Here is a 55746-nt window from a genome sequence, read left to right on the forward strand (position 1 = left end):
GCCATGATGTGGTCGTTGCTGGCGCCCGCGGCGATCATCGGCCAGACCAGCGCGTCGTCGCCGACGATGAAGTCGATGACGACCGGGCGGTCGTTGATCGCCCGTGCCTGCGCGATGACGGCTTCGACGTCTTCTTCGCGTTCGCAGCGCAGTGCGACGCAGCCGAGCGCTTCGGAGAGTTTGACGAAGTCGGGGATGCGCCGGGAGTGGGTGGCGAGGTCGACGCTGGAGTAGCGGCCGCCGTAGTGGATTTCCTGGAGCTGTCGGACCATGCCGAGGTTGCCGTTGTTGATCAGGGCCACCTTGATCGGGATGCCCTCGATCGCGGCGGTGGCCAGTTCCTGGTTGGTCATCTGGAAGCAGCCGTCGCCGTCGATGGCCCACACCTCGCGCTCGGGGGCGGCGAGTTTCGCGCCGATGGCGGCCGGGATGGCGTAGCCCATCGTGCCGAGGCCGCCGGAGTTGAGCCAGGAGCGGGGGCGCTCGTAGCGGATGTAGTGCGCGGCCCACATCTGGTGCTGGCCGACGCCGGAGGTGTAGACGGCCTCGGGGCCCGCCGATCGGCCGACGGCCTCGATGACGAACTCGGGGGAGAGCGCGCCGCCGGCCGGGGCGGCGTAGCTGAGCGGGAAGCTGTCCTGTATCCGATCCAGTTCCTCGATCCACGGCGCGAGGTCGGTGGAGCCGGTGGCGGGGGTCGCCGCCAGCAGGCCGGTGAGGGCTTGCCTGCAGTCGCTGACGATCGGGACGTCCACGGTTCGGTTCTTGCCGATCTCGGCGGGGTCGATATCGATGTGGACGACGCGTGCCCCTGGTGCGAAGGAGGCGGCTTCGCCGGTGACCCGGTCGTCGAAGCGTGCGCCCACGGCGATCAGCAGGTCGCTCTTCTGCAGGGCGGCGACGGCGGCGACCGTGCCGTGCATGCCCGGCATGCCGTAGTGCAGGGGGTGGCTGTCGGGGAAGGCGCCGCGTGCCATGAGTGTGGTGACCACCGGGATCCCGGTTGCCTCGGCGAATTCGAGCAGCTCGGGTGCGGCCCCGGATTTGATGACGCCACCGCCGACGTAGAGCACCGGCCGGTGGGCATCGGCGATCAGCTGTGCGGCCGCCCGGAGCTGTGTGGTGCTGGGTTTGTTCTCGGGGCGGTATCCGGGCAATCGCAGCACGGGGGGCCAGTCGAAGACGGTCCGGGACTGCAGGATGTCCTTGGGGATGTCGACGACGACCGCCCCGGGCCTGCCGGTGGAGGCGATGTGGAAGGCCTCGGCCAGGGTGCGGGCGATGTCGTCGGCTGCGGTGACCAGGAAGGTGTGTTTGGTGATCGGTGCGGTGATACCGGCGATGTCGGCTTCCTGAAAGGCGTCGGTGCCGATCAGGCGGCTGCTCACCTGGCCGGTGATGGCCACGAGCGGAACCGAGTCCATCTGGGCGTCGGCGATGGCGGTGACCAGGTTGGTGGCGCCGGGCCCCGAGGTCGCCATGCACACGCCGACCTTGCCCGAGGCCTGGGCGTAGCCGGTGGCGGCGTGCCCGCCGCCCTGTTCGTGGCGGACCAGGATGTGGCGGACCTTCCTGGACTCCAGCAGCGGGTCGTAGACGGGAAGGATCGCCCCACCGGGGATTCCGAAGACCACCTCGGCGCCCAGCTCCTCCAGCGAGCGCACGACAGCCTGGGCGCCGGTCACGGCTTCGAGGACGTGGTCGAGAGGTGCGGCCGCGGTCTGCGTCGCCTGGGGCCGGTGCTGGGAGAGGGTGTGGCTCACGGGAGTACCTCAGTGGTCGACCGATTCCCGGACGTCCGGGTTCGGTGGCGGTGACTGGCGGGCGGGAGCTTCGTGAGCTGCTGGTTCGTGCGGTGCGGGCGTCGGCCCGGCGGCACGGGGGGCCCGGGTGCAGGGGTGGCGCATCGGGCTCGGTGGTTCGGGTGTCGGTTCAGCGTCGTGTCGCGCTGTGGTCGTTCTCGGGGTGGTGCAGGGCGAGTTTGCGGTAGCAGAGCTGGCGCACCAGCCGCGCGAGCGGCTGGTCGAGGCCGTGGTCCTTGCGGGTGTTGAGCAGCCACAGCACGCGCTGGTAGAAGACGGGCGGGGTGACTCCGAACGTGGGGAGGATGTATTCGTCGCCGCCGTCGAACCGGTGCCACCGGGTCGCGAATTCCAGCATCGAGTCTTCGTTCGGAGTCATGGATTCCTCGCTCGCTAGGTCAGATCGTCTGCGGTGAAACCGTTTTCGAGCTTGTTCTTGACGGCGGTGAGGTAGCGCGCGGCATCGGCGCCGTCGACGATGCGGTGGTCGTAGGAGATCGAGAGGTAGGCCATGGAGCGGGCGCTGATGGTCAGGTTTCCGTCGCGGCGGTCCGGGACCAGGCGTTCGACCACGGCGCCGGTGCCGAGGATGCCGGTCTGGGGCTGGTTGATGATGGGGGTGTCGAACAGCGCGCCGCGGCTTCCGGTGTTGGTGAGGGTGAAGGTGCCTCCGCCCAGCTCGTCCGGGCCGATCTTGCCGGTACGTACACGCTCCGCCTTGTCCGCGATCGCCTGGGCGAGACCGGCGATGGTGAGGGTGTCGGCATCGCGGATGACCGGCACCATCAGGCCCTTGTCGCTGTCGACGGCCATCCCGAGATGAACGTGGCCGTGGTAGGTGACCTCGGTGACCTCGGGGTCGAGCGAGGCGTTGAGCATCCGGTGGGTGGCAAGGGCTTGGACCGCCGCCTTGGCGAAGAACGGCAGGAACGACAGCTTCACGCCGGTGCGGGCGAGGAAGGCGTCCTTGTGCTGGGCGCGCAGGGTGGCGATGGCGGTGACATCGACCTCGAGCACGCTGGTCAGCTGAGCGGAGATCTGCAGGGATTCGACCATGCGCGCGGCGATGGTCCGGCGGATCCGGGGCAGCTTCTCGACCTTGGTGCCGGGTTCGGCGGGCGTTGCTGCTGCGGCCGCGGGAGTCCTGGCGGGTGCCGGTGTGGCCACGGGAGTCGGTGCGGGCGCCTCGGAAGCCAGCGCCGGGGCAGGAGGCGGTGCTGCCGGAGCGGGTGCGGATGTCGCTGTTGGAACGGAGGTCGGAACGGGTGCGGGTGCCGGACTCGCTGTGGGTGCCGGAGCGGGAGCAGGAGCAGGTGCCGGTTCCGGGTCAGGTGCCGGTCCCGGGACAGGTACCCCCGCTCCTGCAGGTGCGGACGCGGCAGCCGGTGCTGGCTCCGGTGCCGGAGCAGCCGGCGGCGGGGTCTCCGCCGGTGCCGGAGCTCCTGCCCCGGACTCCGCCGCGATGATGGCGAGCGCGGTGCCGACCGCGACGACACTGTCCTCCTCGACGAGGATCCGGTCGAGGATGCCCGCGGCGGGCGCGGGGATTTCGGTGTCGACCTTGTCGGTCGCGACCTCCAGCAGGGGTTCCTCGGCCTCGACGCGGTCGCCGGGTGCTTTGAGCCAGCGGGTGATGGTGCCTTCCTCGATGCTCTCGCCGAGGGCGGGCATGTGCACGGTGGTGGTGGCCGCGATCTGGTCGGTGGTCATGGGGTTGCGGGCTCCTGGGTCGGGTCCGGGTCAGGGCAGGATGTCGAGGGCGGCGCGCACGATGCTGTCGGTGTCGATGCCGTGGTAGCGGTAGACGTCGTCGAGCGAGCCGACCTGGCCGAACTTGCTGACGCCGAGTGCGGTGCTGCGCACCTGGTTGATCCCGGACAGGAATGCCAGGGTGTGCGGGTGTCCGTCGAGGACGGTGACCATGGGGGTGGCGCGGTCGGCGGGGAAGAGCTGGTCGAGGATCCAGCTCTCGCCGCTGCCGCGGCCCTGGCGGGCCTGCAGCGCCTCGAACAGCAGCCCGGGGCTGGTGACGCAGACGACGTCGGCGGGCACGCCTGCCTGCTCGAGACGTTCGCCCGCGGCGAGCGCCTCGGTCAGCAGGGCCCCCACGGCGACGATGGTCAGCGTGGCATCCGCGCGGCGGACCAGCGGGTAGCCACCGGCCACGACCTGGCGCCTGCGCCGTTCGCGGGCGGCGGGATCGGCGGGCACGTCGGCCAGGGTCTGGTCGACGGGGCGGGTGGAGAGCCGCAGGTAGGCCGAGGTGCCGTCGGGGCGGCCCATCTTGGCCAGGCTGGCGAGCAGGGTCCACTCGACGTCGATGGCGAAGGCGAGGTCGTAGCTGACGCAGCCGGGCTGCTCCAGGCCGATCGAGGGCGTCTTGATCGACTGGTGGGCGCCGCCCTCGGCGGCCAGGGTGACCCCGGAGGGGGTGCCGACCAGGATGGACTGGCCGCCTGCGTAGATGCCGTAGGACCAGGGTTCAAGGGCGCGCTCGACGAACGGGTCGTAGAGGACACCGATCGGGAACAGCGGTTGCCCCCAGCGGCTCCAGGTGGCGCCGAGTTCGCCGATCAGGCCGACGAGGTTGGTCTCGGCGATGCCGAGTTCCATGTGCTGGCCGGTCGGGCGCTCGTTCCAGTGCATGATCGTCTCGGCGTCGTCGGCGAACCAGTTGTGGCGTTCGTCCGAGGACCACACGCCGACCTTGTTCACCCAGCCGCCCAGGTTGGTGGTGGAGCTGACATCGGGGCTGACCGTCACCACCCGCTGGGCGGCCTCGGGCGCGGCGCGGGTCAGGTCGAGCAGCGCACGGCCCAGCGCGGCCTGGGTGGTGGAGGTGCCCTTGGGGATCCGGCCGAACTCGGTCGGGATCGGGATCGAGGGCAGCGCGGGCACCGGGTCGCGGTGCAGCGTGGCCGCCGTCGCGTCGCACAGGCTCGCCGCGGCTGTGCCGGATTCGAAGCGCTGCCACGGCTGGTGCGGGTCGTAGCCGATGCCTTCGGCGAACCGGGTGTACTCGTCGATGGTGAGCAGCGCGGAGTGGTTCTGCGGGTGTCCCTGGGTGGGCAGGCCGTAGCCCTTGATGGTGTAGGCGATGATCACCGTCGGGCGCGTGTCGTCGATCTGCCGGTAGGCCTGGATCAGGGCGGGCAGGTCGTGGCCGCCGAGGTTGCGGATCGCCGCGGTGACGGTGTCGTCGTCCAGGTCGGCGATCAACGCGGCGATCGCCTCGCTGCCCGCGCCGGTTCCGGGGAGCCGGGTGCGGATCTCGGCCGCGCTGCACCGCAGCAGCCGCTGGTACTCCGGGTTGGACATGTCGAGGATGCGCGTGCGCAGTGCGTCGCCGCCGGGGCGGGCGAACAGCGATTCCAGCAGCCGCCCGAACTTGACGGTGATGACCTGCCAGCCCGCGGCCTCGAACATCTTCTCCAGCCGGCGCGCGGCGATATTGGGCACCACGCGGTCCAGCGACTGGCGGTTGAGGTCGACGATCCACACGACCTCGCCCAGCTCGGCGATGCCGGGGTCCAGGATCGCCTCCCACACCGCGCCCTCGTCCAGCTCGGCGTCGCCGACCAGCGAGTACTGGCGGCCCGCGCCGGTCGCGGTCAGATGGGTGTCGACGTAGCGGCGGGCCATCGCTCCCCAGATCGGGGCGGTCGCTCCGATGCCGACCGATCCGGTGGAGTAGTCGACGGGGTCGGGATCCTTGGTGCGGCTGGGGTAGGACTGCAGCCCGCCGAACTCGCGCAGCGTCGTCAAGTACTTCTCGTCGAGCTCGCCGAGCAGGTAGTTGATGCCGTGCAGCACGGGGGAGGCGTGCGGTTTCACCGAGACCCGGTCACCGGCGCGCAGCTGGTCGAACCACAGCGCCGTCATGATGGAGACCATCGAGGCGCACGAGGCCTGGTGCCCGCCGACCTTCAGGCCGGTCGGGTTGGGCCGGACGCGGTTGGCGTGGTGGACGATCGAGGTGGACAGCCACAGCAGCCGTCGCTCGATCGACTCGAGGGCGTCGAAATCCGGATCGCCGGTGGCGCTGGGGAGCGCGGAGGTGATCGACGGGGCAACGGGGGCGGGGGTCATGAACCTCTCCTTGCGTGCAGCATGCGACTGCGCGGGGGTGTGGATGAAGTAGCCGGGCGAGAGGAGCCTGTGGGCTCGTCCGCACGGGGGAGACGGGGTGGTCGAACCGATGCGTGAGGTGATCGACCCCGTCCTGCCGAGGTGTTATAACAGTGGAACAGGTGGTCTCGGACTGCGCAATACCCGAGGTCCGGCGTGCGCAGAATGCACACGAGCAGCGGGGGGCCGAGAGGAACGGTGGGCACTATGACAACCACGCACCACGCCGACGAGATCGACGCCCGACTGCTGCTCGCGCTCGCGCGGACCCCGCGCGCCACCACGGTCGCGCTGGCCGAACGGACGGGGCTGTCGCGCAACACCGTGCAGGCCAGGCTGGGCAGACTCGAGGAGGCCGGGGCGCTGCTGTCCTTCGAGCGGCGCATCGATCCGGCGACGCTGGGCTACCCGCTGCGGGCCTACATCCTGACCAACGTCACTCAGCGCAAGCTCGCGCAGGTCTCGGCCGCGCTCGACGAGATCCCCGAAGTGCTCGAGGTGCTCGGCCTCAGCGGCGTGGCCGACCTGCTCATCCATGTCGCCGCCCGTGACGCCGAGGATCTCTACCGCGTGGCGGGCGACATCCTCGGGATCAAGGGCGTGAAACGCACCAATACCGCCCTGGTGATGCGGCAGCTGGTCGATCACCGGGCCGAGCAGCTGGTCGAGAAGCTGCTGTGAAGCGGTGTTATAACATCGGAGCGAGTGTGGATCCACAGCGGAACGGGGAGCGGGTATGAGCCGGGCGGCCGACAGCGAGATCGTACGAACGCTCACCCCGACCTCGGTGCCCGAGCAGGTGGCCAAGGAGATTCGGCGCTCGATCCTCTCGGGCCGGTTGCGGCCGGGGCAATCGTTCTCGCTGCGCGAGATCGCCGGGCAGCTCGGCGTGAGCTTCATCCCGGTCCGCGAAGCGCTGCGCGACCTCGAAGCAAAGGGGCTGGTCATCACCAGCCCCGGCAAGAGCGCGATGGTCGCGCCGCTGTCCCACGATGATGTGCACGGCATCTACCGGCTACGTCGCCAGATCGAGCCCGAAATCGCCGGTCGCGCAGCCGGACTGCTGCGCGACGACGACTTCGCCCGGCTCGAGGATCACCTGGCGATGCTCGCCGACGCAGCGCTGGGCATCGATGAGGTCTACGAAGCCCATCACGCCTTCCACCTCGGCTTGCTGCGTCCCGCGGCCACCACGTGGGATGTGCTGATCCTCGAACGGCTCTGGCGCGCCGCCGAGCGGTACGTGCGGCTGGCGTTCGCCGGACGGGATAGCGATCCGGAGGAGCCGCATCGGCGGTGGTGCGCCCACAACGATCTGCTGGTGGCGACCCGGACTCGCGACGCGCGCAAGGTCGCCGCGGCGACCCGCAAGCACCTGGCCGGCAACGAGCAGATCGCCCTGCGCGCGCTCGATCCGATTGCGCCGTAGCCGAAGACATTTCGACGCCTATGTGATCTCCGCCAGGACAGTGCCCTGGGTGATCGCGGCCCCGGCCTCGACGGAGAGCCCGGTGACGACCCCGGCCTTGTGCGCGTTGACGGGGTTCTCCATCTTCATGGCCTCGAGCACGGCGATCAGATCCCCGACCTCGACCGACTGTCCCTCTTCGACGGCGACCTTGACCACGGTGCCCTGCATTGGCGCGGTGACCGCGTCACCGGAGGCGGCGCCACCGGCGGCCCCGCCGCGCTTGCGCGGCTTGGGCTTCTTGCGGACGACGCCGTTACCGGCGGCGGGTGCGCCGTCGCCGAGGGAGAAGCTACCGGGCAGTGAGACCTCGACCCGGCGTCCGCCGACCTCGACGACCACCTTCTGCCGCGGCTCTTCGTCTTCTTCCTCGGCGGGGGCGCCTGGGGTGTAGGGCTCGACGGTGTTGTTCCACTCGTTCTCGATCCACTTGGTGTAGACGTCGAAGGAGGTGCCGTCGCCGATGAAGGCGGGGTCGTCGATAACCGCGCGGTGGAACGGGATGACCGTGGCCAGCCCCTCGACCTGGTACTCCGCCAGCGCGCGCCGCGCCCGTTCGAGTGCCTGGGTGCGGTTCTCGCCGGTGACGATGAGCTTGGCCAGCATGGAGTCGAACTGGCCGCCGATCACACTGCCCTGCACCACGCCGGAGTCGACGCGGACGCCGGGGCCGGTGGGCTCTTTGTAGACCGCGACCGGGCCGGGGGCGGGCAGGAAGCCGCGCCCGGCGTCCTCGCCGTTGATCCGGAACTCGATGGCGTGCCCGCGCGGGGTGGGGTCCTCGGTGATCTCGAGGGCGTCGCCGTTGGCGATGCGGAACTGCTGGCGCACCAGGTCGATGCCGGCGGTCTCCTCGGTGACGGGGTGCTCGACCTGCAGGCGGGTGTTGACCTCGAGGAAGGACACGGTCTCGCCCTGGACCAGGTACTCCACGGTGCCAGCACCGTAGTAGCCGGCCTCCTTGCAGATCCGCTTGGCGGACTCGTGGATCTGGGCGCGCACCGCGTCGGAGAGGAACGGCGCGGGAGCCTCTTCGACCAGCTTCTGGAAGCGGCGCTGCAGCGAGCAGTCGCGGGTGCCCGCGACCACGACGTTGCCGTGGGTGTCGGCGATGACCTGCGCCTCGACGTGCCGCGCCTTGTCCAGGTACTGCTCGACGAAGCACTCACCGCGCCCGAACGCCGCGATCGCCTCGCGGGTCGCGGACTCGAACAGCTCCGGGATCTCCTCGATGGTGTGGGCGACCTTCATGCCGCGCCCGCCACCGCCGTAGGCGGCCTTGATCGCCACCGGCACGCCGTACTGCTTCGCGAACTCCACGACCTCGTCGGCGTTCTTGACCGGGTCCTTGGTGCCCGCGGCCATCGGCGCCTTCGCGCGCTCGGCGATGTGGCGGGCGGTGACCTTGTCACCCAGGTCGCGGATCGACTGCGGGGAGGGCCCGATCCAGATCAGCCCGGCATCGAGGACGGCCTGGGCGAAGTCGGCGTTCTCCGAGAGGAAGCCGTAGCCGGGGTGGATGGCATCGGCGCCCGAGCGGGCCGCGGCGTCGAGGATCTTGTCGAACACCAGGTACGACTCGGCCGAGGTCTGCCCGCCCAAAGCGAAGGCTTCGTCGGCGAGCTTCACGAAGGGCGCGTCGGCGTCGGGTTCCGCGTAGACAGCGACGCTGCCGAGGCCGGCATCCTTGGCCGCCCGGATAACGCGCACCGCGATCTCGCCTCGATTGGCGACGAGTACCTTCGAGATTCTTCGGTCTGAACCGGTCAACACTGCACTTCCTTCACCACGCGAGCGGAAAGCCGCCGAGATCGCCTCGGAGCAGGGACATTTCGGAGCGCAACAGGTCGGCGGGGCTGCCCCAGCGGTCTTGCACAACGGGCGGGAGCGGTGCCGGTACGGCGGACAGACACAGCAGGATCGCGGCGACCTCCTCGTCGGAGGGGCGCCCGTTCAGCCGGATCGGATGCGAGTGCGAGGCCGTCACAGCGGGATGTTGCCGTGCTTCTTCGGCGGGAGGCTGACCATCTTGCGCTCGAGCAGTCGCAGCGCGGAGACGATCTGGCCGCGGGTGTGCGAGGGCGGGATGACCGCGTCCACATAACCGCGCTCGGCCGCCACGTACGGGTTCACGAGGGTGTCCTCGTACTCGTTCTGCAGCTCGAGCCGCAGCGCATCGACGTCGGAGCCGTCGGCGGCGGCGTCGGCGAGCTTCTTGCGGTAGACGAAGCCGATGGCGCCCGAGGCGCCCATGACGGCGATCTGGGCGGTGGGCCAGGCCAGGTTCACGTCGGCGCCGAGGTGCTTGGAGCCCATGACGTCGTAGGCCCCGCCGTAGGCCTTGCGGGTGATGACCGTGATCTTGCCCACAGTGGCCTCGCCGTAGGCGTAGAGCAGCTTCGCCCCGCGCCGGATGATGCCGTTGTACTCCTGGCCGGTACCGGGCAGGAACCCGGGCACGTCGACCAGGGTGACGATCGGGACGTTGAACGCGTCGCAGGTCCGCACGAACCGCGCGGCCTTTTCCGAGGCGTCGATATCGAGGCAGCCGGCGAACTGGGTGGGCTGATTCGCCACGATCCCGACGCTGCGCCCGTCGATGCGGCCGAAGCCGACGATGATGTTCATCGCGCGCTCGGCCTGGACCTCGAGGAACTCGTCGTCGTCGAGCAGCCGGCGGATGACCTCGTGCATGTCATAGGGCTGGTTCGGCGAGTCCGGGATCAGCGAGTCGAGCTCGAGATCCTCCTCGGTGAGCGAGTCCTCGATGGCCCCGGTGACCGGGTCGGTCGCGGGGAAGCGCGGGGCCTCGGCGCGGTTGTTGCTCGGCAGGTAGGACAGCAGGTCCTTGACGTAGTCCAGGGCGTCCTGCTCGCCGGAGGCGACGTAGTGCGCGACGCCGGACTTGACCATGTGGGTGTGGGCGCCGCCCAGATCCTCCATGGTGACGTCCTCGCCGGTGACGGTCTTGATGACGTCGGGGCCGGTGACGAACATCTGGCTGGTCTGATCGACCATCACCACGAAGTCGGTCAGCGCGGGGGAGTAGACGTGCCCGCCCGCGGCCGGGCCCATGATCAGCGAGATCTGCGGGATCACCCCGGAGGCCTGGATATTGCGGTGGAAGATCTCGCCGTAGAGCCCGAGCGAGACCACACCCTCCTGGATCCGCGCGCCCGCGCCCTCGTTGATCCCGACCAGCGGGCGCCCGGTCTTGAGCGCGAGATCCATGACCTTGACGATCTTCTCGCCGTAGACCTCGCCCAGGCTGCCACCGAAGACGGTCACGTCCTGGCTGAAGATGCAGACATCACGCCCGTCGACGGTGCCGTAGCCGGTGACCACACCGTCGCCGAGCGGGCGGTTCTTGTCCAGCCCGAAGTTCACGCTCCGATGCCTGGCCAGCGCGTCGAGCTCGACGAACGAGCCCTCGTCCAGCAGGGCCAGGATCCGCTCACGGGCCGTCATCTTGCCCTTGGCATGCACCCTGTCGACGGCAGAGCGTCCGGAAGGCACACGCGCGTGGGCGAGCCGCCAGTGCAGTTCGGCGAGCTTGCCCGCGGTGGTGCGGCTACCGGAATGCACCGGCTCTTCGGTGACGGTCACGCGGATGAGTCCTTCGGGTCGGGGTTGTCACCGCTGTCGGCTGTGGCCGTCGGTGAGCAACCGGGTCGGAGGCATCGGCTCCGGATCGGTGCCGGTGCCCGGCTGTCGATCAGCCGGTGGGGGCATCGACGGCTGCGGTGTGGAACCGCTCCGCGTAGCGGATATACCAGTCCAGGGCGGTGACATCGGCGACGGTGGCCCGGTTGACCGCGGTATCGGCCGACACGCCCTGGATCAGCTTCTTGATCGGGATCTCGAGCCGCTTGCCGGTCCGGGTGGTGGGGACGGCGGGTACTTCCAGGATCTCGTCGGGGACGTGGCGGGGGGAGACCTTGCGCCGGATCGCGGTCCGGATCTTCTCGGCCAGGGCGTCGTCGAAGCGGACGCCCTCGCGCACGACGACGAACAGCGGCATGTGGTAGCCGCCGTCGGGCAGCTCGGCGCCGATGACGAGCGCGTCGGCGATCTCGGGCAGGGTCTCCACGGCCTGGTAGATATCGGCCGAGCCCATGCGGACGCCGCCGCGGTTGATGGTGGAGTCCGAGCGGCCGTGCACGATGCAGGAGCCGTCGGGCTGCATCGTGATCCAGTCGCCGTGGCGCCACACTCCGGGGTAGAGGTCGAAGTAGGCGGCGCGATAGCGGGTGCCGTCGGGGTCGTTCCAGAACGAGATCGGCATCGATGGCATCGGGGCGGTGATCACCATCTCCCCGACCTCGCCGATCACCGACTGCCCGTCCTCGTTCCACGCCTGCACGTTCACCCCGAGGTAGGGGCCCTGTAGCGCGCCGGTGACGACCGGGCTCAGCGGGTTGGCGCCGACGAATCCGGTGGCCACGTCGGTGCCGCCGCTGTCGGAGCCCAGGTGCACATCGGCGCTGACCGCCGCGTAGATCCAGCGCCACGTCGTATCGGGCAGCGGCGAGCCGGTCGACATGATCGAGCGCAGCGCACCCAGGTCGAAGTCGGCGCCGGGGCGGGTGCCCGCCTTCTCGCACAGCGTCAGGTAGGCCGCGCCGGTGCCGAAGCGGGTGACGCCGTAGCGGGCGCAGAGCTCGAACAGGTGGTCGGTGCGCTCGTAGGTGGGGCTGCCGTCGTAGGTGATGATGGTTGCGCCGGTCGCCATCGCGTCGACCAGCATGTTCCACACGACCCAGGCGGTGCTGGCGGCGATGAACACCCGGTCGGCGGGCCCCAGGTCGTAATGCAGCGCATTGGCTTTGAGGGATTCGAGCAGGATTCCGCCGTGCGAGTGCACGATGCCCTTCGGCAGCCCGGTGGTGCCGGAGCTGTACAGGATCCACAGCGGATGATCGAAGGGGAGCTGTTCGTAGCGGGGGAGCGCATCGCCCGCCACGAGCTCCGCGTAGTCGAGGGCATCGGCGAGCTCCTCGCCAGGGCCGAGCCCGAGGTTGGTGACCAGAATGGTCTCGCGCACGGTCGGCAGCTGCCCGCGCAGTTCGGCCAGGTTCGCCCTGCGGTCGATCGGTTTGCCGTTGAACCGGTAGCCGTCGACTCCGATCAGCACCGTCGGCTCGATCTGGCCGAACCGATCGACCAGCCCCTTGAGGCCGAAATCCGGCGCGCAGCAGGACCATAGGGCGCCCACGCTCGCCGCGGCCAGGACCGCGATGACGGTGGGGCCGATATTGGGCAGGACCGCGGCGATCCGATCGCCGGGCCGGATGCCGATGGCCCGGAAGTGTGCGGCCAGGTTCGCCACCTCGCCGACCAGGCGCTCGCGGGAGATCTCGGCGGTGGTGCCGGTCTCGTCCACCGAGATCACGGCCGGGCCCGGTGCGTCGCGGTGGCGCAGCAGGTTCTCGGCCCAGTTCAGCCGGGCGCCGGGGAACCAGCGCGCGCCGGGCATCGTCTCCTCGGCGAGCACGGCCCGCGGAGGTCGCGATGCCAGGACCTCGAAGTACTCCCAGATGGATGACCAGAACCCCGTGGGATCGTTGATCGACCAGCGCCAGAGGGCGGCGAAGTTGTCGGTGTCGATGTCCTTCTCACCGGCCAGCCACCGCTGGTAGTGGGTCATGCGCGCGGCCGCGACGCGGTCGGGCGCCGGGTTCCACAGGACTTCTCGGTCGGCCCCAGTCATTGCTGCTGTTCCTTTCCATCGCCCGTGCCCCGGGGGCGCATCCGCCCCGGGGGCACGGGCTCAACCGTGCGAACTCAGCGCGACAACACCGCGCCGAGCGCCTGGACGAGCGTGCTCGACGGGTCGCTCACGGCTTCGGCGCTGCGCCAGGCCACGTGGTTGTCTGGGCGGACGAGGATCGCGCCGCTACCGCTGATCTGGCGCAGGGCGCTCCACTCTCCCTGCGGATCGCGGTACTCCGACTCCGCTCCGATCTCGGCGACCTTCACCTGGACGCCGTACTTCTCGGCCGCCTGTGCTGCCGCGGGCGCCCAGCTCTCGCCGTTCTCGGCGACGATGAGCACGAAGCGGGCGTTGTTCTCGGTGAGGTCGTGGGTGGAGAGCCGCCGGCCGTTGTGCTCGATCCAGGTGTGCGGCAGCCGATGGCCGGGGCGCGTGGTCGGGTGATAGATCCGGCCCATGGGGTCGCGCGGCGGGGCGTCGGTGCCGTCGGGGACCAGGGCGCCCTCGGGGTAGGCGAATCCGATCTCGAGGTCGTGGGCCTGGAACTCCGTGCGCTGGGTGGAGACGACCTCCGCGGCGCGGGCGCGGCGGGTCTCGCCCATCGCGGTGTCGGAGAAGAAGTCGCGGAAGACCTGGAGCTGGGCTTCGAGCGGCTGGCCGGGAACCAGCCCCAACCCGGCGTCGATGACCATGTGGTTGAGGAAGGTGAACATCGCCCAGTCCACGTTGCGCATCCCGACCGGGCGGCGCTCGGCCTCGTAGGTGTCGAGCAGCGCCGGGGCGGCGGCGCCCTTCAGCACGGCGGCCAGCTTCCAGGCCAGATTGTGCGCGTCCTGGATGGCGGTGTTCAGGCCGAGCCCGGTGGTCGGGGGGTGGCGATGCGCGGCGTCTCCGGCCAGGAAGATCCGTCCTACCTGGTATTTCTCGGCCAGCACGCCTTCGAGGATCCAGTGGCTGACCTTGTGCACCTTCATGTCGAGATCGGGCAGCTTGAGCAGATCGCGGATGCGCGGAGCGATGCCGTCCTCGTCGAAGCGGGCGGGGTCGTCGGGCCGGAAGGTGAAGTGCAGCACGAACTCCTCGGAGTGCCTGCCCCAGGTCGGGCCCATCGCGGCCATCGCGCCGCTGTTCCAAGACCCCGCCCCCTCCGGGTTGAGCAGCCAGGTGATCAGCACGTCGTCCTCCCACCACTGCGACAGATCGGCGGTGAAGTGGGTGCTGACCATGTCGAGAATGCCGGTGGGGCCCTGCATCGCGATCCCGAGTTCGGGGCCGACGGTCTTGCCGCCGTCGGCGGCGACCAGATACTGGGCCTGCACGGTGTAGGTCTGCTGGGTGGTGCGGTCCAGGATCACCGCCTGCACGCCGTCGTCGTTCTGCTCGAACGAGACCAGTTCGTGGCTGAAGTGCAGCGAGCCGGGGGCGCGCTGCTCGGCGTGTTCGCGCAGCAGCGGCTCGAGGCGGATCTGCGGGTAGTTGGTCGAGGGGCACGGGCTGTCGATGGCGTATTCGCTGTCGAGCCGGCCGCCGCCGAAGGAGTCCAGGGTGAACAAGGTGCGGCCGTCGAGCTCGCCGTCGCCGCCGAGTGAGGTCACCCACCTGGTCTTGCCCATGTTCTGCGGCGGGGTGCCGACGGCATAGATCGAATCCGCGACGCCCACCTGGCGCAGGACCTCCATCGAGCGCTGATTGAGGTAGTGCGCCTTGGGCAGGTGCGAGGTGCTGTCGTGGCGTTCCACGAGGCAGTGCTCGATCCCGTGCTCGGACAGCAGGATCGAGGTGGTCAGGCCGCAACCGCCACCTCCGACGATGAGGACGGGAACGGTGATATCAGGCATGGCTGGACCTTCCGGCAGCGGTGACGGGGTAGGGGTGGGAAGACGGCGTGAACCGGTGGCGCATCTCGCCGATGACCTCGGCGCGGCTGACGAGCACGTCGTCGGTGCCGATGAGCCGCTTCGGCTCGCGGGTGTAGCCGATTCCGGCCGGTGTGCCGGTGAAGATCAGGTCACCGGGGCGCAGGGGCACGATCGAGGACAGGTAGGCGACCAGCACCGGTACCGAGAAGATCAGGTGGCGGGTCCGCGAGGCCTGCATGACCTCACCCGACAGCACGGTGGAGAGCCCGATGTCATCGCGGTCGGGGAACTCCTCCGGAGTGACGAGGAACGGGCCGATCGGCGCGAAGCCCGTGAACGATTTGCCCAGGGCGAACTGCTGGGGCGGCGGGCCCGACAGCTGCAGCTCCCGCTCGGACAGGTCCTGGCCGAGGGTGAGCCCGGCGACGTGGTTCCAGCCTTCGGCGGGCGGTACGTGGCGGGCACGGCTGCCGATGACCGCGACGAGCTCGACCTCGAAATCGACCGAACCGCCGGGGTGGTCGATGGTGTCGTAGGGGCCCGCGATCGCGGCCGGGAACTTCGTGAAGACGAACGGGGCGTCGGGCAGGGTCAGCCCGGACTCCTCGACGTGATCGGCGTAGTTGACTCCCACCGCGAAGATCTGGCCCGGATGCGGAACCGGGGGCCCCAGCTCGGCGGGCTCCAGCGGGCTCGCCGAGCCGGCGTCGGCGGTCGGTGCCCACTCGAGGAACTCGTTCCACCGCTCGAAGATGAGCTGCGGCTGCGCGGAGAATCGCCCGCCGCTGGCGTCCTCGACGTCGACGACCGTGTCGCCGACGACGAGCTTGAGCCGACCGGATTGATTGGCCACACGCATGAGGTGTCCTTCGCGAATCGAGACTGCAACTTGTCGGTGTGCGTGTGGATCAGCTGGTCAGTGCCGCCATCGGATCCGGCAGATCGGGGCTGGTCCGCAGCGCCCACCGGTGTGTGGTGAGCTCCGCGACCGGAGTGCCCTCGGTGAGCGCCGCTCGCATCAGCTCCGGGACGAAGGAGACGCCAACGGGGTTGTCGCCGTATTCGGGGCCGTTCATGTAGGCCGTCGCGTCGTCCGGAGTCGCGAAGTTGTCGATCTGCAGCTCCACGAAGTTGCCGTCGGGATCCCGGTAGTACAGCGAGGTGGTCACCCCGTGCTGGATCGGCACCTTGGGCTCGATGCCCTTGGCCTTGAGCGAGTCGTACCGGTCGAGCAGGTCGCCGAGGGTATCGAAGGTGTAGGCGGTGTGGTGCATGCCCGCCGCGCCGGGATTGCGGGGCTCGAGTTGCACGGGTGCGCCGAGCAGGGCGACGCGGTGGTGCTCCTCGTCGAAGGTGATGAAACACAGCCCGTGGCCCTCGTAGACCACGTGGGCGTCCAGCACGGTGCAGTACCAGTCGCGCATTTCTTCGAGGCGGCTGGTCTGCAGTACAACATGCGCGAACTTGGGTGTGGCGGACATGATCGGCTCCTTTGCGTCTCAGGGGCGGCGGCCCACCTCGTTGTGCGCGCCGCCCGGTGCCCGGCACGGCATCGTCGGTGCGCCGGAGCACTGGTGCTATATGTGATAACATCCGCCACCAAGCAGCTTGTGGCGTGCATCACGTAAGCGGTGTCACAATTCCAACCAATTTCCGGCCGGGCCACCACGGGCTGCGAACCAAGAGAATCCGGAATCATTGGTCCGAAGCCCAAACCGTGTCCGATCCCGGCCGGGAATCGACCGAAAGGGACACGAAGTGCCGCACTGGTCCCGCGGGCTGGCGCCGAGCCGCATCGCAGGAGACGAGCCCGAGTGGCTCGGCTCCGAAGCAGACCGAGTCCGGAACGCTCTGGGATCCGGGGCCGTGTTGTGGGCGGTCGAGGTTGGTCAGAACATCACGGCCAGGATCGCGCAGGCGCTGCCCGAACTCGGCGAGGGGCCCTCGGCCCTCGGGGCGGTGCTGCGGGCCACCACCTCCACGACGCTGCAGGCCCTGACATTGGTCGCGAGCATCGGTGAGCAGGACGCGAGCCTGGCCAGCCGCGAGGTCACCGAAATCGCGGGCGAGTTCGCGCGCCGCGGGATGGAGCTCAACGACCTGCTGCGTTCGATCCGGGTGGGGTACGCGGTGCTGGCCGCCGCGCTCCTCGACGGCGCCTCCGAACTGCTCCCGCCAGAGCAGAGCAGCGCCGAACTACGGCGGATCTCGGTGCTGCTGTTCGAGGTGCTCGACGACTTCACCGGGGTCGCCGCGACGGCCTTCGTCGCGGAGCAGAGTTCGTGGGCGGCCGGGGTCTCGGCGGCGCGCCTGGAACTGGCCACCACGATCATCAATGGTGAGCCGGTCGACGCCGCGCGCGCCGCCCAGGTGCTCAGCTACCCCCTGACCGGCCAGCACGTGGCGATGATCGCCTGGGGCGCCCCGCAATCCCGGCACGACCTGCGCAGCGTGGTGGAGCCGGTGCTGCGCCGGTGGGGCACGCTCACCGCGACCCTGGTCATCCCGGTCGGCGTGCAGGCGATCTGGGCGTGGGGCTGCGTCGTCCCGGACCAACTGCGCCCGCTGCATCCCCCGGTGCCGCACCTCGGTGAAGCCTGGGCGGTGGCCGGAGAACTCGACGCGGGCGTGGAAGGATTCCGCCGGAGCCATCTGGAAGCCCGCGCCGTCGAGCGGCTGGTGCGGATGCGCGAGCAACCCGAGGGCGCGGTGACCGCACACGAGGACGTGGCTCTGGAAGTGCTGTTGCTCGCCGAGCCCGAGGCGGCCACGCGATTCGTCGACCGCGTGCTGGGCCCGCTGGGTGCCGACGATCCCCGCATGGCCGACCTGCGCTCGACCTTGCGCCGCTACCTGGATTTGGACCACAGCCTGGCGCAGGTGGCCGCCGCCGAGCACATCTCCAAGAACACCGTGACCTACCGGGTGCAGCGGGCGCTCTCGCTGTGCGGCCACAGCGGTTCCTCCACCACCAATCTGCGTTCCGCGCTGCGTATCCACGACTGGCTGAATCCGCCGTCGACCGATCAGCGCTGACCCGGCACGGTCTGGTCCAGAGCCCAATTTCCGGCGCGAACCCTGGGGTGCACACCAGTGCGGTACCCCGGACTACCGCGCTCTACTTGTGGTGTAGGACACACAGCCCGCGAGGGTCGGGCAGCAGCCGACCCGGATGTCGCCGGCGTTCGAGTCCGTTCCCACGTACAGCGGCTGCGCCCGCGGTTCGACAGAAGAAGGTGCCGTTTTGAGCTCCGTACAGCAGTCTTTCAAGGATGTGATGGCCAGTGTGGCTGCCCCGGTGGCGGTCGTGACCTCGGCCGACGGCGCACTTCCGGTCGGTACCACGGTGAGCGCGTTCACCTCGCTGTCGATGACCCCGCCCATGGTGATGGTCGCTTTGGATCGCGGCTCGGAGACGCTCCGCCACATCGTCGAATCCACGATGTTCGGGCTCAACGTGCTCGGGGTCGAGCAGCAGGACATCGCCCTTGCCTTCGCCCGGAAGGGCGGCACCGGCAAATTCGACGGTATCGGCTGGAGCCGCGATCACGACCTCCCGCGCCTGCACGGCTGCGCCGGTTGGATCGCGTGCCGATCCGAGCGCGTCGTCGACGGCGGAGACCACGTGATCGTGCTCGGCGAAGTCGTCGCGGCCGAGCACCGGGACTGCGATCCCCTGACCTATCACCGGCGCACCTTCGGCACGCACTCCGCGTTCACCACGGTGTGAGACCGCCCCGGTGCCCTCTCCGCGCTCCGCTCCCGAAAGGCCCGGCATGACAACGTCATTCACCACTCAGGTCGCCGCACCGTGGTCGACGCTCGTCGACGGCGTCTGCGCTCTCGGTGCCGATGAGCTGATCATCCTGCACCACGACGGGCGCTTCGTGCTCGCCGGATGCGCGGGCACCGCCACGACCGAGCAGCTCGCCTTCCTCATCCGGCACAGCACCGGCTTCGTGCAGGTCGCACTGCACGAACGCGACTGCGACCGACTGCTGCTGCCCGAAGCGACACCGGATGTCCGCGATGCCGGTGCTTCCAGCTACGGCCAGTGCGTCGCCGTCGATGCCGCACTCGGTGTCACCACCGGGATCTCCGGCGCCGATCGGGCCCGCACCGCGCGGGTGCTGGCCGATCCCGACTCGAACTCCGATGACCTGAACCGGCCCGGACACCTGGTGCCGGTGCGCGTCAACCCCTTCGCGTTCCAGGACCGGCTGAGCGCGGCCGCGGTCGCCCTCGCGCTCACCGACGCGGCGCGCCCGGAGTGCTCCGGTGCGCTGTTCGCCGATATCGCGGGCATCGTCGACCCGGCCGAGCTCGCCGATGCCCGCGACGCCGAGACGATCGCCGCCCGGTACGGGCTGACCACGGTGTCCTCGGTGAACCCCTGACCATCCCTTCCGGGTTCCGGTCCGGCCGCGATAGCGCGCACCGACGAGCTTCCGGCACACCCCCACCCCTCCCATCCGAAGGCAAGGAAGCCATGACGATCACTCCGAACGAACTGCTCGACCGTGTCCGTGACCTGGTTCCGGCGATCACCGAGCGCGCCCAGAAGACCGAGGAGAACCGCGCTCCGCTGGACGAGACGATCACCGACCTGATCGACTCCGGAGTGCTGGCCACCCTCACCCCCAAGGAGTACGGCGGGCTCGAGTTCGGCCTGGACGTCGCGGCCGACATCGTGCGCACCCTGAGCGCGGCCTGCCCCTCCACGGGCTGGGTCACCTCCTTCTACATCGGCGCCGCATGGCGGGTGAACATCTTCACCGAGCAGGCCCAGCGCGAGGTCTTCGCCGACAAGCCCTACACCCTCACCGCCGGAACCGCCGCCCCGCTGAGGCAGGTCGAGCAGGTCGACGGCGGCTTCCGCATCACCGGCCAGACCGCCTGGAACTCCGGATCGATCCACGCCGACTGGTTCACCTTCGCCGGACTCGGCGTCGACGAATCCGGTAACCCGGCTCCGCTGTGGTTCCTCGTCCCCCGCTCGGAGGTCAAGATCCTCGACACCTGGTACATCTCCGGGATGTCGGGCACCGGCAGCAACGATGTCGCGGTGGACGAGGTCTTCGTGCCCACCTACCGCACCGGCCCGTTCGCCCTCGCCCTCGCGGGCAAGGCACCCGGCCAGCTGCTGCACGCCAACCCGATGTACCACCTGCCGTTCCTGCCGTTCGCCATGGCCGAGGTCACCCCGGTCGTGGTGGGCGCGATGCGCGGTGCCGCCGACGCGTTCGTCGACCGCACCAAGGCGCGGCAGGGCACCCTCAGCCAGGAGAAGGCCTCCGGCAAGCAGGCCGCCCAGATGCGGCTCGGCCGGGCACTGGCCGCAGCCGACGCCGCGGAGACGCTGCTGCACGCCTTCTTCGAGCGGCTCACCAGCGAGCGGCCCGAGCAGGCCGAACCTCTCGACCGCGCCGAGATGAAGCTCAAGGCCGCCTTCATCACCGACCTGTGCCGCAACTCGCTCAACGACATCGTGCGCGGAATCGGCGGCGACGGATTCCGGACTTCCTCGCCGATCCAGCGTTTCCACCGCGACCTGAGCGTGCTCGGTGTGCACGCCTTCCTCGACATCGACACCGCCGCCGAGACCATGGGCCGGTTCACCCTCGACCTGCCCGTCTCCGACCCGCTGCTGTGAGCGCCCCGGAAACGTCCCGCGGACTGGACGAACAGGCCGCCTCGGTGCTGTTCTCCGGTGCGCGCACGGCCAACAGCTTCGCCGCCACCCCGGTGCGCGACGACGAGCTCGCCGCCATCTGGGAGCACACCCGGTGGGCGCCGACCGCGGCCAATTCCCAGCCGATGCGGGTGCTGTTCATCAGAACCGACGAGGCAAGGCAGCGGCTGATCCCGCATCTGAGCGAGGGCAACCGGGACAAGACCCGGTCGGCTCCGGCCACCGCGATCCTCGCCCTGGACACCGAGTTCCACGAACGGCTGCCGCAGCTACTGCCCTTCCGCCCCGAAATGCGCGACATCTTCGCCGCCGACGACGACCTGCGCACGCGGACAGGACAGTTCAACGCCGCACTGCAAGCCGGCTACTTCATCCTCGCCGTCCGCGCCGCCGGACTGGCGGCGGGACCGATGGCCGGATTCGACGCCACCGGGATCGACGCCGAGTTCTTCGCCGGTACCACCCGGCGCTCGATCCTCGTCGTCAATATCGGCCACCCCGGCCCGAACCCCTGGTTCGAACGCCTGCCGCGGATCGACCCCCGCGAAGCGATCGACTGGGCCTGACCCCCTCCCTGACAACCTGAGCGAGATCACCATGACCAGCAACGTCACCGCCCACCCCAGCGAACTCGAGATCACCCGCGACCTGCTCGACGCCGCCGACACCGACATCGCCCGATTCTTCGGCTACTTCTCCGAGGACTGCACCTTCCGCATGGGCAACAACGACACGATCCGAGGCAGCCGGGCCATCCAGGAGTGGGTCGCCGCCTACCTCGGGGCGGTCACCGGAATGCGGCACTCGATCCTCGAGGAGTGGCCCGCCGGCGCGGTCACCGCCTTGCGCGTCGAGGTCACCTACACCCTCGGCGACGGCACCGAGTTCACCCTGCCCGCCGTGACCCGCACCCGGGTCGAGGACGGGAAGGTCACCGAGTATCTGATCTTCATGGACCCGAGCCCGGTCACGGCCGCCCGCTGACCGGCACATCTTTCCCGAACGGAGCCATCATGAGCCACCCCACCCACCCCGCACCGGAGAACCTCGACGAGAAGGTCGACACCTCCCACCGGCGTCCGGTGCTGATCTCGGGAGCCGGCCCGGTGGGAATGATCCTCGCGCTGGAACTCAGCCTGCACGGGGTCGAGAGCACGCTCGTCGAACAGCACCCGCAGACCACCCGTTTTCCCAAGATGGACCTCACCAACGCGCGCAGCATGGAGCTGCTCGCGCGGCTGGGCCTGGATGAGGAGATCCGCGCGGCCGGAGTCGGTCCCACCTACTCCCACGATGTCGTCTTCTGCACCTCGATGACCGGGCGCGAGGTAGGCCGATGGAGCTACCCGAGCGTCGACGGGATGTCGGAGTGGATCGCCGCCAGCAACGACGGCACCACCCCGGCCCGCGCCTGGCAGCGGGTCACCCAGATCGAGGTCGAGAAGCTGCTCATGCGGCGCTGCCTGGCCGACGACAACATCGAGGTGCTGCGCCCGTGGCGGGTCACCGAGGTCGCGCACGACGAGAACGGGGTCAGGGCCAGGATCGTCTCCCCGGTGGGCGGCGCCGACCACACCATCGAGGCGGACTACCTGATCGGCTGCGACGGCGCGGGCTCGGTGGTCCGGCGCGCCATGGACCTGCGGATGGAGGGCGAGCGCGGGGTGATCACCTTCTGCCAGGTCCACTTCAAGTCCCGGGATCTGGCGACCCTGCACGCGCACGGGCAGTTCTGGCACACCTTCTTCGTCGGCGGCGGGGTCGGGGCCATCATCGCCCAGGACGAGCGCGACACCTGGACCCTGCAGACCAGCGCCATCACCGACGGCGTACGCACCGAGGACATCGACAAGCAGCAACTGCTCGACAAGGTCTGTGGCAAGCACCTCGAGGTCGACGAGATCCTGCAGAGCAGCGTCTGGCAGGCCAACGTCCTCGTGGCCGACCACTACCGCCTCGGCCGGCTGTTCGTGGCGGGCGACGCCGCCCACGAGGTCATCCCCACCGGCGGCTACGGCCTGAACACCGGCATCGCGGACGCGGTCAACCTCGGCTGGAAACTCGCCGCCGTGCTCAACGGCTTCGGCGGCGACGACCTGCTCGACAGCTACGAAGCCGAACGCCGCCCGGTCGCCCTGCTGGCCAGGGACTGGTCCTTCCGCCACCTCAACGTGCACGTCGAGGCCCAGCAGCTGATCGACCCCGAGCTGATCGAGTCCGACAGCGCCGAAGGCGAGGCCCACCGGGCGACGCTGGCCGACTACTTCGCGGCCAACACCGGCGAACACGAGAGCTACGGCGTCGAGATGGGCTACCGCTACCACTCCGCGGTGCTCGCCGACGACGACGCGGGCAGCTCCGATCCGGACGTGTCGACCTACACCCCGACCACGGTCGCGGGCGCGCGTGCTCCTCACGTCCGGCTCGCGGACGGCACCTCCCTGATCGACGCGTTCCGCGACGCCTTCACCCTGGTCAGCTTCGTCGGGAGCGAGGTAGCCGGGGAGCTGTCGGCTGTCGCAGCGGAGGCGGGTGTCCCCCTCGAGGTTCTCGCGACCGATGATGCGGTCGCGCGCACTGTCTACGAGCGGGATCTGGTGCTGGTGCGGCCCGACGGCCATGTGGCCTGGCGCGGAAACTCGCTGCCCGAGGATGTGCGGGCGCTGCTGTTGACCATCACCGGCCGCAGTTCGCTGGCCGCTGCCGCCTGAGACCGAATCGAAGCGGTGCACGCACCGCACCCGCCCCCGAGTAGTCGTTCGCGTCGGGCAGCGGTGTGTGCGCCGACCCCGGACGCAATCCCATCTCGCCGAAAGCGCCGACAACGACGTGCGCCCGGGAGGCCAACTACCGACCCGCACACCGAAGGGAGTGCCGCGATGCCGGGTGCGCCGCGGTCGTCCGGGAGCGAACCCCGTCGGCGATGGCCGAGCAGAGACCGTGCTCGGCGCCGAGCCCGCGCGGTTCGGAAATCGGCTGTGGAAATGGCACGCGCAGGCGGCCGGTGCCGCGACTGCTCGAGCTATAGCCGAGTAATCGTTGTTGTCGGGTCAGCCGCCAACGGCTCGGCCACCATCACCGTGAGCAGGATCTGCGGACGAGGTTGCGGATGGCACGACGAGAGCGGCGAGCCCTAGTTCGAGGACCGACCGAAAGAACAGATGATTTCGCTGAGAACCCCCGTCCGATTCGGATTCGGCAGCGTCCGCTCCCGCATTCTGACAATCGCTTTGATTCCGAGTCTGGTACTCGTCATCGCGGTGGCCGGAGTGATGAGTCACCTCGTGCGGGAGGCTGATCGCGACAGAAAATGGGCCGATACGATTCTGCAGTCGGCGCCGCACGCAATCGCTTTCAACGACGCGATCGTGCGGGAGCGTCGGCTGACCCTGCTCCGCATCGCACAGCGGCCCCACGACCAGGCTGCGCTGTTGGACGAACGCCGCCGCGTCGATGCTGCTGTTCGCGGGCTGGGTACCGTACCGACTGCGCTGAGCGCCATCATCCCGGGGACGTTCGACGAATTCGGGGCAAGCGTCGATGAAGCGGTCCGCAAGTTGCTCGAGCTGCGTGTGCGGGTGGATGCGGAGCTGTCGAATGTGGCCGAGGCGTACGAGACATTCGGTCGCCTCACTGCCGTGCAGGCGCGGTCCGTCGACATCATGGCTCAGCAGGCACCTGACGCCGGAAGCGCAGTCGCGCTGGCGAACGCGGCGCGGTTGTTCCGAGCCGCCGACGCGATGTCGGCGGCACACGGGCTGGCTGCTGCCGTCGCCACCGAAGACGGACTCGGCGACCTTTTCCTGCAGCAGTTCGTCGGCCGGGTAGGTGCGTATCACGCCGAAGTCGGTGTGCTTGCCGCGAGTGCGGACGAACAACTCCGCGCTCGCGTAGCGCAGCTCACCGGCAGCCCGGCGTGGCAGTCTTCGGCAGCATTCGAAGCGGCCCTGATCGAACGAGGCAGCTCGTCTCGCCGGCAGGCAACGGCAACGCCGGAAGCAGCGTCGGTCGAGGAGAACGCGGAAACGTCCGTCGAGGAACTCCACGCGCTCTGGCGCACCTACTACCAGCAGGTGCAGGAGCGTGTGGCCGGAACCGCGGAGGAGACGACGCGTACCGCGTTCACCCTCGGCGGTGTGGCGCTCGGGGTCACCGCCATCGCCTTCCTCGCGACACTGTGGCTCGCGAACCGCATGACCCGGCGCCTCATGCGGCTGCGCCAGGAAACCCTCGGACTCGCCGACGACCGTCTCCCCGCGATCATCGCTCGAATTCATGCCGGGGACGACGTCGATATCGGGTCCGCGCTGCCCGGCCTCGACTTCGGTGACGACGAGATCGGGCAGGTCGCACGGGCTTTCGAGGCTGCGCAGCGAACCGCCGTTGCAGCCGCGGTGACCGAGGCCAAGACCAGGGATGCGGTCAACGCGGTATTCCTCAATCTCGTCCACCGCAGTCAGCTGATGGCGCATCGGCAGCTCGAAGTGCTGGACGCCGCGGAATCCAGGGAAGAGAACCCGGCGTTGCTGAGCCTCTTGTTCAAACTCGACCACCTCGCCACCCGCGAGCGGCGCAATGCGGAAAATCTCATCATCCTGGGCGGAGAACGACCCGGCAGGCAGTGGCGTAATCCGGTGTCGCTGCGCGACATCGTCCGCAGTGCCATTGCCGAAACCGAGGACTATGCCCGGGTCCGGGCAGCGCGACTGCCCGATGTCCGGATCGAGAGCGTCGTCGTCGCCGACATCATCCACCTGCTCGCCGAACTGATCGACAACTCGCTCTCCTACTCGCCGCCCGCTTCTCGGGTCGAGGTCTCCGGCAATCCGGTCGGAAAGGGAGCGGTGGTCGAGATCATCGACCAGGGACTGGGGATGCGGCCCGATGAGCTGGCGCGGGTCAACGCCCTCCTGGCCGACAGCCCCGACTTCGGCGTGCTGCAACTCTCCAGCGACTCTCGTCTGGGGCTGATCGTGGTGTCGGTGCTTGCCGCGCGCAATGACATCAAGGTTCGCTTGACCGAGTCCGATTACGGCGGGATCAAGGCGCTCGTGGTGATTCCAGCGGCATTGCTGGCCGATGAGGCGGCCCCGAATCCGTATTCGACACCGCCCGCCTTCGCGGACGATCCCGCCCAGGGGCCGCTCCCGATCACCACCAGCGGACCCTCACACCCGGCACCGGCCGACTTCGGAGCGGATCCCGAGACGGCATCCGGTGCTCGGCCCTCGCTTCCGCGGCGCCACCGGCAGGCGAGCCTCGCCCCGCAGCTGTCGGATCGGCCGGTCGAACGGACCGCGCGGCCGGTGGCGACACCGCGCTCCGCAGAGCAGGCGCGGGACCTGATCGCGAAGATCGCACACGGCACCGAGCAAGGAAGGCGCGTACCCACCCGCACTCCCCGCGACGATGAGGAACGACGACCATGACCTCCCTGGCTTCGACCGATCTCGGCTGGCTGCTGGACGAACTCGTCGGGCGGATACCCGGAGTACGCAGCGCGGTGCTGCTGTCCACCGACGGGCTGCTGATCGCCCGCTGCCGATCCCTGGCACGGACCGACGCCGAGCACCTGTGCGCCATGTCCTCGGCGATGTACGGCCTGGCGCGGAGCGCTGGAGGCAGGTTCGACGGTGGCGGCGTGCGACAGGCCGTCATCGAACTCGAGGACGCGGTCCTGTTCGTCACGGCGGGCGGGCCCAACGCGTGCCTGTCGGTGTGGGCCGAGGCATCGGCCGATATGGGAATGGTCGCCTACGAGATGAATCAGACCGTGCAGCGGGTCGGAAGCTATCTGTCGGCGACGACACGGCAGAATGACGGCCGCGTCGATTCGCGATGACGCCCGCGCGGGAGTACTGGTTCGAAGACGATGCCGGAAGGGTCGTGCGACCGTACGCCGTCGCCGCTGGGCGCGATCGAGAAGCACGTCACGACCTCGACATGATCACTCTGGTCAAGACGGTGCGTAGCGACATCCGTGTGTCCCGAATGGAAGCCGAGCACGTGGAGATCGTGCACCTGTGCGCGCAACCGCTGTCGGTGGCCGAAGTCTCCGCGCGACTGCGGCTTCCGCTGTTCGTCACCAAGGTCCTGATCTGCGACCTGATCGAGGCTGGCTACCTCACCTACCGGGCGTCCGCCCCGGCCGACACACCTCATGACCCAGTCCTCCTTCAGGCGTTGTTGAACGGCATCCGAAGTCTCTGAGGAGCCGACCGAACCGATCCAGGATCTCGGTGGCCGCGCGCGGTCCGCGCACCGAGGTCCTGGAGGTGGTCATCGCGTCGGCACCCGGCTGGTTTCCCGCCGCAGCACCGGAGCGACTTCGGTCATGTAGAGCTCGAGCGAGTCGCGGGTCATGGACCACGGAAGGTTGCCGACATCGATCTGCCCCATGAACCGGTCGATGCCGAGCAGCTCGACGCGCCGCATGATGGCATCCACCACCTGTTGCGGACTCCCGACCGGCAGGCTCGCCTGAATCCAGGCGTCGTAGGTATGGCGCGGGAAGCCGTTGGCGGCGAAGGGTGCGCCGCTCGCCTGCAGATACCGTGAGTAGTACGGGTAGAAGTCCGCTCGCGCTTGCTGCGATGTCTTCCCCACGTACATGTGCCCGCTCGCCGCGACCCGCAGCGAGGAACGTTCGTGTCCCTCCGCCTCGGCTGCGCGGTGGTAGAGCTCGACGCGCTGGACGAACTGCTCGGGACCGGCGAAGAAACCGAGATTCATCGGGAGCCCGAGGGCTCCGGCGCGCATCGCGGAGGCGGGGGTACCGCCGACGCCCACCCAGATCGGCAGCGGTGTCTGGACCGGCCGCGGCGAGATGGCCGCAGCCTCCAGGGCGGACCGGAATCGACCTGTCCACGTGACGACTTCGTTGTCGCGGATCTGCATGAGCAGCCGCAACTTCTCATCGAAGAGCGCGTCGTAGTCCGCGAGGTCGTACCCGAAGAGGGGGAACGACTCGACGAAGGCGCCGCGCCCGGCGATGATCTCCGCGCGGCCGTCGGAGATGTTGTCGAGCGTCGCGAATTGCTCGAAGACCCGAACCGGGTCCTGGCTGGACAGCACGGTCACGCCGCTGGAGAGCCGGAGTCGCTCGGTCACTCCGCTGATCGCGGCGAGCACGATCTCCGGTGCCGACATGCTGAAGTCGGGCCGGTGATGTTCGCCGAAGGAGATGACGTCCAGCCCGCCCGCATCCGCCAGCTTGCCGAGCTCGAGCATTTGGGTGAACCGCTCGTGCAGTGTTGCGGCGGAGCCTCCCTGTCGGCACGCCACCATCCAGCCCGTAGAGGTGGGCTCCGAAAGCGGTGTGCCTTGGGCGCAGGGTGACCGGCGCCTCGCATCGAGAAGTGAGTATCGAATGATTTGCAGCGTAAGGGAAGCACGGGTACCGCAACCAATGCCCCTCTTGCTGGGCGATGCAGCATGTGCTGCGTGCGGTTGACCGCGGCAGCTCTGCCGCGACCATGGGTGTCGCGGGTTGCGTGGACGAGTATTGTTTGGCGGTGGGGATGAACATCTCGTTGTGGCGGCTGCTCGATCAGGAGGCCGGGCTGCTGCTCGAGTTGATATACACAAAGGGAAGCGTCGTCGGTCGAATATATCCATACATCGCGAGCGGTCGGACGCAGCAACTCCGACCCCAGCCGCAGGGAAAAGGGTCCGCATGGCTTACTACCGCACCGTCGGGCAAATACCCCCCAAACGCCACACGCAGTTCCGCCGCGACACCGGCGAACTCTACTCCGAGGAACTCGCCGGCGCAGATGGCTTCTCCGGCGATTCATCACTGCTGTATCACCGCGGGATCCCCTCGGCCATCACGACGGCCGAACCATGGGAGCCCGGCGATCTGAGCTTGGAACCCAACGTCCCGCTGCTGCCCCGGCACCTGCGCCTCCACCTGCTGTTCACCACGGCGGACGCTACGGACCTCGTCACCGGGCGTCGGCTGATACTCGGCAACGCCGACGTGCGCATCTCCTACGCGGTAGCAGGGGTGCCGTCACCGCTGTACCGGAGCGCGATCGGTGACGAATGTGTCTACATCGAGCAGGGCGCGGGCGTCATCGAAACGGTATTCGGTGCCCTCGACTTCCGCACCGGCGACTACGTGCTGATACCCCGCGCCACCATCCACCGCTGGCTCCCGGCCGAAGGGGCACCGGTTCGCGCCTACGTCATCGAGGCGACCGGGCACATCGCCCCACCCAAGCGCTACCTGTCACGGTTCGGGCAATTCCTCGAGCACGCGCCCTACTGCGAGCGGGACCTGCACGGCCCGACGACGCCGCTGCTGCGCGAGGGCACCGATGTGCCGCTCCTGGTCAAGCATCGCGGGCCCGCGGGAATCGCCGGCACTCGCTACGTCCTGCCGACCCACCCGTTCGACGTCGTAGGCTGGGACGGCTGCCTGTACCCCTACACCTTCAATATCGGCGACTTCGAACCGATCACCGGGCGAATCCATCAACCCCCGCCGGTACATCAAGTATTCGAGGGCCGCAATTTCGTCGTCTGCAATTTCGTGCCGCGTAAGGTCGACTATCATCCCCTCGCCGTCCCGGTGCCCTATCACCATTCCAATACGGATTCTGATGAAGTGATGTTCTATTGCGGCGGCGATTACGAGGCGCGTGAGGGGGCCGGTATCGAGAAGGGATCGGTTTCGCTGCATCCAGGCGGTCATACACATGGGCCCCAACCCGGTGCGATGGAGAACAGCATCGGTCGCGAACGGTTCGACGAGCTCGCGGTCATGATCGACACCTTCGCTCCGCTGCAACTCGGCGAAGGCGCACGAGCCACCGATGACGGCGTCTACTTCCGAAGCTGGTCCCGCTGAGACTTCCCCAGGGAAACGCGCTCGTCGCCGACCTCGTGCCCCGCAGCACCACCGACCGCGAAAGCGCCGCAGGAACAAGTCGCGGCCCCCGCATCAGGCACGCACACGGCCTCCGCAAATGGAACATCTGCGCATCTGCACGAACAGACCGCCGGACCGCGCACCACGGTCACCTCGACCACGCACGCCACAGATCGGCTCGTGGCTGCAGCGACGATCATGCAGACCCGAAACCCGATCCACGCGAGCCCGGGGCGGCCAGCGGGTGTGGTTCTCCGGTCAGTGCCTGCACCGCCGCGGCGACCTCGGTAACGCCGGCTCGGACATAGGTGTGGGTGACGCCATCCCGGCCCCGGCTGTCGGCGTGCCCGGCGTACGCGCGAGCGGTCGCGTACCCGAATTCGCGTTCGACCCAGGTCAACGTCGTGTGGCGCAACCAATGCATGCTCACTCCCGGCGTGGCCGCCCAGGGCAGATGCTCGCGCCACCGGTCGGCGAGGTGATCGTAGCGGCGCCGGCCCATCGCCGCGCCGGTGTAGTAACGCAGCACCGGACGGGTGCTGTCGAGCCCACCCCGGTCCTCGACGTGGAGCAGTAGATCCCGCATCAAAGTGGGAGAGACCGGTTGCCAGCGCACGGTGTTGCGCTTCTCACGCAGCCGGATCAGGCAGTCCTCGGGATCCAGGTCTTCCCCGCGCAACGCGAGACTGCCGCCGCGGCGGCAAGCCGTTTCGACATGCAGCCGCACGAGCAGCGCATCGAGGTCCGGATCGTTGCCGGTGGTGCTCGCGATCCGAGCGAGGTCCTCGATGCGGTCGCGCGAGAGAGCGTGGCGCGGGCTGGCCAAGGGGGCCGGTTTGTCGACGCGAGCCGCGGGATTGTCGAGCGGGTGGACGAGCTTGTCGCGCTCGGCGTGGCGATACAGGCACCGGAACGCGGCGATGAACAGCAGGACCGCGTTGTGCCCGCCGCGGGTATTGCGCCGCACCACCGCACGGTGGCGGTGCGCTTCGACCATGGCAGTGATCTCGGTGGCGCTCGGCTCGTCGAGACGACGCTCACCCCACTCGCGTTCGATGATCCGCCAGTAGGAGTTGTAGGCCCGCAGCGTGGTCACCGGGACCGCATCGCGCAGTCCGGCCAGGTAAGCCTGAAAGGTCGGGATCTTCGACGCGTCAGGCTCGGCGACGGCCAGATCCTCGAGAGTCAGACCGAGCCGGGCGATCAGGTGCAGAGCAGTACCGATGTCATCTCCCCTGGCCATGACCGGCCCCATCCGCGGAAGTGAGCGTGCGGGCCCAGACCTCGGGGCGGTAACGCCACAGCGCCTCACCGAGCAGCCGCGCCGGGTAGACCACGAGGGTGTCGGTGCCCGGGTCGGCAGCGAGCAACACTTGATGGCGCGCGTGCAGCCCGCACGCGCGGCGCAGACCGGCGGGGATACGGATGAAGCCGTCGTGGCGGATCGACAACCGCGCGCGACGCGCGCCCCGGATGACGAGCAGCCGCTCGCGCACCACCATGGTGATGGGCTCACGGGGAGTCCAGCCCAGGGCGCGCACGAGAGCGCGGTTGCCCAACCGGCCGCGGCTGTCCAACGACGTCACCGCCCACAGCGCGCGATCCAGCGGAGAACTCGGCATCGCCGACGCCAACGCGAACGCCGGCGTCCGCGCCTCCACCGCCGCAGATTCCCGGGCACCCGCGCGCAGCAGCAGATCGACGCCGAGTTCGGTGGCACGTCCCCGTGTCCGCACCGGCGCGCACGCTCCGATCTCGCCGATGAACCGGCCCGCCTTCACTTCGAGGCGAACATGCCCACGCGAACCGGCATGACCTCGGGCGCGGGGCGCAGACTCCGAGGGCGGCACCTCCCGGCCGGAATCGGACCAGGACGGTTGTCGGGACATGGCAGACCTCCGCAATCTCACGATCGGCAGTCCCCACGCCGTACCCCGATGCTACCGATCACGCGCGACCTGTGCCCCTGGTCGCCGGTTCTGTTCCCAGCACAGCGCAGCAAAGACCTCCGAGCCTGGCCAGTACCGCGACGTGCAACGCCTCCCCGATCGCGTGCCGCATATCACGATGCCGGACTCGAAGCGGCTATATCTGGTGTGGTGGCCGAGGTCGGGGAGCTTCCGGTCAGGGATCCGGAGGAGTTGCCCTGGGGGCGGTTTCCGGTCTGACATGCCCGGTGGAGGTTGTGCGCTGTGGAGTGCGTAGCCCCCGCCAGGCTCGTCTGCTGCGGCTGTGACGGAACAAGCAACGGGTGAGGCTCGCCGGTCAGGGTCTGCACGACCCGGGCGAGCTCGGTCAGATCGGCCTTGGTGTAGGTCAGGGTGGAGCTGTAGCGCTGGTTGTAGATGTGGCCGGCATACGCCCGCGCGGCCGCGTACCCGAAATTGCGCTCGACCCAGGTCAAGGTGGTGTGACGCAGCCAGTGGGTGGTGATGTTGTAGGCCTCGACCTCCGGGATGTACCGGGACATGCGCCCCCACAGCCGGGCATAGCGATCATCGCGCACCGGACGCAGCGATCGGCCCCGCAGCAACTGCTGATCCGGGTCGGTGCACCGGGTGCGCGCGTGGTGGACCAGCGCACGCATGAGCGTGGGCGAGACCGGATGCCAGCGCTGCAGCCCGCCCTTCTCCCGCAACAGCAACACACAGTCCTCGGGATCGAGATCACGCGGACGCAGCGCCATTGCCGCACCACGCCGGCACGCGGTCTCGGTATGCAACCGGATGATCAACACGTCCAGCTCGGGATCGCTACCGGTCACCGCGGCGATCCGGTTGATCTCGGCCATCACCCGCTGCGGCAGGGCGTGCCGCGCCGGGGGCTGCATCCGCGGGCGCTCGAGGCGGCGGGCCGGATTGCGGTGCGGCTCGATCAGCCCGTCGTCCTCGGCACACTGATAGAGCCTGCGCAGCGCGGTGATCCACGACGACTCCACCGCACTGCCGTCGCGGCCGTTACGGCGCCGCACCCGGGTCTCGCGCAGGTGGGCGATGAGGGCCTTGAACTCCGTGGCGGTCGGCTCGTCGAGACGGCGCGACCCGAGATCACTCTCGGCGAGCAACCGCCGCCAGTACAGCCGGTAATTGCGGCTGCCCGGCGTGTCGGGCAGCGTGGGCAGAAGGCGCTCGATGTATTCGGCAATGGTGGGCATGGTGCGCCGCCGTGAGGCGAGAGCGGCCACGTCGGCGGGATCGAGTCCGAGCTGGGCGAGCAACGCCCCGGCGGTGCCCGGCGCTGGAGTGGGGCGATCGGTCACGAGTTCTCTTCGATCGCGGCACGCAACCGGCCACCGATCTGCTCGTCGAGCAACCGCGCCGAGGCCACCAGCAGCAGGCGGCGTTCACGATGGACCGCCATCAGCAGCTGATCCCCGACGGTCAGGCCCAGCCGCCGCCGGACCGCGATCGGCAGGCACAGATGGCGATGCTTGCTCAGCGCCGGGCCACGCCCGGGGCTCAGAACCCCGATCTGCTCGCGGTGGATCCGCGTGGCGAGCCGGGTCCCCGGGCCCCAGCCGAGGTCGTCGAGCAGCCGCGCGAATACCACACGTCCGCCGGTGTCCATCAACCGGATCGCATAGCGGTAGTGGCCCTCCCACGGCAGGTGCAGCGTAGCCAGACGCGGGGGCTCGGTGGGGACCTGCCCCAGCGGCGGGCGCGGGGTATCACTGCTGGTAGGGAAGGCGAGGGGCCGTACGGGAGTGGGCTGGGCGCGGTTCATCGGAGCCTTTCGAGAAGACGAAACCGACCAGACTCGCTGGTCTTGTATCGGCGGAAGACGAGGGAAAGCGGGGCATATCTGCTACACCGAGGTGGTGAAACACTCCAATACCGATTCCGACGAGGTGATGTTCTATTGCGGCGGCGACTACGAGGCGCGGAAGGGTTCGGGGATTGGGCTCGGCTCGATCTCGCTGCACCCCGGCGGGCACGCGCACGGCCCGCAGCCCGGCGCCGCGGAGCGTTCGCTCGGCGCCGAGCGGTTCGAGGAGACCGCGGTCATGGTCGACACCTTCGCCCCGCTCGGGCTCGGCGAGGGCGGGCTGGCCTGTGAGGATCCCGATTACGCCTGGTCGTGGGCGTGATCGACGGGGTCCGGCCGTACGGGGTGTTCTCCGTGGGGGGTGCGGCGCCGCGCGTCGGGGTCCGGGTGGGGGAGGGGGTCGTCGACCTGGCGGCCGCGCTCGGCGACGACGTGTTCGCCCGGCCGAGCCTCAATGCCTTCATGGCGCAGGGGCCGCGGCGCTGGGCCGAGGTGCGTTCGCTCGTGGCCGAACTCGACACCTCGTATCCGCTGACCGAGGTCACCCTGTACCGGCCGGTGGAGATCGCCGACTACGTCGACTTCTACGCCTCCGAGCAGCACGCGAGCAACCTCGGGCGGCTCTATCGTCCGAATTCGCCTCCGCTGCTGCCGAATTGGAAACACCTGCCGGTCGGGTACCACGGGCGGGCGGGCACCGTCGTCGTCTCCGGGACCGAGATCGTCCGGCCGTGCGGCCAGCTCGCGACGCCGGACGGCCCCGTCTTCGGGCCGTCGCGGCGCCTCGACATCGAGGCCGAGCTGGGCTTCGTGGTCGGGGTGGGCGGCGCGCGCATCACCCCGGACGCCTTCGCCGAGCACGTCTTCGGCGTGGTCGTGGTGAACGACTGGTCCGCTCGCGATATCCAGTCCTGGGAGTACGCGCCGCTCGGCCCGTTCCTCGGCAAGAGCTTCGCCACCTCGATCTCCCCGTGGGTCACCCCGCTCGCCGCGCTCGACGCCGCTCGTATCGCCACACCGCGCCGGGACCCCGAGCCGCTGCCCTACCTGCGCGGCACCGAGCCGTGGGGGCTCGATATCGAGCTCACCGTCTGCTGGAACGGGCAGCTCGTCTCCCGGCCGCCGTATGCGGGTATGTACTGGTCGCCCGCGCAGATGCTCGCGCACCTGACCGCCAACGGCGCCGCCGCGCGCACCGGTGACCTGTTCGCCTCCGGTACCGTCTCCGGCCCCGCCCGTGACCAGCGCGGCTCCTGCATCGAGCTGACCTGGAACGGTGCCGAGCCGATCGACATCGCCGGTGCGCCCCGCTCGTTCCTGGAAGACGGCGACGAGGTCGTCATCGCCGCGACCGCGCCAGGGCCGGATGGCACCCGGATCGAACTCGGCGACGTGCGCGGCCGAATTCGGCCCGCCCGCCGGTAGGGGTGCTACCGGTGGTGCGCTCGCCGGGTGCGTGGCGGTGGCGGGTCGGAGCCCGCTCTGCGTGGTCGGCGACCGCGAGCTGAAGCGGCCGGTCAGGTCGGGGTATCGCCCTCGGACTGCATCTTCTCCGCCTGCTCCTCGGTGTCGGTCGGGGTCTGGTCGGTGGAGTCCGGGCGGTGCTCGACGTCGTCTCGCCCGGGTTCGACACTGTTCCGCTCTTCGGGATCGCTCATGATCGGAGGGTTGACCGGAACGCCGCGCGGAAACGCGCGCCGAGCTTCGATATCACCCCGAACGGGTGATGGCCGCGGCCGCGCGGGCGTGGATCATCGGGGGCGCCGATTCCGACCGGGAGGTGCGCCGTGCACGCGAAATCCGATTCCGCGCAGCCGAGGCAGTCGCTGCTGGCCAAGATCTCCACCGGGCAGTGGCTGGCCCTGGTCTTCGCGGTGCTCGCGCTGATCTTCGTGTTGTCCAACCGCGGGAAGGTGCAGATCGAGTTCCTGTTGGTCACCGTGACCTCCCCGATGTGGCTGATCCTGCTGATCATGTTCGTGATCGGGGTGCTCAGCGGGGCGCTGCTCACGCGCAGGAAGGGGCGTGCTCCGCGCTGAACCGCGCTTCGACTACGCCCGCGCCGAGCACACCCTGGAGCTGGGTGACGCCGCCGCCTTCCGCGGCCCGGGGCTCGACCTGCACGTCCAGATCAGCGGGCCGATCGAGCTCAGCGCCGAGAACACCGACGTGACAGCGCATTTCACGCCCGAAGCGGGCAACACCGCCGCGATCGTGCTCAGCACCGCCGCCCCCGGCAGCGCACCCCCGCCCGCCCCCGGCTCCGGCAGCGTCTTCGCCGCCTTCGACACCTGCTGCCGGTTCTGGCACACGTGGCTGCGCGGCAGCACCTACCGCGGCCGCTGGCGCGACATGGTGCACCGCTCGGCGATCACGCTGAAACTGCTGACCTACGCCCCCACCGGCGCGCCGATCGCCGCGCTCACCGCCGGGCTGCCCGAACAGGTCGGCGGCGAACGCAACTGGGACTACCGCTACACCTGGATCCGGGACGCCTCGCTCTCCGTCCGGGCCCTGCTCGACCTGGGCTTCACCGCCGAGGCGCAGGCGTTCCGGCACTGGCTGCGCGACCGGCTCGAGGCCGGCGGCACCGCGTCAGGGGAGCCGCTGCAGATCATGTACCGGGTCGACGGCGACCCCGAGCTCACCGAGGAGACCCTCGACCACCTGACCGGGTACCGGGGCTCGCGGCCGGTGCGGATCGGTAACGGCGCGGCCGGGCAGGTCCAGCTCGACATCTACGGCGAGGCAGCCGACGCGCTGGCCCAGACCACCGACATCGCGGTGCGCGGCCGGCAGAACTTCGCCCGGCTGGTCGACTGGCTCTGCGACAACTGGGACCGCCCGGACGAGGGCGTCTGGGAGACCCGCGGCGGGCGCAAGAACTTCACCTACAGCAGGCTGATGACCTGGGTCGCCTTCGACCGCGCCGTGCGGGCCGCCACCGCGCACGCCCGCCCCGCCGACCTGCCGCGCTGGAGAGCGGCCCGCGACGCCGTCTTCGAGCAGATCCTGGCCCGCGGCTGGAACCCGAAGCGGCGCGCCTTCACCCAGCACTACGACACCGAGGTGCTCGACGCCGCGCTGCTGCTCATGCCGCGCATGGGGTTCCTCTCCCCGCGCGACCCGGACTGGCTGAGCACGCTCGACGCCATGGACGCCGAACTGGTCAGCGACAGCCTGGTGCACCGCTACGACCCCGCCGCCGCGCCGGACGGCCTGGCGGGCGCCGAGGGCACCTTCACGCTCTGCAGCTTCCTCTACGTGGAGGGCGGGGCGGCTGACCAGGGCCCGCTACGGCTTCGACAAGATGCTCACCTACGCCAACCACGTGGGGCTCTTCGCCGAGGAGATCGGCCCCTCCGGCGAGCAATTCGGCAACTTCCCGCAGGCATTCACGCACCTCGCGCAGATCGCGGCCGCGCCGGCCCTGGACGAGGAGCTGGACCGGGCCGAGGCGCGGCCGGATCCGGGCGCCGGGGTGGCCGCGGAGTTCCGGTGAGGGGGTGTCTCCGACCTCGGGCTGCTCACCCAGAACCTGCAGTGGCTGCTGCTGATGGGGGTCTCCTTCGTGGTGGCGGCCTACCTGCAGGTGGAGCACGGCTACAGCGCCATCGGCACCGGGGTGGCCGGGACCGTGCTGGTGCTGAACCCGGGGGCCGGGGGTACGCCGCGGCCATGGTGCTGCTCGGGTTGCTCGCCGTCGCCGGGATGGCTGCGGCGGCCCTGCTGCCGCGGAATCCGGTCGCGCTGCCCCGGTGAGCTGCGGCGGGGCGCGGGTCACCCGGATCGGATGAGGGCGGCGCGGGTGCCCGGCGCGAGGCTGGAGAGCGTCAGCCGCACCCGTGAGAGAGGACCTGCCGTGTCGTTCTGGGAGATCGTCGGCGTCGTCGCCATGTCGTTCCTGTTCCTGGCCTACCTGATCGTGCTGTTCCGGATCGTCACCGATCTGTTCCGCGACCACACGACCTCCGGGTGGGCCAAGGCGGGCTGGATCGTCGCGCTGGTGCTGCTTCCGCTGCTCACCGCGCTGGTCTACGTGGTGGCGCGGGGGCCGGGGATGGCCGAGCGGGCGCAGGCCGCGTCGCTGCGGGAGTGGGAGGCGCGCAACGACTACATCCGGGTGATCGCGGGCACCGACGCGGTCTCCCGGATCGGCGAGGCGGGCAGGCTGCTGGACAGCGGCACGATCACCGAGGCCGAGTTCGCGCGGATCAAGGACTCGGTGATCGGCCGCTGAGCCCGCGGCGGGCCGGCTCAGAGCAGCCCGGCCCGCCGCGCGTGCTGCAGGGTGCCCGCCCGGCTGCTGGTGCCGAACTTGGCGTAGATCCGGCGCAGGTGGGTCTTGACCGTGTTCACCGAGACGCCGAGCGCGTCGGCGATCTGGCGGGCGGTGCGGCCGCTCGGCAACTGGGCGAGCACGGTGCGTTCGGTCTCGGTGAGCAGCGGGGCGGCGGTGCGCTCGGCGCCCGGGTGGGCGCGGAGCGCGGCGGCGAAGCCGTTGTGCTCGGCGAAGGTGCCCGCGTGGTCGTCGAGCAACCCCAGGATGCCCGGTGTCTCCAGGAACGGGCGCACGATCCGCTCCGGCCCGGCCAGCTCCAGCGCCCGGACCAGCGCCGCGCGGGCCTTGCCCGGGATGCCGAGCGCGGCGTGCGCGTTCGCCTCGAGCAGCTGCACGAGCACCGCGTGCTGCGGGGCCGTCGCGGCCGGGTCGCGCCGCAGCGGGTCGAGCAGGGCGCGGGCGAGGTCAGGGCGGTGCAGCCCGGCGGCGAGCACCGCCCTGGCCAGGACGAGGCCGGGCCGGTCGCCGAGTTCGGCGCGGGCGTGGCCGAGCAGCAGCCGGGCGGTGCGCGGGGTTCCGGCGTCGACCAGCATCCGGACCACGTGCGGCAGCAGCAGTTCGGTCGTGGTGCGCTCGGGGAGCGCAGCGGTGTGCAGCAGCGCCGTGACGTGGTGGCGGAGCGCCTCGGCGCGGCGGTGCCGGTCGGCCTCGTCGCCGGTGCCCGCGAGCCCGTCGAGCACGGCCCTGACCCGGCGGTCCGGCTCGGCGGCCGGGTCGGCGGGCCGGGGCGGACGGCCACCCGGCCCGGTGGCGGGCGGCGGCTCGGTGCCGCGCAGGAAGGCGATGTAGGCGGCGGCCGCGTCGGCCTCGCCGAGCGCGCCGCGCAGCCCGGCGTCCGCCGCGGTGGCCGCTGCCGCGGCGGCCCGCTCGGCGCCCGCGGTGAGCCGCCCGCTCCAGCCGAGCACGGCGGCGAGCCGGGATTCCGCGCGCAGCAGCAGCCGGGGATCGGCCGCGACCCGGGCCAGCGCCACCCCGCGGTACAGGTCGTCGACCCCGCCCGCGCTGTCTCCGCGAACCGCGCGGGCGGTGCCGGACTGGACGGCGGTGTAGGCATCGACCCCCGGACTCCCCGACGCCGGGACCACGTCGGGCAGCTGGACGTCGTCGAGCCCGGTGGCCATGGCGAGCGCGGTGGCCAGCGTGGCGGCCAGGATCAGCGCGACCAGCTGCCCGCTCGGCACCGCGGTGCCGTTGCCGGTGCGGCGGCAGGCCAGGTCCAGGTAGGTGAGCGCGTGCGCGGTGTCGGCGCGCTCGACCGCGTCGACGGCGCGCAGTGCCCAGACCGCCGGGTCGTCGGCCTCGACGCCGTGCGCGAGCTCGAGGCCGTCGAAGAGCGCCCGGCCCGCGCCCTGCAGGATCATGCGCAGCGCCGGATCACCGAGGAAGGCGGGCAGCCCGCGTTGACCGTTCTCGCCGAGCACGTGCGGCAGCGCGGCGGCGGGCGCGCCCGCGGCCAGATGCCAGGCGGCGGTGATCCGGTGGCACTCGGCGCCGACCCCGGCCCGCTCCGCGGCGCCGAGCAGGTGCGCGCGGACCAGCGGGTGGTAGCCGAACCAGAGCGCGCCGTCCCGGTACACCGGCGCCAGCGGGAAGTTCTCGCGCAGCAGCCGATCCAGGATCTCCGGGGCGGCCTCGCCGGCCAGCCGCCCGGCCAGCCCGGTGCTGAACCGCTCCGGGACGCTGGTGCGGACCAGGAACCTGCGCACCGGCGCCTGCTGCGGCGCGATGAGCGTGTCGAGGAAGGCGCCCGCCTCGGCGGTCGGGTCGAGCAGCGCGGCCGCCGCCGCGCGGACGTCGCCGCCGCCGTCGAGCTCGGTGGCCGCGATCCGCACCGGGGCCGCCCAGCCCTGGGTGAGGCGGAGCAGCGCGTCCACATCGGCCCGCTCCGGCTCGATTCCGTACCCGGCGAGCAGGTGTGACGTCTCCTGACGATCGAGCGCGAGTTCGGCGGCGCCGATCCGCGTCACCCTGGTCTCCAGGACCAGCGAATGCCAGGCGAGCGGCGGGTCGCGGCGCGCGATCAGCACCAGCGCGGTGTCGGCGGCATGGTGCATGAGGTAGTCCAGCGCCGCCTGCGAACGGGGATCGCTGACGAGATGCGCGTCGTCGATCACCAGCACCCGCGCCGGTGCGGCGGGGCCGCCGGGGGCGGGTCCGCCCGGGGTCACCGGGGGCAGCAGCTCGGCCACCGGCGGACCGCCGGGCGCGCATGTCACCCAGTGCATCTCGGCTTCCGGCGTACTTTCGCCGAACTTGCGGAACCATTCCGCCACGGCCACTGTCTTACCGCTGCCCGGCGGTGCGCAGACCAGCACCACCCGGCGCGGACGGGTGCCTGCCGCGGAATCGAGAATCCGCCGGATCCGGTGCCGGGGAACGGGTTCGAATACGAATTCGGGTGAGAGCGTCATCATCTCCTGCTCGGGGTGGCGAAGATTAGCCGGACACCGCGCCGCGCGACCCCGGTTGGGCCCGGGATCGCGCGGCGCGCAGCGGATTTCAGGACGGCAGCAGCAGGGCGAACGGCGCGTAGTCGCGCACGTGCCCGTCCACCCACTGCCAGACCGTCGTGGTGTCGACGGCGACGCCGTTCTGCAGGCAGAGCAGCCAGCCGTGCTCCGCGCGCACCCAGACGTCGCCGTCGCGGTCGCGGTAGACGCCGGGCGCGGCCGGCTCGGGGGCGGTGGGGCGCGGAGCCGGGGCGACGTCGATGGTGATGGCGGTCATGGGCAACTCCCGTTCGGGTCGGAAACAAATTCTGCGTAATTCTCACGTGCTCGGCTGAACAATTACTTCCGCACCGATTCCGCAGTTCTTCGGAAATTCTTTGTTATCGAGTGTTGACCATTTTCGAATAGCACTGTGACGAAATTCGTGAATAGAGTGTCGGTGTTCTCCGGATCGGCGAGAGGTGAAGGTATGGATTGGCGTAGTGGCGCCGCGTGCACGGGAATCGCGCCGGGGCTCTTCCTGCCCCCGCTGCCGCCGCGCGGCGACCCGAGGCAGGCGCTCGAATATTGCCGTCGCTGCCCGGTTCTCATGGAATGCGCCGAGAGTTCGCTGCGCGCCGGACGGCGGCACGGGGTGGTGGCCGGAGTTTGGCTTTCGGCCGACCCGGGGGCACGCGATGTGCTGCGCGAAATTTCCGCGGGGCGGGTGCGGCAGCGGCGCTGTGTGCGCTGCTGGCGGGTGCTGGATCCGGCCGCGTCGGAGCGGTCCTGTGAATTGTGCGGATTCGCGGAGGTTCCGGCCTGAGCCGAAATCTCGCGTGCGATCGTGTTCGCGAACACAACTGTTACCCACCGTTTGTCAGTTTTGTGAACCGGCGGTAATTTACCGGTCGGTTTATGTTTGCCGAGGATCGGATGTGAATATCCGGCGACTGGAGGGGTGTCGTTTCATGACAGAGGTGCGAGTTCAGGTCTTCGGCCCGCTGCGGGTCGTGCTCGACGGCCGGGCGACCCGACTCCAGGCGGGCAGGCAGCAGGCGCTGCTCGGCAGGCTCGTCCTGGCCGGTGGGACGACCACGCGGGTGGATCGCCTGATCGAGGATGTGTGGGAGGGCAGCCCGCCCGCCCAGGCCGCCTCGGTGCTGCAGGTGCAGGTGCACAATCTGCGCCGCATTCTGGAGCCGGCCAGACCACCGCGGACGCCGGCCTGCGTGCTGGTCTCCGAGGACGGCGGATACGCGCTGCGGCTCGATGCCGACAGCGTGGATTCGTGGCATTTCGAACGATTACTCAACCGCTACGAGCAACATCTGCGCCAGCACGCCGGAACCGGCCCCGCCGAGCGATATCGGATGCTGGACGAGGCGCTGGAGTGCTGGCACGGCGGGGCGTTCGAATCCTTCGCCTCCGCCTCCTGGGCATCGGCCGAGGTTTCCCGGCTGTCGGATCTGCGGGCCACCGCGATGGAAATGCGGGCCCGCGCCGCGCTGGAGATGGGGCTGGACGCCGATGTCGTCGCGGCGCTGCATCAGCTCGCCCGCGACAATCCGGGGCGCGAGGAGAGCGCGCGATTGCTGGCCACCGCGCAATATCGGCTCGGTCAGCAGATCGACGCGCTGGACACCGTGCGGCGCACCCGCGAACATCTGCGCTCGGAATACGGGGTCGACCCCGGCAGGCCGCTGCACGAACTGGAAATGGCGATCCTGAACCATTCGCTGGAACCGGAGACACCCCCGCCCGGCTCCGCGCTGGTGCCGGTCTCCGTGCCGCGGTTGGAGAAACCGCCATCGCGCCCGGCCTGCTATCCGGCCGAGGCGGGCGCCATCCACGCCGCGGCCGAGGCGGCGGCAGCGGGCGACCCGCGACTACTCTGGCTGGTCGGCGCGGCAGGGTCGGGCAAGACCACGTTGCTGACCGGCGTTCTCGGCGAGTTGGCGGCACGGGGCTGGCACACCGCCTTCGCCTCCTGCCCGGAATTGGACGGCGCACCGGAGGGATGGGTCTGGACCGAGCTGCTCGAGGGGCTGCCCGGCAGCGCGGAGGTGCGCGCCGCTGACGGCGTCTTCGGGGTGGTGCGCGCGGTCTACCGGCGCAGCCGCGAACTCGCGCTGCACGGACCGGTCGTCATCGCGCTGGACGGCGCGCACCGCGCCGACGCGGCGACGCTGCAGGGCATCAGGCAGCTCCTGACCTGGCTGCAGGGCGAGGCGGTGCTCGTCGTCGTCGCGGATCGCGGCACCGAGCCGGGCCGACCGGCCGACCTGATCACCGACCGGGTCGAGCTCACCGGCCTCGACCTGGCCGGGACCCGGGAGTTCCTGCGCAACAGCGGCGTGGACATCGGCGACGACGCCCTGGTGCACAGCCTGCGCGAGCGCACCGCCGGAAACCCCATGCAGCTGCGGATCTGGAGTCAGATGATCGCCGCGCGGCCGGACTCCGGCGAGCCGCCGCACCGCATCCGGGCCCTGATCCTCGACGTCGCCGAGCGGCTGCCGACCGGCTCGCTCGCGGTGCTGCGCGCGCTCGCGCTCTGGGGCGGCCCGATCGACGTCGACGCGCTCGCCCGGCTGGCCGAGCTCACCGAGGAGCGGGTGGCCGATCTGCTCGACAACGCCATGGCCGCCTCGCTGGTGCGCTTCGACGGCTCCGGCCGGGTGGCCGTCCGCGACGAGCTGGTGCAGCGCATCGTGCGCGACAGCATCCCGCCCATGCGGCGCAGGCGCATGCACGGCCACATGGCCGAGTTCGCCGCCGACCGGATCGCGGGCGGGGTCCTCGACGGGGCCGGGTCGGCCGCGCTCGCCGTGCACGCGCTGCACGGCAGTACTCCGGCCACCGCGGGCCGGGTGCTGGAGCGGCTCGTCGAGGCGGCGGCGCGCTGCGCCGCGGCGGGCAGGCGGGCCGAGGCGGCGACCCTGTGGCGGGCGGCCGCCGAGCTGAACGGGCGCGCCGCCCCGGTCGATCCGGACGCCGCTCCGGCGGAGCGGGCCGCGCTGATCGACGCGCTGTGCCTGCTCGCCGAGGCACTGGCGCACGCGGGCGACCGGGCCGCCGCGGCCGCGGCCCGCGAACGCGCGCTCGACATCGCCGAGAGCCTGGCCGACCCGGCCCTGGTCGGCCGCGCGCTCACCTGCTGGAGCGCCCCGGTGATCCCCGGTATCCGCTACCGGGGCACCGGCAGCCAGCGGCTCCGCACCGCGCTCAAGAACGCGCTGGCCGAGCCGCTTCCCGGCCACACGAGGGCGCAGCTGCTGATCACCCTGGCCGGCGAGTACGAGGGCACGGGGACCGCCGCGCAGCGGTACGCACACGCGGGCGAGGCGCTGGCGCTGGCCTACCACGCCGGTGACCGGCTGCTGGTGTGCGCGGCGCTGAACGCGGTGGTCTGCGCGCTGGTCGACGCCGGCTCCGCCGACCTGTGCGGCCCGGCCACCGCGGAGCTGAGCCGGGTGGCCGCGCTCACCGAATCGGCCGAGTACCGGGCGCTCGCGCTGTACCTGCGCTTCCTCGACGCGTGCAGGCGCGGCGACCTGGTCGCCGCGGCGCGCTTCGCGCTGGAGGCGCTCGCCGTCGCCGCGGACGGGCACTTCCCCGAGCTGCACCAGGCCCTGCTCTGCTTCGTCGCCACCACCGACCTGATCCGCGGCGACCGCACCGCCGCCGAGCAGCACTACGCCGCCTGCCGCGCGGCCGCGCTCGAGCTCGGCGCCTGGCACGAGGACGCGCTGCTGCTCACCGAGCTCGCCACCGCGTGGGACCGCGACGACCTGACCCCGCTGCGCGCGGTGCTCGAGCGGCGCTACGCGCAGGAGCCGGAGCGCTTCGCCCACGTCTACGCGCTCGCCCTCGCCCAGGCCGGTGAGCTGGAGCGCGCCCGCCCGGTGTTCCGGGAGAACCCGCCGCTGCACCGCGGCCCGGGCCGGCCGCTGATGACCGTGTTCTCGGCCCGCGCCGCCGTCGCGCTCGGCGAGAGCGAGGCCGCCGCACTGCTTTTCGAGCGGCTCACGGCCTGGTCCGGCTCGACGGTCGGGCTCGGCACCGGGTTCGTCGGCCTCGGCCCGATGGACCTGGTGCTGGCCCGGCTGGCCGCGGCGGCCGGGGACGAGGTCTCCGCGCGGACCCTGCGCGACCGGGCAGGCGCCCAGCGCGAGCACCTGCGCGGGATCGCCGAGTCCATCCGGCCGCAGACCGAGCTCATCGCCGCCCGCTGCACCGGACGGCCCGAGCCCGGCTGCGCCTGCCCCGACCTGCACGTCTCCATCGCCTGAGCTGCCCGGATCCGCAGGTCACCCGCAACGGATGATCCCCGGCCCGCCCCGCGTCACTAGCGTCGCCGGGCGCAAGGCACGTATCCCTCGACGAAGGAGAAGCCCATGGCCGGAACCCTGACCGTCTGGAAGTTCCCGAGCGAGACCGGCGCCGAGACCGCGGTCGCCACCCTGCGCGAACTCGAGCAGCAGCGGCTGGTCGCCGTGCACGACGCGGCGATCGTCAGCTGGCCCGCCGGGGCGCCGAAGCCGAAGACGAAGCAGCTGCACAATCTCGCGGGCGCGGGCGCGCTCGGCGGCGCTTTCTGGGGGCTGCTGTTCGGGCTGCTGTTCTTCGTCCCGCTGCTCGGCGCCGCGGTCGGCGCGGGCATCGGCGCGCTGACCGCTTCGCTGGCCGATGTCGGGATCGACAACGCCTTCATCGCCCGGTTGAAGGAGCAGCTGACCCCCGGCACCTCGGCGCTGTTCGTGCTCTCCTCCGATGCCAGGCTCGACCGGGTGCACGAGGAGTTCCGCCACCAGACCGCCGAACTCGTCACCACCAACCTCAGCCACGAGCAGGAGCGGAAGCTGCGCGCCGTCTTCGCCGAGTAGCGGTCAGGGCCGCCGCGGCACGGTGCCGAGGTGCTCGCCGAACCACACCGACGCCAGGTAGGACGACCACATGCCCAGCCGGTCCCGCGGGACCGGCTGGGTGCTCACCGCCAGCTCGGTGATCCGGGTCGGCGCGGGCACCAGCGCCGCGGCAGCGCGGACGCACCGGCGGATTCGTTCGTCGGCGCCGCCGGAGACGAACAGGGTCGGGGCCAGCACCCGGGTCAGGCGGTCGGCGGCCAGGTCGGGCCTGGCGCCGTGCACCACCACGGTGCCCAGGCGCACATCCGGTTCGCCCGCCGTCCAGAGCGCCACCGGGGCATCCGAGCCGACGCCGAGCAACCCCACCGGCATCCAGTGATACGGAGAGCGGGCCAGCCAGTGCCTGACGGCGAGCAGCCGCCTGCCGAGCAGGGTGATATCGAAGATCAGATCGGTCGTCGCCTCGGCGGGGGTCAGCAGGTCCAGCGTCAGCGAACCGAGCCCGCGGTCGGTGAGCTGCCCCGCGATATGGGAGTTGCGCGGGCTGTCCCGCCAGGTGCCACTGCCGTGCGCGACGAGCACCATGGCTCCTGCGCCGTAGGGGATCCGCAGGTGCCCGCGCAGTGCCGTGCCCTCGGCGCGCACGGTGATCTGCTCGTCGATGTCCAGTGCGGTGATCGCCCCGGTGTCCGTCATCCCGTCTCCTCTGTCCGTCTCCGGTGATGGGATCAGTCTGTGCGGCAGCACTTTTCGATCGCTTCCGCGCGGATTCCGGATGCGGAAGAGCGCCTGGCCGATCCTGCGGGCTACGTCGGGCCGCGCCGCCCGACGGCCCCATTCCGGGTGTTTCATCGAGGGTGATCGGTCTGTATCGAGTGCGCGCTAACGCTCATCGGCCCGTCGCGACCTGAGGAACGACACCGTTCATCGGAAAGGCGACGACCATGAGCACTGTGCGCGACAAGAACCCGGATCGGAACGAGCGCGACGAGTTCGATCTCACCCCCGTGCTCGCGCTGGCCGTCAGCGCCTACGGGGCGACCGGCTCCCTCCCGGTGGCCGCGGCCGTCGCCCTCGTGGCGATCGCGGCCCGTCGCGTCGAGATCGGTTGATCCACGGGAATTTCGGCGCGCGATCTAACACCGGAGCCTCGGCCGGGACCTGGATATCGGATGGCACCTCGCTTCCCCCGATCACCCGAGGAGATGGAGACCGTGCTTTGTCCTACGTGGAGCCCCCGGAGAGCACCGGGGGAGGCGCCGACCCGCGATCACCGACCGCCGGGACACCGGCGCGGAACGAAGCCGACTTCGTGGAGCTCTACCGAGACCGCTACCCCCGGCTGGTCAGGACGCTGATCTGCTTGGGAGCGACGAGGCAGATCGCCGAGGACGCGGTCCAGGAGACCTTCCGCGAGTTGTGGTCCGGATGGGACACCGTCCGCAAGCCGGAGCCCTGGCTGCGCAAGGCGACGAAGAACCGGTTCCTCAAGATCTGCGGAATTATGCGGCGGGAACAGGGACTCGATCCCGACCACCTGCACGCCATCCCCGACGGCTCGGCCGAGCGTGAACTGTCGACCTGGGACGACGAGCAGTGGGTGGCCCAGCTGCTCGGCCAGCTGTCGCCCGCGGCGAAGGAGACCGTCGAGCTCATCCTGGCCGACTACAGCACCGCCGAGATCGCTGCCCTCCTCGGCCGCACGCCGAATGCCGTCCGGCAGCGGCTGCACCACGCCCGGAGCCAGCTCGAGCAGCTGCTCGGGCCCGACTACACGATCAGGAACAGACCCGGCCCCGTGCGGCCGCGAGGGGAGGTCGAATGAACCGGGACGTCCGGATCGAGCCGAGCGACGGTGACCGGGAAGCGATCGCGGAGATCGCGGAGCTGTTCGGCGAGATCGCCGAGAGCGTGGCCGCGCTCTACACTCCGGCGCGGATCGACGCCGGGCTCGGGGATCTGCTCGCCGGTCCGCTGCCGGTCGTGGTGCGTCCCGCCGCTCGCCGCCCGGTGCGGCTCGCGGAGTCGCTGGCCGACCCGGCTCGCGACACCCGAATTCGATCCGGGGACGACCGCGTGGCGACCGGGCTGCTGGTCACCGGGTTGCGGGAACTGCTCACCGGGTACCCGGTGCGGAGCTTCGGCGCGGCGGGCTCGGGGATGGTGCTGGAGTCGGTGGCCAAGGTCGCCGAAGCGCTGATCGCCGATCGAGACGAGCGCACGGCGCTGCGGCTGATCCGCGCCGCCGTCCCGCACCTGCGAGTGCTCGGCGGCCACGATCACCGCGGTTTCCGGGTCCGCCGGGCCTGGGCCGAGGCCTGGTCGGAGCTCGGCGAGCACCGGCGGGCCGAACGCCTGCTGGGGCAGCTGCGCGACGACGAGCGGCGGGTGCACGGTGCGGCCGACCCGCGCACCGAAATGCTGCTGCTGTGGGCGCTCGGCGGGCGCGGACGGCTGGCCGAGGCCGCCGCCGGGTTCCAGGCGCTCGCGCTCGACCGGGACACCGATCTGGCCAGGCACCTCGCCTGCAGGCGGAGCTGGGTACTGGGGAAGCAGGGGGCCACCGAGGAGTCCATCGCCGGCTACCGCGGCGTCATCGCGGGCCGGTCGGCGCAGCTCGGCGCCGACGACGCCGAGACCCTCGACGCCAGGCACTCGCTGGCGAAGATGCTGGTCGGCAACGGCGCGGGTGAGCAGGCCGTTCTCCTGCTGGAGAGCCTGCTGGCAGATCGCGCACGGGTACTCGGCGCCGGGCATCCGGACACCCTGGAGTCCGCGAAGTACCTGCACCTGGCTCGCGTCCAGGCGGAGCCGCTGGACGCGCGGCTCCGCGCCCACGCGATCGAGGAGTTGCGCTCGATCCTGCACAGCCAAGCGCTGCGGCACGGCCTCGGGCACCCGACGACTCGGGACACCACGGCCCGGCTCCGCGACATCCAGACCGGCGTACCGCGGTGGAGCGGGCCCGTCGACGCACACCAGGGACAGTGAGGGAGAGAATGAAACTCGGACTACTGACAGCCGCACTCGGCGAGATGTCGCTGGAACAGATCGCCGCCTGGGCGCCCGGCGCGGGCTACCGGGCGCTGGAGGTCGCGGCGTGGCCGGAGGGCAGCGAACACATCCACCAGGCCGCGCACCTCGCCGTCGCCGGATTCGGTGCCGCGGACGCCGCCCGGGTCACCGAACTCCTCGACACGCACGGCCTGAGCGTCTCCGCGGTGACCTACTGCGGCAACAACCTGCACCACGACGGTGTCGAGCGGGACCGCGTGCACCGGCACCTGCGCGCCTGCGTCGACGTCGCCGCGCTGCTCGGGGTGCAGCGGGTCACCACCTTCGTCGGCCGCGACGTCACCCTGCCGGTGGCCGAGAATCTCCGCGCCGCGGAGCGACAGTTGCCACCGCTGATCCGGTACGCCGCCGATCGGGGCGTGCGGCTGCTGGCCGAGAACTGTCCCATGGAGGGCTGGCACCCCGACGGGTACCCGGCCAACCTCGCCTATTCACCCGAGTTGTGGGACTGGATGGCCGAACTCGGCTTCGGCCTCACCTACGACCCCTCCCACCTGCCCTGGCTCGGCATCGACCCGATCGAGGCGCTCGACCACGCGCTGCGGGCGGGGATCGTCGGGCACGTCCAGGCCAAGGACATCCAGATCGATGAGCGGGCCCGCACCCGCTACGGCGTCTTCGGCAAGACGGTGGGGCGCACCTCCACCACCGACGTCGGGTGGTGGCGGTACCGGGTGCCCGGCCGCGGCGAGATCGAATGGAATCGGATCGTCGACATGCTCTACGCCGCCGGCTACACCGGTGACATCGCCGTCGAGCACGAGGATCCGGTGTGGGGCGGGACCCTGGCGAAGACCATCCAGGGCCTCGAGATCGCGGCGCGGACGCTGCGGCCGCTCATCGTCGCCGGGTGAGCGGGCTACGTCAGGGAGCGCACCTCGGCGATGTCGTACTCCGAGACCGAGGCCGCGAGCATCTGCGCGCTCTGATCGTCCCCCGGCCCAGCGCCCCGGAACGCCTCCACCGCCGCCTGCGTTTCCCAGCGCTCCAGGATATTGATCCGCCCGCTGTCGACCAGGTCCGCGCTGATCGCGAAGTCGAGGCAGCCGGGGGCGCGGCGTGCCTGCTCGACGACGGTCACGCATCCTGCCAGGTAGGAATCGCGGTCCGCGGGGTCGACGGTGATGTGGCCTGCGACGATAACCATGTACGGCTCCTTCTCGTGGTGTCGGCTATACCGACGACGGGAGTGGCCGAAGTTCATCGGTGAAAGGGATTCGCGCATGGTCGACAGCACTCCGCGCCGCCTCGGGATGGCGGCGGCGTTCCTCGCGGCAGTGACTTCGAGGACAGCTCGACCTTCGTCCCCGGCAACCTGGTGACCCCGGTGGACGGCGTCGCCACGGTGCGCTGGACGCCGGTCGTTCCTGGCACGCATCGGATCATGGCGTACCAGACATCAGCGGGCGGCCCGACGGTGGACATTCAGGTCGGGACCGGGATCAATACCGGATCGGGGTGTGCGGTGCCGTTCTGAACAGGACGGTTCAGGCGGTGAAATCGTGCAGGAGGAAAGCGATTTCGAAACCGCGTCGCTGCAACCAGTGCGCTACGACCGAGGCCCGGGCCGCCGTCGGATCGTCGATCAGCACCACGCGCGCCCCGCGCACGGCGATGGTCCGGTAGGAGACGCCGAGCAACTGCCCGCCCTCGGCGTTGATCGAGCCGGGCAGGTGGCCCTGCTCGAACTCCTCCGGGGTGCGGACGTCGAGCAGGTAGGTGGTGCGGCCGGGGTCGGCGGCCCAGGCGTGCGCGGTCACCACGTCGATGCGGGGGAAGTCGTCACCGGCGGAGATGGCCCGCACCCGGGCGGCGGCGCGCTCGCGGGCGGCGGCGTCGACCGGTCCGTAGATGGCGGTGGCGCCGGTCTCGAGCTCGAGGTTCCGCTGCTTCCAGGCTTTGGTGCCGTCGTGCAGGTAGGAGACCTTGTTCGGGACGCCCGCGTCGATCAGGGTCTGGGCGCCGATGATGGCGCGGGGGAGTCCGGCGCAGGAGACGACGATGTGGGTGTCGGGGGAGGGGACGACGTCGGCGAGGCGGAGCAGCAGCTCGGCGCCGGGCACGCCGACGGCGCCGGGGACGTGGCCCGCGGTGAACTCGGGGACGGTGCGGGTGTCGATCACGACGACGTCGGCGCCCGCATCCCGGAGCGTCTCGAGCTCGGCGGCGGTGACGACGGGGGTGGCGCGTTCGTCGCGGATGGCGAGCGAGAAGTCCTGGCCGGGGATGTCGAAGGTGGGCAGGTCGTCGGTGCCCGCGCGGGTCCACTCCGGGATGCCGCCCGCCAGCACGTGCACGTCGGTGCGCCCGGCGGCGGCCAGTTCGGCGGCGAGCGCGGCGGCGGCGCCGTCCCCGGCGTCGACCAGGACGGTGCGCACCACCGGGCGCGGCACGAACCGGTCGATCTCGGCGACGACCCGCTCGGCGGGCAGGTTGGTGGCGAAGAGCGGCGAGGCGTAGCCGACCACCTCGCCGGGGCGGATGTCGAGCACCGCCAGCTCCGCGCCGTCGGCGAGCCAGCGGCGCAGCGTGTCGGTGTCGATGGTGTTCGCGGCGGCCGTGCTCGGCTCGATCGAGGAAGTGCTCACGCTCGTACGGTAAGGCCGGTTTCGCGGGTCCCGGCCGGACGGAGCGCGGTCCGTGGCAGTGGGCGGCGGGCTCGAGCTGGGCGGACGCCCCGCGGGCGGTGTTCGAATCACGGTGGTTCGAGATCCGCCAGGTCACAGGGTGTTTCGACCACGATGAACGGCATCGGTGACGTGTGGCCGGGTTGGTTGGCTCCGCCCCGGTAGGGACTGTCGTCGACCCTGGCAGAGGATCCGGGGCGGAGCCGCACCCGGAGCGGAGATGAGCGATCCGCTCCGGGTGCACCCCTCTGTTCTACCGGGCGCGACGGTGAATTCCTGTCCGCTGTTCGCTCGATTCCCCGTCGGTTCGCTATGAGGTAACTGTGGTGCGAGCAGGGAAGCGATTGCAGTGCTCAGAGCCAGCGGCGGACGCGGGCGCGATAGGCGTCGTACTCGGCAGGGAAGCGCTGGTGCAGGTAGCGCTCCTCGGGCACGATCACCAATCGGGTGACGGCGAGCAGTGTCAGCGGGAGCAGGACGAGCGGCCACCAGGTGCCGAGGAGTAGCCCGACCCCGGGAATCACCAGGGCGAGCCCGAGATACATCGGGTTGCGGGAGATGCGGTAGACGCCGGTGGTGATCAGCGCGGCCACCGGCCGGTGCGGCACGATCGTGGTGCGATGCCTGATCACCGCGAGCACCCCGGTGGCTACCGAACCCGCTCCCGCACAGGCGATGACGATCCCGGCGACGCGCAGCGCCGGGTGGGCGGCGGCGAGCGGGAACACCCGGTCGAGCAGTACGCCGCCGACCATGGCCGCGGCGTAGTAGAGCGGCGGCGGGATCGGGACGACGCGGGCGCCGGTCTCGGACGTGGTGGTCGACATGGCATCCTCTTTTGGTAGAGTGAAACTCTATTGAATAGTTGACTACTCTGAGCCGGTGGCTGTCAAGAGGCGGTACGAATCCACGCACCGGCAGGAGCAGGCGCGCAGCACCCGGCTCGCGATCCTGGCGGCGGCGCGCACGCTCTTCGTCGCGCCCGGGTACGGCGCGACCACGCTCGCCGAGATCGCCCGCGCGGCGGGGGTGGCGGTGCAGACCGTCTACAAGGTGTTCGGCAACAAGAAGACGCTGCTCTCCGAGCTGCTCGATCTGGTGATCGCCGGGGACGACGAACCGGCCGCGCTGGCTCAGCGGGAGTTCGTCGCCGAGATCCGCGCCCTCGGCGACGCCCGCGCCAAACTGCGCCGCTACGCCGTCCACCTCGCGCAGACGCACGCGCGGCAGGCCGAGGTGCTGCTCGCGATCGAGAGCGCGGCGAGCGCGGAACCGGACGCGGCCGCGATCCACGCGAAGAACGTGGCCGAGCGCCGCACCGCCATGGGAATGTTCGCGGCCGATCTGGCCGTGACCGGGGAGCTGCGGGCCGAGCTGTCCGACGAGGAGATCGTCGACGTGCTGTGGCTCGCCATGGACGTGCGGAATTTCGACTGGCTGGTCCGGCGGCGGGGCTGGACCCCCGAACGGTTCGCGGAGTGGTACGTCGAGTCGGTGGCCGCGGTGCTGCTCAGCCGGTAGGGCCGCCGGGGCGCGGGGTTCCGGCCGGGTCGGCGCAGGTGTCGGCGGCGGCGAGCTCGGGCGCGAGGAAGATCGTCTGCGCCATCATCCGGTAGCCGGACATGCGCTCCCGGAACACCTCCACCGACTCCTCCGGGTGCACCGAGTCGATCACGGCGTTCGGGCCGACCGCGTTGAACTGGTGGCTGACCCCGCGCGGGATCTGCATGTCGACGAACGAGCACGGCGGCACGATCAGGTTGTGCCTGGTGCGGTGCACGCCGGGCGGGGTGTCGGGCAGGTCGTCGGTGAACTGCTCGGGTGCGAACGGGGTGACGCCGGGAACGTCGGTCACCACGAACGGCGACAGGCTGCCGACCCTGATGCTGGTGTCCGGCCCGGTCATCATGCGCACGAAGCGCAGCCCGGTGTGCAGGTGCATGCGCGAGCAGATGCCGCGCTCGGCGGAGTCGTAGAAATCCATGAGGTAGCGGTCGGCGAAGAAGCCGTCGAAGGGCTTCTCGATCATGTAGACCTCGCCCTCCTCGAAGGTCTGCGAGCGGACGATGCCGTCGGCGTCCGCGGTGGTCGCGGCGGCGCAGGCCGCGGCGGTGCGGACGATCCGCGCGAAGGCGTCGACCACGGCCGCGGCGACGCCGGGCTCGAAGCGGGCGACCGGGGTGACCACGTTGCGGCCCGGATCGGCGAAGGTCGCCAGGTCGTGGATCTCGTTCTCCGCGTCGGCCGCCACCTTGAGCCGGGTCATCCGACCGGCCCGCCCACGTCGAACGAGCGCAACCACAGTTCCAGCGACAACACCAGCCAGAGTTTGCCACCCTGTCGCGGGAGCAGCGCGCCCTCCCCGCGCAGCCAGCCGCGCACGGTGTCCCGGCGGAAGAGCCCGCGGTCGCCGGAGAGCAGCAGGTCGTGGCCGAGGTCGCGCAGCGGGCCGTCCAGCCACTGCTGCACCGGCACCCGCATGCCGCTCTTCGGCCGGTCCACGATGGTGGCGGGCAGCAGGTCGCGCACCGACTCCTTGAGGATCCACTTCTCGCTGGTCCCGGCCAGTTTCAGCGCGGGAGGGGTGGCGAAGGCGCGGTCGATCACCGCGCGGTCGAAGAGCGGGGCGCGGCCCTCGATGCCGCTGGCGGCGGTGAGCCGCTCCACCTTGGTCAGGATGTGGTGGGCGCCCTTGGTGCGCAGGTTGACGTGCAGGAGTTGGTTGAGCAGCGTGCTCATTCGGCCCTGCCGCAGGTAGGGGGCGACGTGCGCGGCCGGGCCCGGCGCGGATTCCAGCGCGGCCAGGGTGTCGGGGGTGAGCAGGGCGGGCAGGTCGGCATAGCACTTGCGGTAGCTGTCGATGTAGGCGCGGGCGCGGGCATCCGGGTCGGGATCGCCGCGGAAGAGCTCGAAGATGAGCATGGGCAGGTTCTTGGGGCCGCCGAAGACCGGGTCGCCGCCCTCGCCGTTGAGCGCGACGGTGGCGCCGTCGGCGGCCACCGCCTCGGCCAGCAGCGCGTTGGGGACGGTGAGCGGGTCGCCGACGGGGGAGTCGAGCAGCCCGACGGTGTCGGCGAGCCGGGCGGCGACGGTCGCGCCCGGCACCGTGAGCACCCGGTGCTCGGTGCCGCAGTGCGCCGCGACCAGCCCGGAGTAGCCGAGTTCGTTGGGCGCGGTGTCGCCGAAGCTGATCGAGTAGGTGCGCACCGGGTGGTCGTGCAGCTTGGCGGCGAGCGCGGTCACCAGGCTGCTGTCGATGCCGCCGGAGAGCAGCACCGCGACCGGTTCGCCCGCGGGCAGCCTGCGCGATACCGCCTGTTCCAGCAGGGCGCGCAGGGCGAGGGCGTGCTCGGCCGCGGGGCGGTCGTCGACGCGTTCTTCCGGCTCCCAGTAGGTGTGCTCGCTGCTGGTGCCGTCGGGGTGCAGCCGGACGCAGCGGCCGGGGAGCACTTCGTGGACGCCGTGCAGCAGGGTTTCCCGGCCGGGGAGGTAGGCGAAGGTCAGGAAGTCGCGGACCGCGGGCAGGTGCAGCCCGGTGCGCAGGGCGGGCCAGCGGCGCAGCGCGCGCAGCGAGGTGGAGGCGGCCCAGCCCGCGGTGGCGCGCGCGTGGAAGAGGGTGCGAGCGCCGACGTGGTCGCGGATCAGCACGAGGTCGGGGCCGTCGGTGACGGCGAGGGCGAACATGCCGTCGGCGGCGGCGACGCCGGGCAGGCCGAAGCGCTGGTAGAGGTGCAGCAGGAGCAGGCCGTCGTGGCTGCCCGGCGGTGGCGCGGCGGCGCCGAGCCGGGCGCGCAGCTCGGCGGTGTTGAAGAGCGTGACCTCGCCGACGGCGGTGAGCGCGCCCGCGGTGAACGGGCCGGCGGCGGTGCCGGGGCCGTCGAGCAGGCCGAGCGCGTGCGGGCCGTTCGTCGCGAGCGGTTCGGCGCCGACCGCGCGCACCTGGGCGGCGGGGTCGGCGGAGGTCAGGAAGGCGCACCAGCGGGACATCAGCTCACCCGAAATCGTCGTCGTCGCCGTAGCTGTCGTCCCAGTCGCCGTAGCCGTCGCCGCCGTCGTCCCCGCCGCCGGAGCTGCTGTTCGTCGCCTGGTTGCGCAGCTCCTCCTCTTCCTCCGGGCTCATGACCAGCGGCGGCACGACCAGCGCGCCGAGCAGCGCGCCGCCGGCGACGGTGGCGAGCACCGCGCCGATCCGGCCGCCGAAGGAGCTGCGGTTCACGGTGAGCACGCCGTCGCCCCAGAGCGTGCGGCCGTACCCGGCCTCGCGGCCGTAGAGGACGCCGCCGGGGTGGTCGCGCCGGATGATCTTCGGGCCGAGCGGCTCGTCCCGGCCGGAGCGGCCCTGGTTGTCCCGCCAGAGCACGGTGCCGCCGGGGCCGCGGCTGCGCCACTCCTGGCGGCCGTCGCCGTAGCGGCGGTGCACGGTGCCGTCGGCGAGCAGTTCATCGGTGTAGTCGACCTGCCGGTACGGGGGCACGGCTGGCTCCTTTCGGGTACCGGTCATGCGGCGGGCCAGGTCAGGAACCCGGTGTCCCTGGTGCGGCGGAGTTCGAGCAGCGGGGTGCGCGGGGTGCGCACCTCGCGGACCAGGCGGTGCACGGTGCGCAGCAGGGCCGCGGGGCGCACCGCCTCGAGTTCGACGGTGCGGCCGCGGGCCAGCCAGCGGCGCTCGCGGTCGTCCGGGCCCGGTGGCGGCTCGGCCGCTGTTCCCGGCAGGTGGAACAGGTGCAGGGCCTTGGCCTGGCGCGGGCGGAGGCCGAGCGGGACCACCGCGACCTCGTCCGGGAGCGCGGCGAGTTCGCGGACCCGCGTGGCGAACTCGAAGCCCGCGGTGCTCGCCCCGTGCAGCACGTAGGCGGTGCCTGCGACGCTCGCGAGCATGCGCGCGACCCCGGGGTGCACCGGGAGCTCGGCGGCGCTCAGCACCGGGCAGGCCGACTCCATCGGCAGCCCGTTGGCGCGCAGCATGTGCGCGATCTCGTGCGAGTGGCAGATCAGCAGCCGGGGCAGGCCGTAGTCGAACAGGTCCGGCTCGGGGGTGTGGCGTCCCGGCTCGGCCCGCTCCGGCGGGGGGATCGTGAGCAGGCCGGGCAGGTCGCCGAG

Annotated in this window: 53 protein-coding genes and 1 pseudogene (2 of these 54 running past the window's edge); 27 read left to right on the top strand and 27 right to left on the bottom strand. The window is 70.7% G+C overall.

Translation table 11 applies throughout. From position 1 onward, the window contains the following. From LTT61_RS00270 to LTT61_RS00285, 4 genes are all read right to left on the bottom strand, one after another. Window positions 1–1763, bottom strand: partial view of an acetolactate synthase large subunit gene (locus LTT61_RS00270; RefSeq protein WP_233017882.1) — the 5' portion only. Its footprint begins 40 nt before the window's first position; the window shows 1763 of its 1803 coding nt (coding positions 1–1763); its start codon is at window positions 1761–1763; its stop codon lies beyond the left edge, outside the window. 169 nt (window positions 1764–1932) lie between these two features. After that, complete coding sequence (locus tag LTT61_RS00275) at window positions 1933–2181, bottom strand: hypothetical protein (protein ID WP_233017883.1); 249 nt, start codon at window positions 2179–2181, stop codon at window positions 1933–1935. Window positions 2182–2195: 14 nt separating this feature from the next. After that, entirely contained in the window at window positions 2196–3512 is a 1317-nt protein-coding gene (locus LTT61_RS00280; RefSeq protein WP_233017884.1) for a 2-oxo acid dehydrogenase subunit E2, read from the bottom strand. Between the two features lie 30 nt (window positions 3513–3542). Beyond that, the gene (locus LTT61_RS00285) at window positions 3543–5891 is read right to left on the bottom strand and encodes a transketolase-like TK C-terminal-containing protein (protein ID WP_233017885.1); all 2349 of its coding nucleotides are present in this window, start codon (window positions 5889–5891) and stop codon (window positions 3543–3545) included. 246 nt (window positions 5892–6137) lie between these two features. On the opposite strand from LTT61_RS00285, the gene LTT61_RS00290 reads away from it, so the two are divergent. Both LTT61_RS00290 and LTT61_RS00295 read left to right on the top strand, forming a co-directional pair. Continuing rightward, the gene (locus LTT61_RS00290) at window positions 6138–6611 is read left to right on the top strand and encodes an Lrp/AsnC family transcriptional regulator (RefSeq protein ID WP_233017886.1); all 474 of its coding nucleotides are present in this window, start codon (window positions 6138–6140) and stop codon (window positions 6609–6611) included. Between the two features lie 55 nt (window positions 6612–6666). Continuing rightward, window positions 6667–7359 carry a GntR family transcriptional regulator gene (locus tag LTT61_RS00295; RefSeq protein ID WP_233017887.1) on the top strand — a complete coding sequence of 231 codons (693 nt, stop codon included), beginning with the start codon at window positions 6667–6669 and terminating at the stop codon, window positions 7357–7359. Between the two features lie 18 nt (window positions 7360–7377). On the opposite strand, the gene LTT61_RS00300 is transcribed toward LTT61_RS00295, so the two are convergent. The 7 genes from LTT61_RS00300 to LTT61_RS00330 all read right to left on the bottom strand — a co-directional run bounded on the left by LTT61_RS00300 (window position 7378) and on the right by LTT61_RS00330 (window position 16451). After that, complete coding sequence (locus LTT61_RS00300; protein ID WP_233017888.1) at window positions 7378–9168, bottom strand: acetyl/propionyl/methylcrotonyl-CoA carboxylase subunit alpha; 1791 nt, start codon at window positions 9166–9168, stop codon at window positions 7378–7380. Window positions 9169–9181: 13 nt separating this feature from the next. Next, window positions 9182–9385 carry an acyl-CoA carboxylase subunit epsilon gene (locus LTT61_RS00305; protein ID WP_233017889.1) on the bottom strand — a complete coding sequence of 68 codons (204 nt, stop codon included), beginning with the start codon at window positions 9383–9385 and terminating at the stop codon, window positions 9182–9184. After that, the gene (locus tag LTT61_RS00310; RefSeq protein ID WP_233017890.1) at window positions 9382–11004 is read right to left on the bottom strand and encodes an acyl-CoA carboxylase subunit beta; all 1623 of its coding nucleotides are present in this window, start codon (window positions 11002–11004) and stop codon (window positions 9382–9384) included. Before LTT61_RS00310 ends, LTT61_RS00305 begins: the two co-directional genes overlap by 4 nt. A 109-nt stretch (window positions 11005–11113) precedes the next feature. After that, window positions 11114–13108 carry an acetoacetate--CoA ligase gene (locus tag LTT61_RS00315; RefSeq protein WP_233017891.1) on the bottom strand — a complete coding sequence of 665 codons (1995 nt, stop codon included), beginning with the start codon at window positions 13106–13108 and terminating at the stop codon, window positions 11114–11116. A gap of 74 nt (window positions 13109–13182) precedes the next feature. Then, complete coding sequence (locus tag LTT61_RS00320) at window positions 13183–14949, bottom strand: FAD-dependent oxidoreductase (protein ID WP_233017892.1); 1767 nt, start codon at window positions 14947–14949, stop codon at window positions 13183–13185. Further along, window positions 14942–15829, bottom strand: coding sequence for a fumarylacetoacetate hydrolase family protein (locus LTT61_RS00325; RefSeq protein WP_233017893.1), 888 nt, complete (start codon window positions 15827–15829; stop codon window positions 14942–14944). Before LTT61_RS00325 ends, LTT61_RS00320 begins: the two co-directional genes overlap by 8 nt. Window positions 15830–15878: 49 nt before the next feature. Continuing rightward, window positions 15879–16451: a VOC family protein gene (locus tag LTT61_RS00330; RefSeq protein ID WP_233017894.1), complete on the bottom strand. Its 573-nt coding sequence runs from the start codon at window positions 16449–16451 to the stop codon at window positions 15879–15881. 277 nt (window positions 16452–16728) lie between these two features. On the opposite strand from LTT61_RS00330, the gene LTT61_RS00335 reads away from it, so the two are divergent. From LTT61_RS00335 to LTT61_RS00380, 10 genes are all read left to right on the top strand, one after another. Next, a complete protein-coding gene (locus LTT61_RS00335; protein WP_233017895.1) occupies window positions 16729–18006 on the top strand; it encodes a PucR family transcriptional regulator in 1278 nt (425 codons plus the stop codon). 241 nt (window positions 18007–18247) lie between these two features. Continuing rightward, complete coding sequence (locus tag LTT61_RS00340) at window positions 18248–18700, top strand: flavin reductase family protein (RefSeq protein WP_233021282.1); 453 nt, start codon at window positions 18248–18250, stop codon at window positions 18698–18700. Between the two features lie 46 nt (window positions 18701–18746). Beyond that, window positions 18747–19367, top strand: a complete 621-nt coding sequence (locus tag LTT61_RS00345) for a 3,4-dihydroxy-2-butanone-4-phosphate synthase (RefSeq protein WP_233017896.1) — start codon at window positions 18747–18749, stop codon at window positions 19365–19367. 92 nt (window positions 19368–19459) lie between these two features. Continuing rightward, window positions 19460–20623 carry an acyl-CoA dehydrogenase family protein gene (locus tag LTT61_RS00350; protein ID WP_233017897.1) on the top strand — a complete coding sequence of 388 codons (1164 nt, stop codon included), beginning with the start codon at window positions 19460–19462 and terminating at the stop codon, window positions 20621–20623. Continuing rightward, window positions 20620–21228: a malonic semialdehyde reductase gene (locus LTT61_RS00355; RefSeq protein WP_233017898.1), complete on the top strand. Its 609-nt coding sequence runs from the start codon at window positions 20620–20622 to the stop codon at window positions 21226–21228. Before LTT61_RS00350 ends, LTT61_RS00355 begins: the two co-directional genes overlap by 4 nt. Before the next feature lie 31 nt (window positions 21229–21259). Then, complete coding sequence (locus tag LTT61_RS00360; protein WP_233017899.1) at window positions 21260–21646, top strand: nuclear transport factor 2 family protein; 387 nt, start codon at window positions 21260–21262, stop codon at window positions 21644–21646. A 29-nt stretch (window positions 21647–21675) separates the two neighbouring features. Then, on the top strand, window positions 21676–23373 hold the full coding sequence (locus LTT61_RS00365; RefSeq protein ID WP_233017900.1) for an FAD-dependent monooxygenase: 1698 nt from the start codon (window positions 21676–21678) through the stop codon (window positions 23371–23373). A 450-nt stretch (window positions 23374–23823) separates the two neighbouring features. Continuing rightward, window positions 23824–26091 carry a nitrate- and nitrite sensing domain-containing protein gene (locus LTT61_RS00370; RefSeq protein WP_233017901.1) on the top strand — a complete coding sequence of 756 codons (2268 nt, stop codon included), beginning with the start codon at window positions 23824–23826 and terminating at the stop codon, window positions 26089–26091. Then, on the top strand, window positions 26088–26504 hold the full coding sequence (locus LTT61_RS00375) for a roadblock/LC7 domain-containing protein (protein ID WP_233017902.1): 417 nt from the start codon (window positions 26088–26090) through the stop codon (window positions 26502–26504). Before LTT61_RS00370 ends, LTT61_RS00375 begins: the two co-directional genes overlap by 4 nt. Next, the gene (locus LTT61_RS00380; protein WP_233017903.1) at window positions 26501–26872 is read left to right on the top strand and encodes a DUF742 domain-containing protein; all 372 of its coding nucleotides are present in this window, start codon (window positions 26501–26503) and stop codon (window positions 26870–26872) included. Before LTT61_RS00375 ends, LTT61_RS00380 begins: the two co-directional genes overlap by 4 nt. 69 nt (window positions 26873–26941) lie before the next feature. Here the strand turns inward: LTT61_RS00380 and LTT61_RS00385 are convergent, their stop codons facing one another. Next, window positions 26942–28339, bottom strand: coding sequence for an LLM class flavin-dependent oxidoreductase (locus tag LTT61_RS00385; RefSeq protein WP_332909220.1), 1398 nt, complete (start codon window positions 28337–28339; stop codon window positions 26942–26944). On the opposite strand from LTT61_RS00385, the gene LTT61_RS00390 reads away from it, so the two are divergent. Continuing rightward, window positions 28338–29516: a homogentisate 1,2-dioxygenase gene (locus LTT61_RS00390; protein ID WP_233017905.1), complete on the top strand. Its 1179-nt coding sequence runs from the start codon at window positions 28338–28340 to the stop codon at window positions 29514–29516. The two genes, LTT61_RS00385 and LTT61_RS00390, sit on opposite strands and share 2 nt — an antisense overlap. Window positions 29517–29733: 217 nt before the next feature. Here the strand turns inward: LTT61_RS00390 and LTT61_RS00395 are convergent, their stop codons facing one another. From LTT61_RS00395 to LTT61_RS00410, 4 genes are all read right to left on the bottom strand, one after another. Then, complete coding sequence (locus LTT61_RS00395; RefSeq protein WP_233017906.1) at window positions 29734–30780, bottom strand: tyrosine-type recombinase/integrase; 1047 nt, start codon at window positions 30778–30780, stop codon at window positions 29734–29736. Then, window positions 30764–31426: a hypothetical protein gene (locus tag LTT61_RS00400; RefSeq protein WP_233017907.1), complete on the bottom strand. Its 663-nt coding sequence runs from the start codon at window positions 31424–31426 to the stop codon at window positions 30764–30766. Before LTT61_RS00400 ends, LTT61_RS00395 begins: the two co-directional genes overlap by 17 nt. Before the next feature lie 173 nt (window positions 31427–31599). Beyond that, a complete protein-coding gene (locus LTT61_RS00405; protein ID WP_233017908.1) occupies window positions 31600–32796 on the bottom strand; it encodes a tyrosine-type recombinase/integrase in 1197 nt (398 codons plus the stop codon). Next, entirely contained in the window at window positions 32793–33104 is a 312-nt protein-coding gene (locus LTT61_RS00410; RefSeq protein WP_233017909.1) for a hypothetical protein, read from the bottom strand. Before LTT61_RS00410 ends, LTT61_RS00405 begins: the two co-directional genes overlap by 4 nt. 256 nt (window positions 33105–33360) lie before the next feature. Here LTT61_RS00410 and LTT61_RS00415 point away from each other — a divergent pair. Together LTT61_RS00415 and LTT61_RS00420 are read left to right on the top strand one after the other, a co-directional pair. Next, window positions 33361–33624 (top strand): annotated as a pseudogene (locus tag LTT61_RS00415) (homogentisate 1,2-dioxygenase); the annotation flags it as partial. Then, window positions 33609–34727 carry a fumarylacetoacetate hydrolase family protein gene (locus LTT61_RS00420; protein WP_233021283.1) on the top strand — a complete coding sequence of 373 codons (1119 nt, stop codon included), beginning with the start codon at window positions 33609–33611 and terminating at the stop codon, window positions 34725–34727. The pseudogene LTT61_RS00415 and the gene LTT61_RS00420, both read left to right, overlap by 16 nt. Window positions 34728–34819: 92 nt before the next feature. Here the strand turns inward: LTT61_RS00420 and LTT61_RS00425 are convergent, their stop codons facing one another. Beyond that, entirely contained in the window at window positions 34820–34960 is a 141-nt protein-coding gene (locus tag LTT61_RS00425) for a hypothetical protein (RefSeq protein WP_233017910.1), read from the bottom strand. Between the two features lie 129 nt (window positions 34961–35089). On the opposite strand from LTT61_RS00425, the gene LTT61_RS00430 reads away from it, so the two are divergent. The 3 genes from LTT61_RS00430 to LTT61_RS00440 all read left to right on the top strand — a co-directional run bounded on the left by LTT61_RS00430 (window position 35090) and on the right by LTT61_RS00440 (window position 37542). Next, window positions 35090–35341, top strand: a complete 252-nt coding sequence (locus LTT61_RS00430) for a hypothetical protein (RefSeq protein ID WP_233017911.1) — start codon at window positions 35090–35092, stop codon at window positions 35339–35341. Further along, window positions 35328–37064, top strand: a complete 1737-nt coding sequence (locus tag LTT61_RS00435) for a glycoside hydrolase family 15 protein (RefSeq protein WP_233017912.1) — start codon at window positions 35328–35330, stop codon at window positions 37062–37064. The genes LTT61_RS00430 and LTT61_RS00435 overlap by 14 nt, the downstream gene beginning before the upstream one ends. 133 nt (window positions 37065–37197) lie before the next feature. Next, a complete protein-coding gene (locus LTT61_RS00440) occupies window positions 37198–37542 on the top strand; it encodes a PLDc N-terminal domain-containing protein (RefSeq protein WP_233021284.1) in 345 nt (114 codons plus the stop codon). Between the two features lie 17 nt (window positions 37543–37559). On the opposite strand, the gene LTT61_RS00445 is transcribed toward LTT61_RS00440, so the two are convergent. After that, on the bottom strand, window positions 37560–39869 hold the full coding sequence (locus LTT61_RS00445; RefSeq protein ID WP_233017913.1) for a LuxR C-terminal-related transcriptional regulator: 2310 nt from the start codon (window positions 39867–39869) through the stop codon (window positions 37560–37562). A 274-nt stretch (window positions 39870–40143) separates the two neighbouring features. Further along, window positions 40144–40371: a hypothetical protein gene (locus LTT61_RS00450; RefSeq protein WP_233017914.1), complete on the bottom strand. Its 228-nt coding sequence runs from the start codon at window positions 40369–40371 to the stop codon at window positions 40144–40146. A gap of 135 nt (window positions 40372–40506) precedes the next feature. Between LTT61_RS00450 and LTT61_RS00455 the strand changes: the two genes are divergently transcribed. The 3 genes from LTT61_RS00455 to LTT61_RS00465 all read left to right on the top strand — a co-directional run bounded on the left by LTT61_RS00455 (window position 40507) and on the right by LTT61_RS00465 (window position 44962). After that, window positions 40507–40899 (top strand): WhiB family transcriptional regulator, encoded by a 393-nt coding sequence (locus tag LTT61_RS00455; protein ID WP_233017915.1) that lies wholly within the window; start codon window positions 40507–40509, stop codon window positions 40897–40899. A 145-nt stretch (window positions 40900–41044) separates the two neighbouring features. After that, complete coding sequence (locus LTT61_RS00460) at window positions 41045–44368, top strand: BTAD domain-containing putative transcriptional regulator (protein ID WP_233017916.1); 3324 nt, start codon at window positions 41045–41047, stop codon at window positions 44366–44368. A 105-nt stretch (window positions 44369–44473) separates the two neighbouring features. After that, window positions 44474–44962 (top strand): DUF1269 domain-containing protein, encoded by a 489-nt coding sequence (locus LTT61_RS00465; RefSeq protein ID WP_233017917.1) that lies wholly within the window; start codon window positions 44474–44476, stop codon window positions 44960–44962. Window positions 44963–44965: 3 nt separating this feature from the next. Here the strand turns inward: LTT61_RS00465 and LTT61_RS00470 are convergent, their stop codons facing one another. After that, a complete protein-coding gene (locus LTT61_RS00470) occupies window positions 44966–45640 on the bottom strand; it encodes a hypothetical protein (RefSeq protein ID WP_233017918.1) in 675 nt (224 codons plus the stop codon). A gap of 248 nt (window positions 45641–45888) precedes the next feature. Between LTT61_RS00470 and LTT61_RS00475 the strand changes: the two genes are divergently transcribed. From LTT61_RS00475 to LTT61_RS00490, 4 genes are all read left to right on the top strand, one after another. Then, window positions 45889–46056, top strand: a complete 168-nt coding sequence (locus tag LTT61_RS00475) for a hypothetical protein (protein WP_233017919.1) — start codon at window positions 45889–45891, stop codon at window positions 46054–46056. A 200-nt stretch (window positions 46057–46256) separates the two neighbouring features. Continuing rightward, complete coding sequence (locus LTT61_RS00480) at window positions 46257–46769, top strand: RNA polymerase sigma factor (RefSeq protein WP_233017920.1); 513 nt, start codon at window positions 46257–46259, stop codon at window positions 46767–46769. Then, window positions 46766–47935 carry a tetratricopeptide repeat protein gene (locus tag LTT61_RS00485; protein ID WP_233017921.1) on the top strand — a complete coding sequence of 390 codons (1170 nt, stop codon included), beginning with the start codon at window positions 46766–46768 and terminating at the stop codon, window positions 47933–47935. The genes LTT61_RS00480 and LTT61_RS00485 overlap by 4 nt, the downstream gene beginning before the upstream one ends. 8 nt (window positions 47936–47943) lie before the next feature. Next, complete coding sequence (locus LTT61_RS00490) at window positions 47944–48873, top strand: sugar phosphate isomerase/epimerase family protein (protein ID WP_233017922.1); 930 nt, start codon at window positions 47944–47946, stop codon at window positions 48871–48873. Window positions 48874–48878: 5 nt separating this feature from the next. Here the strand turns inward: LTT61_RS00490 and LTT61_RS00495 are convergent, their stop codons facing one another. Further along, window positions 48879–49166 carry a putative quinol monooxygenase gene (locus LTT61_RS00495; RefSeq protein ID WP_233017923.1) on the bottom strand — a complete coding sequence of 96 codons (288 nt, stop codon included), beginning with the start codon at window positions 49164–49166 and terminating at the stop codon, window positions 48879–48881. Between the two features lie 180 nt (window positions 49167–49346). Between LTT61_RS00495 and LTT61_RS00500 the strand changes: the two genes are divergently transcribed. Beyond that, entirely contained in the window at window positions 49347–49496 is a 150-nt protein-coding gene (locus LTT61_RS00500; RefSeq protein WP_233017924.1) for a hypothetical protein, read from the top strand. A gap of 10 nt (window positions 49497–49506) precedes the next feature. Here the strand turns inward: LTT61_RS00500 and LTT61_RS00505 are convergent, their stop codons facing one another. Together LTT61_RS00505 and LTT61_RS00510 are read right to left on the bottom strand one after the other, a co-directional pair. Continuing rightward, on the bottom strand, window positions 49507–50607 hold the full coding sequence (locus tag LTT61_RS00505) for a rhodanese-like domain-containing protein (RefSeq protein WP_233017925.1): 1101 nt from the start codon (window positions 50605–50607) through the stop codon (window positions 49507–49509). Window positions 50608–50999: 392 nt separating this feature from the next. Further along, window positions 51000–51473 carry a methyltransferase family protein gene (locus tag LTT61_RS00510; protein ID WP_233017926.1) on the bottom strand — a complete coding sequence of 158 codons (474 nt, stop codon included), beginning with the start codon at window positions 51471–51473 and terminating at the stop codon, window positions 51000–51002. A gap of 55 nt (window positions 51474–51528) precedes the next feature. On the opposite strand from LTT61_RS00510, the gene LTT61_RS00515 reads away from it, so the two are divergent. Continuing rightward, window positions 51529–52167 carry a TetR/AcrR family transcriptional regulator gene (locus LTT61_RS00515; protein WP_233017927.1) on the top strand — a complete coding sequence of 213 codons (639 nt, stop codon included), beginning with the start codon at window positions 51529–51531 and terminating at the stop codon, window positions 52165–52167. Here the strand turns inward: LTT61_RS00515 and LTT61_RS00520 are convergent. The 4 genes in view from LTT61_RS00520 to LTT61_RS00535 are tightly spaced (at most 23 nt apart) and all read right to left on the bottom strand, a layout consistent with a single transcriptional unit that may run on beyond the window. Continuing rightward, a complete protein-coding gene (locus tag LTT61_RS00520) occupies window positions 52157–52912 on the bottom strand; it encodes a hypothetical protein (RefSeq protein ID WP_233017928.1) in 756 nt (251 codons plus the stop codon). The genes LTT61_RS00515 and LTT61_RS00520 overlap by 11 nt on opposite strands. Continuing rightward, the gene (locus LTT61_RS00525) at window positions 52909–54633 is read right to left on the bottom strand and encodes an asparagine synthetase B family protein (protein WP_233017929.1); all 1725 of its coding nucleotides are present in this window, start codon (window positions 54631–54633) and stop codon (window positions 52909–52911) included. The genes LTT61_RS00520 and LTT61_RS00525 overlap by 4 nt, the downstream gene beginning before the upstream one ends. A 4-nt stretch (window positions 54634–54637) precedes the next feature. Continuing rightward, entirely contained in the window at window positions 54638–55120 is a 483-nt protein-coding gene (locus LTT61_RS00530) for a hypothetical protein (RefSeq protein ID WP_233017930.1), read from the bottom strand. A 23-nt stretch (window positions 55121–55143) separates the two neighbouring features. Next, window positions 55144–55746, bottom strand: partial view of a hypothetical protein gene (locus LTT61_RS00535; protein WP_233017931.1) — the 3' portion only. 195 nt of this gene lie beyond the right edge of the window; only the last 603 of its 798 coding nucleotides appear in the window; its start codon lies beyond the right edge, outside the window — the gene reads right to left on this strand; its stop codon occupies window positions 55144–55146.

Source organism: Nocardia asteroides (genome assembly GCF_021183625.1).
GTDB lineage: Bacteria > Actinomycetota > Actinomycetes > Mycobacteriales > Mycobacteriaceae > Nocardia > Nocardia asteroides_A.

What these genes read in the sequence shown, in the direction of transcription:
- LTT61_RS00275 (WP_233017883.1), bottom strand. Translation starts at nt 2,181, where the DNA reads ATGACTCCGAACGAAGACTCGATGCTGGAATTCGCGACCCGGTGGCAC.
- LTT61_RS00280 (WP_233017884.1), bottom strand. Translation starts at nt 3,512, where the DNA reads ATGACCACCGACCAGATCGCGGCCACCACCACCGTGCACATGCCCGCC.
- LTT61_RS00285 (WP_233017885.1), bottom strand. Translation starts at nt 5,891, where the DNA reads ATGACCCCCGCCCCCGTTGCCCCGTCGATCACCTCCGCGCTCCCCAGC.
- LTT61_RS00290 (WP_233017886.1), top strand. Translation starts at nt 6,138, where the DNA reads ATGACAACCACGCACCACGCCGACGAGATCGACGCCCGACTGCTGCTC.
- LTT61_RS00295 (WP_233017887.1), top strand. Translation starts at nt 6,667, where the DNA reads ATGAGCCGGGCGGCCGACAGCGAGATCGTACGAACGCTCACCCCGACC.
- LTT61_RS00315 (WP_233017891.1), bottom strand. Translation starts at nt 13,108, where the DNA reads ATGACTGGGGCCGACCGAGAAGTCCTGTGGAACCCGGCGCCCGACCGC.
- LTT61_RS00320 (WP_233017892.1), bottom strand. Translation starts at nt 14,949, where the DNA reads ATGCCTGATATCACCGTTCCCGTCCTCATCGTCGGAGGTGGCGGTTGC.
- LTT61_RS00325 (WP_233017893.1), bottom strand. Translation starts at nt 15,829, where the DNA reads ATGCGTGTGGCCAATCAATCCGGTCGGCTCAAGCTCGTCGTCGGCGAC.
- LTT61_RS00330 (WP_233017894.1), bottom strand. Translation starts at nt 16,451, where the DNA reads ATGTCCGCCACACCCAAGTTCGCGCATGTTGTACTGCAGACCAGCCGC.
- LTT61_RS00340 (WP_233021282.1), top strand. Translation starts at nt 18,248, where the DNA reads ATGGCCAGTGTGGCTGCCCCGGTGGCGGTCGTGACCTCGGCCGACGGC.
- LTT61_RS00345 (WP_233017896.1), top strand. Translation starts at nt 18,747, where the DNA reads ATGACAACGTCATTCACCACTCAGGTCGCCGCACCGTGGTCGACGCTC.
- LTT61_RS00350 (WP_233017897.1), top strand. Translation starts at nt 19,460, where the DNA reads ATGACGATCACTCCGAACGAACTGCTCGACCGTGTCCGTGACCTGGTT.
- LTT61_RS00360 (WP_233017899.1), top strand. Translation starts at nt 21,260, where the DNA reads ATGACCAGCAACGTCACCGCCCACCCCAGCGAACTCGAGATCACCCGC.
- LTT61_RS00365 (WP_233017900.1), top strand. Translation starts at nt 21,676, where the DNA reads ATGAGCCACCCCACCCACCCCGCACCGGAGAACCTCGACGAGAAGGTC.
- LTT61_RS00370 (WP_233017901.1), top strand. Translation starts at nt 23,824, where the DNA reads ATGATTTCGCTGAGAACCCCCGTCCGATTCGGATTCGGCAGCGTCCGC.
- LTT61_RS00375 (WP_233017902.1), top strand. Translation starts at nt 26,088, where the DNA reads ATGACCTCCCTGGCTTCGACCGATCTCGGCTGGCTGCTGGACGAACTC.
- LTT61_RS00380 (WP_233017903.1), top strand. Translation starts at nt 26,501, where the DNA reads ATGACGCCCGCGCGGGAGTACTGGTTCGAAGACGATGCCGGAAGGGTC.
- LTT61_RS00390 (WP_233017905.1), top strand. Translation starts at nt 28,338, where the DNA reads ATGGCTTACTACCGCACCGTCGGGCAAATACCCCCCAAACGCCACACG.
- LTT61_RS00385 (WP_332909220.1), bottom strand. Translation starts at nt 28,339, where the DNA reads ATGCGGACCCTTTTCCCTGCGGCTGGGGTCGGAGTTGCTGCGTCCGAC.
- LTT61_RS00395 (WP_233017906.1), bottom strand. Translation starts at nt 30,780, where the DNA reads ATGGCCAGGGGAGATGACATCGGTACTGCTCTGCACCTGATCGCCCGG.
- LTT61_RS00400 (WP_233017907.1), bottom strand. Translation starts at nt 31,426, where the DNA reads ATGTCCCGACAACCGTCCTGGTCCGATTCCGGCCGGGAGGTGCCGCCC.
- LTT61_RS00410 (WP_233017909.1), bottom strand. Translation starts at nt 33,104, where the DNA reads ATGGACACCGGCGGACGTGTGGTATTCGCGCGGCTGCTCGACGACCTC.
- LTT61_RS00425 (WP_233017910.1), bottom strand. Translation starts at nt 34,960, where the DNA reads ATGAGCGATCCCGAAGAGCGGAACAGTGTCGAACCCGGGCGAGACGAC.
- LTT61_RS00440 (WP_233021284.1), top strand. Translation starts at nt 37,198, where the DNA reads ATGTCGTTCCTGTTCCTGGCCTACCTGATCGTGCTGTTCCGGATCGTC.
- LTT61_RS00445 (WP_233017913.1), bottom strand. Translation starts at nt 39,869, where the DNA reads ATGCACTGGGTGACATGCGCGCCCGGCGGTCCGCCGGTGGCCGAGCTG.
- LTT61_RS00450 (WP_233017914.1), bottom strand. Translation starts at nt 40,371, where the DNA reads ATGACCGCCATCACCATCGACGTCGCCCCGGCTCCGCGCCCCACCGCC.
- LTT61_RS00460 (WP_233017916.1), top strand. Translation starts at nt 41,045, where the DNA reads ATGACAGAGGTGCGAGTTCAGGTCTTCGGCCCGCTGCGGGTCGTGCTC.
- LTT61_RS00465 (WP_233017917.1), top strand. Translation starts at nt 44,474, where the DNA reads ATGGCCGGAACCCTGACCGTCTGGAAGTTCCCGAGCGAGACCGGCGCC.
- LTT61_RS00470 (WP_233017918.1), bottom strand. Translation starts at nt 45,640, where the DNA reads ATGACGGACACCGGGGCGATCACCGCACTGGACATCGACGAGCAGATC.
- LTT61_RS00475 (WP_233017919.1), top strand. Translation starts at nt 45,889, where the DNA reads ATGAGCACTGTGCGCGACAAGAACCCGGATCGGAACGAGCGCGACGAG.
- LTT61_RS00485 (WP_233017921.1), top strand. Translation starts at nt 46,766, where the DNA reads ATGAACCGGGACGTCCGGATCGAGCCGAGCGACGGTGACCGGGAAGCG.
- LTT61_RS00490 (WP_233017922.1), top strand. Translation starts at nt 47,944, where the DNA reads ATGAAACTCGGACTACTGACAGCCGCACTCGGCGAGATGTCGCTGGAA.
- LTT61_RS00495 (WP_233017923.1), bottom strand. Translation starts at nt 49,166, where the DNA reads ATGGTTATCGTCGCAGGCCACATCACCGTCGACCCCGCGGACCGCGAT.
- LTT61_RS00510 (WP_233017926.1), bottom strand. Translation starts at nt 51,473, where the DNA reads ATGTCGACCACCACGTCCGAGACCGGCGCCCGCGTCGTCCCGATCCCG.
- LTT61_RS00520 (WP_233017928.1), bottom strand. Translation starts at nt 52,912, where the DNA reads ATGACCCGGCTCAAGGTGGCGGCCGACGCGGAGAACGAGATCCACGAC.
- LTT61_RS00525 (WP_233017929.1), bottom strand. Translation starts at nt 54,633, where the DNA reads ATGTCCCGCTGGTGCGCCTTCCTGACCTCCGCCGACCCCGCCGCCCAG.